Below are 50,714 nucleotides of genomic sequence, written 5' to 3'. Positions count from 1 at the left end.
TCCTCCTCGTAGAGGGCCGCCAGGCGCAGGTTGATGGCCACCAGCTCGCTCTCGTCGTTGATGCAGCCCACCCAGGCGAGCAGCACGTCGGCGAGCTCCTCGAAGCGCTGGCGCGTCTCGTAGATGTTGGCGAGCGCGGCGAGGATGAGGGACTCGTTGGGGCTCACGCGGCGCGCGTCGAGCAGCGCGGCCAGCGCCTCCTCCTTGCGCCCGAGCCGCTCGTACATCTTGCACAGCTGCAGCCATGCGGGGGCGCCCTGGGGCCCGAGCACCTCGGCCTCGGCGGTGAGCACCTCGAGCAGCTCCTCGGCACGGCCCTCGCGCAGGGCCACGCGCTTGAGGGCGTTGAGCAGGAGCAGGTCCGTGCGGTCCAGGGTGAAGGCCTCGCGGAAGCAGGCGGCGGCCTCGCTGGGACGCTTCAGGCGCTCCTCGAGCACCAGGCCCGCGGCGGTGAGGTAGTGGGCGCGCAGCGAGGGCGTCTCCAGCGCGGCGGCCAGCAGCCGGTACACCTCCACGAGCGAGGCATGATCATTGCGCGCGGCATAGATGGCCTCGAGCTGGGTGAGCAGCGAGGGATCCTGGGGCCGCAGCTCCAGACACTGGTGGAAGGCGTCGGTGGCGTCGGCCTCGCGCGACAGGCGCTCCTCGAGCAGGGTGCCCTTCTCGAAGAGGAGCGTGGCGCGATCACCGGGAGTCTCGGTGGCGTTCAGCTCGGCCTCGAGCAGCTGGACGGCCATCTGCCAGTTGCCCACGTCGGCGAAGAGCCGGCGCGCGGCGCGGAGGTTGGCGAGGAACCGGGGCGCGAGCCGGTAGGCCTGGTTGTAGGCCATGGCGGCGTTGCGCGGGTTCTTGAGGGGATCCTCGTAGAGGCGGCCGATCTCATGGAAGAGCAGGGCGGCCTGGGGCTCGTTGCCGAGCGCCCGCGCCTCGCGCTCCAGGGTGGCGATGCGCTCGCGGGCGTCCTGCTCGGGGCTGGTGGAGGCCGCGGGGAGCGTGGCCAGGTTGGAGGCGAGGGCCTCGGTGGCGACCGGACGGGTCGGGGAGCCTCCCAGGCTGACGGTGCCCACGGGGACACCGGGGGAGGACACACCGGGAGACGTCGAGGAGGGCATCCTCGGCAGATCGTTGCGCTCGCTCATGGGGAAACCGGCTCCGTGAGGGGAATCAAGGCGAAAAGTCGCACGCCTTCCGAGGTCGTACCACGTGCTCGGAAGCCCCTCAAGTTCCCGACTTTCTTGGAATTTTGCCCGGCTCGAAGGCTCGGAGGGCGAGCCAGCGTTCGCTGCATGGCTGGCAACCCGTACCGTGAGGAGGGGTGCCGGAGCGGGGGGGCTTCCTAGCTTCCAGGCGAGGCCCGGGCTGGCCGGTTCCGAAGGGGAGCCGGGCCAGGCACGCGGGTGGTGGCGGGACGCCGGGGGCGCTCGTGGGTACCTATCGCATCATCCGGAGACTGGCGGTGAACCCCGTGGCCGAGGCCTTCCTCGCCCGGAGCCCGGGGCCCGGGACTCTGGAGTCACCGGCCGTCTCGCCCGTCATCCTGGAGCGGCTGTTGCCCGGCTTCGCCCGGGATGCCTCCTTCGTGGAGCTCTTCCTGGGCCCGGCGCGGGCCACCGGGCCCGGGCATGCGAATGTCGTGCGGGTGCTCGACGCGGGCCTGAGCGGGGAGCTGCCCTGCCGGGTGCTGGAGCTCGTGGACGGGGAGCAGCTGGGCGCGGTGCTCGCGGCGCGGGCGCGGGGGATGGTGATAGGCCTGCGCGAGATGTGCTTCATCGTGCTGCAGGTGGCCGAGGGGCTCGACAGCCTCCACCAGGCGCGCGCCCGCCACCGGGGCCTGCATCCCAGCCACGTGTGGATCTCCCGGGGGGGCGAGGTGAAGCTGGTGGACACCGGGGGGGCCTCCCGGAGCAATCCGCCCTACCTCACGCCCGAGCAGGCCCGGGGCCGCCCCGCGGATGCGCGCGGGGATGTCTTCCGGCTCGGGTTGATCCTCTACGAGCTGCTCGCGGGACGGCCGCTCTTCGCGGGCCCGCCGCCCCAGGCCCTCCGTCACATCGGTGCCTTCGACGAGCGCGCCCTGGAGCCGCTGCCCGGGTGCCCGCCCTCGCTCTGGACCGTGCTGCTCCAGGCCCTCGCCGCGGATCCCGAGGCCCGCTTCGGCTCGGCGCGTGCCTTCGCGGACACCCTGCGGGCCTTCCTCGAGGAGCGCCAGCTCGGCGTGGATCATCTGGACATCGCCAGCCTCTTCGGGCGCCTGTTCCCCGCGCACCGCTCGTTTCTCGAGGTGGGGGGAGACGGGCAGGGCGAGGAGCTCTCCCTGGCCGATCGCATGCCGCCGCGATTGGAGGCCCTGCCCCTGTACCCCGTGGGCCCGCCTCCGCCTCCGGATGCGGCGCTCGAGGAGACTTCGGAAGAGCCGCCGGACGAGGCACCGGACGAGATGCGGGAGACGCCCCGGACACAGCGCCCGGTGACGCCGCAGGAGCTGCAGGCACGGCTGCTCGACGAGGCGTTGAAGCTGGTGGGAGGGGGCGCGGAGATGGCGCCCCTGCTGGTCCGGCTCACCCGCCGCTGTGTGACGTGGCTGGGCGGAGGCTGCGGCGAGGAGGCGCTGGCCGTCATGGCGGCCCGGACGCTCGTGCTCGCGGCGCGGTTGGAGGAGCCCCGGCGCTTCGTCCTGCCCTCGCGGGAGCGGGTGCTCCGCCTGGTGGAGGGGTTCCCGGAGCTGGGGGACGTGCTGTCCGCCGTGCTGCTCGCGGGGCACGACTCCTCGCCTCCCGCGGGGCGCGTCGCGAGGGCTCTGTTGTGTGCCGCGGCCTTCGTCGCCCAGGTGCGGAGCGCCAGCCCCGGGGTGGTGGAGTCGGCCCGGGTGCTCGGTCAGCTGCGGCAGGATCCACGGCTGTCCCCGGGGGCCCTGGAGGCGCTCTCCGCCGAGCTGGGGGTGAGCGCCATGCTGCCCTCGGTGTTCGTGGGAGGCGCGGCCGCGCGATGACGTCTACGCGCGGCGGACGAGCTCCAGCACGGCCTCGCGGACGTAGCGATCGAACCAGCCCCAGGGTGACTGGGGGAGCCCGGCGAGCCGTTCCAGCTCCGCGCGAGGCATGCGCAGCAGTTCCAGGCTGGCGCGGGTCAGCTCGAGCCAGGCGCGCAGCATCCGCTTCTCCTCGCGCCGCAGGAGGATGCAGCTGCGGGCGTTGTGGGCGAGCGTCTCCTCGCGGAGCAGCCGCTCGTCCTCCTCGAAGGAGGTGTCGAAGGCGGCGAGCCGGGCCTCGCAGGCGGCGGCCAGGGCGCGCAGGACGCGCTCCTCGTTGGCCACGCCCAGCGGCTTGAGGGAGCCCAGGCCCGTCAACAGCCGGGGGGCGAGTCTGGGCAGCTCGAGGGGCGCCGCGCAGGCCACGCGCAGGAAGGAGAACATCCGCTGGGTGGACGCGTGCTCGTACTGGAGCGGCACCTTGAAGGGCTGGCGCGCGGTGGGGGACGAGAGCCCGAGCAGCTTCTGCTTGCCGGAGGCCAGCGCGGCGCCCTCGGGGAGACCCAGGGAGAGGAAGACCTCGTCCTGCTCGTTGTTCTCGGCCACGAAGCCGAAGTGGAGCAGGAGCAGATCATTGCTCTTGGCGCCGTAGCTGTCGTGGATCTCGAGGCCGGTGGCCACGGCGTTCTGGGCGGTCATCACGAAGAACTGGCCATCGGCCGAGGTGTCCCACAGAACGTCGGGAGGCCGGCGGTGGTTGAGCATGTCCGCCAGCGGGACGAGGGCTCGCCCCTGGAGGCCGCCCACCTTGAGGCCGAAGTTACGGGAGGAGACGGAGAGCCGGGCCCAGACGAACTCCTCGAAGGAGAAGCGCTCGTAGCCGGGGACCTTCTGGCACAGCAGGGCATGGTCCTGCCGGAGCGTGTAGTGCTGGAACTCCAGCAGCGTGAGCAGGAAGGAGCCCTCGAGCAGGGCGCGCTCGGACTCACTGTAGAAGAGGGGGACGTGGGGGAAGGCCTCGGGCAGGGTGTCCACGTAGGGCTTCCAGAAGGAGCCGGGCCGGTGCTTCTCCTGGAGGAGCGCGGAGGCCAGGTAGAGCTCCTCGTTGTCCGGATTGACGTGGGATTGGATGAGGCGCCCGATGTCGGAGCTCTTGGCGGCCTCGAGGGTGAGGAGGTGGCTGCGAGGCACCTGGAGGACGGCCTCTCCCTTGGAGATGTCGGCCCGGGCGAGCACGGAGCGCTCGCCGTTCTCCTGCCGGACGATGTGCAGCTTGGGAAAGCGGGCGCCGCCGTCCTCGAGCCAGCGCAGCAGGGCGGCGAGCTTCTGGTCCGAGTCCTCGGGGGAGGTTCTCAGTTCAGACAGTGCGGGGGCGGCAGATGGAGGGGCGAGGCTCATCGGCACCGAATGTAACACCCGCCCTCTAGCGGGGCAGGCTCAGGCGGATGTTGAAGGTGTAGTCCACCGCGATGGGGTGGCCCTGGGACGTCACCGGCTGGTAGCGCTGGGCGTAGAGGGCATCCAGCACGGCCTGCTCCATGTACGGCAGGGACCTGAGGACGCGGCACTGCTCGACCCTGCCCTCGAGCGTGATGACACACCTGACGATCATCACCCCCTCGACGCGGGCCGCGAGCGCCTCGCGGGTGTACTCGGGCTTCGGACCCGAGAGCTTCCTCGGGCGGGTCATTCCCGTGCTGAATGGCAGCACGCCCGTTCCCGTACCGCCCACCTGACCACCGGGTACACCGCCCACCTGGCCACCGGGCACACCGCCCACCGCGCCCCCCACCATGCCTCCGACCACGCCTCCGACCACGCCGCCCATCGCCTCGTTGCCCGCCTCACCCGCTCCTCCGTGCGCCATCTCCCCGGGGCTCTCTTCCTTCCCGGCGTCCGGCTTGGGCTCTCCCTCGGGGAGCCGTGGCTCCTGGGGGCGGCTCCTGGGCCGGACGATGGCGTCTGGTTTCTTCCCTCCCGGCTGATGGGGGGGCGTCGTCCCGTGCGCCACGGTGGCAGGCGGAGGAGGAGGGGCGGCCATGGGCGGCCCCGAGGTTGGGAGGAGCGACACCCGCAGCACCTCCTGCTGGGGTGGGGGCGGCCGCGTGAGGGACCTGAACACGAGGAGCAACACGCCGGCATGCAGGACGAGCGAGAGCAGGACGCTCAGGACGATGCGAGACCTGGGGCTCTGCCCACGGCCCTGGACAGAATCGAACATGCCTTTCACTCGAGAGGGACCCGTCACAAGATGGAGGCCCGCGCGTCATGTCGTGAGCCTCGTGGCCAGCGCCTGCTCCTCGAGGAGGTGAGCGCCCGGGTCACCGGGTGGAGCCACTGGCTCGCGCTTCCGCGGGGGGGCAGTCGCGCTTCTCGTGCAGGTAGAGCACGTGCTCCTCGCACGTCAGGTCCCGCCCGGCGCTCCAGCTCGAGAGCTGCGTCTCGAGGGGCTCCCACAGCCGGTGCGTCCAGATGCGGATGGTGCCGTTGCCATTGCGGGTGAAGAGCCGCGAGCCATCGGGGCTGAGGATGGCTCCCCGGAGCAGGCTGGCCTCCCCGAAGGGCCTGGCGAGGAGCTGACCGGACGCCGCGTCCCAGAGACAGGGGGTGTCCTCCTGGTGGGTGGTGATGACGCGCATGCCGTCGGCGCTGAACCGGGCCTCCTCCACCGGGCCGGTGGTGTGGCCCGAGAGGGTGACGAGGAGCCTGCCCGAGGCCGCGTCCCACAGGCGTGCCGTTCCGTCCATGCTGGCCGTGGCGACGCGGGCGCCGTCGGGGCTGAAGCTCGCATCCGACACCAGGCTGGTGTGGCCCGAGAGGGTGACGAGGGGCCTGCCCGAGGCCGCGTCCCACAGGCGTGCCGTCCCGTCCGTGCTGGCCGTGGCGACGCGGGCGCCGTCGGGGCTGAAGTTGGCGGACCACACCTCTCCGGTGTGGCCCGAGAAGGTGGCGAGGAGCCTGCCGGTGGCCACGTCCCAGAGGCGAGCCGTCCCATCATCGCTGGTGGTGGCGATACGCGAGCCATTGGGGCTGAAGGTCGCGCCCAGCACGGCGCCGGTATGCCCCGAGAGGGACAGGAGGAGCCTGCCCGAGTCCGTATCCCAGAGGCGGGCCGTTCCATCATCTCCGGTGGTGACGGCGAGCGTCCCCTCGGCATTGAAGTCCGCCGCGGTGCCGGGCAGGGTGGTGGAGACCTTCCCCGAGGCATTCCAGAGGCGCGCCGTGCCATCGAGACTGGAGGTCGCGACGCGCGTGCCATCCGGACTGAAGGTGGCGCCCTGCAACGCGTCGGTGTGCCCCGAGAGGGTGGTGAGCAGCAATCCGGAAGCCACATCCCAGATGCGCGCGGTGCCATCCTCGCTGGCGGTGACGATGCGCGCCCCATCCGGGCGGAAACCCGCCTCCACCACGGGGCCGGTGTGCCCCACGAGGGTGGTGAGGAGCCTGCCGGAGTCCGCGCTCCACACGCGCGCGGTGCCATCCTCGCTGGCGGTGACGATGCGCGTGCCATCCGGGCTGAAGGTGGCGCCCTGCACCGCGCCGGTGTGCCCCACGAGGGTGGCGAGGAGCCTGCCGGAGTCCGCGTTCCACAGGCGCGCGGTGCCATCCGCGCTGGCGGTGACGATGCGCGTGCCCGCCGGGTTGTACCGGGCCTCCCACACCTCCGCGCGGTGTCCCGACAGGGTGGTGAGGAGCCTGCCGGAGGCCACGTCGAGCACGCGCACGGTGCCATCGTTGCTGGCGGTGACGGCGCGTGTGCTGTCGGGGCTGAACAGGGCGAACCCCACCTCCTCGGGACGCCTCGCGAGGATGTGGAGCGGCCTGCCCGAGGCCGCATCCCAGGTGCGCACCGTGCCGTCACGGCTCACGGTGATGAGGCGCTGGCCGTCCGGGCTGAACCGGGCATCCCAGACCGCATCCGTATGCCCCTCGAGGGTGACGAGGGGTCTGCCCGAGGCCACGTCCCAGATGCGTGCCGTGCCATCCTGGCTGGCGGTGACGGCGCGGGAGCCGTCGGGGTCGAACCGGGCGCTTCCCACCGGGCGGGTGTGTCTCCTCAAGGTGACCAGGGGCCTTCCGGAGGCCACGTCCCAGATGCGCACCGTCCCCTCGCTGTTGGACAGGATGATGCGTGTGCCATCGGGGTGGAACCCGGCGCGGCTGACGAGGTTGGTGGTGTCCCGGAGCACCAGCAGGGCCGGCTCGAGCTCCCACGCGGACAGGGCCCTCGCCACCTGCTCCGTCGGAGCGATGCGGTACGCCTGCTGGATGAGGAGCAGGCTGCGCTGCGGCTCCTCCTTGAGCTCCAGCAATGCATTGGCCGTCAGCTCGCGCGAGAGGGACTCATCCCGCTCCTGCCGCGCCTCCCTCCAGAAGGAGAAGATGCCCACCGAGCCCAGGGTGAGCACCAGGGCCAGCACGCGCAATCTCCGCGTCGCCCTGCGGGCCACCTGGGCCCGTGCCGCCTCGGCCCGCCTGCCCGCCTCCGCCACCCGGGCGAGTTGCTGCGAGTGTTCGAGCTCCGCCTGACGCCGGCGCTCCTCCGCGCGCCGCTCCTCGTCGCGGTGCTCCACGCTCGCATCCAGGAACTCCCGCTCGCGCTCGTTCAACGGCTCGGGCCGTCCCGAGAAGCACTCCTCGGCTTCCAGCAGGCGGGAGCCGGTGTACAGGTAGCTGGCGTCCCGCTGGTGCTCCGTCCACTCGTTGGCCGCCTCCGTCAGCCGGCGGTGGATGCTCAGCTCCCGGCGGTTCTCGTCCAGCCACCCGCGCAGGGTGGTCCACGTCTGGATGAGGATCTCGTGCGCCACCTCCACGGTGTTCTCGTGGACGACGATGAGCCGGGCCTCGGGGCCCGAGAGCGCCTGGAGCACATGCTCCACCTCGGTGGCGGGCATCCCGGGGAAGCTCAGCTCGCTGTACAGGATGCGCCGCCGCGTGTCCGGAGTGCCCTCGCCCAGCGTCGTCAGCCGCAGGAAGAGCCTCCGGGCGATCTCCCGTTGCAGGGGGCTCAGCCCCTCGTAGCAGGCCTGCGCGCGCCGCTGGAGCGCTCCCGCCACACCGCCACTCGCCTCGTAGGCGGACAGGGTCAACCAGGCGCCGCTGCGCGCCCGCCACAGCTCATACAGCGCATGCTCGAGCAGGGGCAGCGAGCCGGGCTCCTGGGACACGTCCTTCAGGATGGCGCTCACCAGCCCCTTCTCCAGGAAGGCCCCCACGGCCTGCGCGGGCCGGATGATGGCATCCCGCAGGGCCTCCGGCCCCATGCTCCCCAGCAACACCTCGCGATCCTGCAGCAGGAGCCGCAGCGTGGGGATGCGCAGGCAGCGCTCGAAGAAGTCCGCGCGCAGGGTGATGATGACGCGGAGGGCGCCGCCTCCGTGCTCGACGGCATCCCGCAGGTTCTCGAGGAAGGCCGTCGCGGACTTCGAGAGGCTTCCGTCCGCGGAATAGGTGAAGAGCTCCTCGAGCTGATCCACCACGAGCAGGAAGGTGCCGGGTTGGTCGGCCGTCAGGGTGCACACCGCGGTCCTGAAGGCATCGCGCTCCGAGCCCAGGCGCTCGTGGATCGCATCGGCGGTGGCCAGGCGGGCCTCGGGCGGCCCCAGTGTCGCGATCTGGTCCGCGAGGGCCCGGAGGGGACGGCCTCCCGGAGTCATCGTCCGGAGGCGCAGCGGGGTGTCGTCCCCCAGGCCAGAGGCCTCGAGGCGGGGGAGGACACCGCCGAGCACCAGGGAGGACTTGCCCACCCCCGAGGCCCCCACCACCGCGAGGAAGGGCGAGTGTCTCAGTTTGGCGAGCACCGTCTCTATCTCCTGCTCGCGTCCGAAGAAGAACCGGGCGTGCCGCTTGCCGAAGGGCAGCAGGCCCCGGTAGGGAGCGGGCTCGTCGGGGAGCTGGAAGGTGTCCTGCTTGGGGGCCTGGCCCTTGATGCCCGCCACCAGCCGGGTGAATGCGGCGGCATCCTCCAGCCCCGCCCGGAAGTCCACCCAGGTGCGCTGGGCCAGGAAGCCCGTCACCTCCTCGGCTCTCGCACCGGGAAGGAGCACGGGGATGACGCGGTACTCATCCCGGGTCCTCACCGCGTTGGCCAGCGCGACCCGCACCTCCTCGTTGTGCCAGGGCGCGACGCCCGAGGGCCCGAAGAAGACGGCCACCGACTGGCTCTTCTCCAGCGCGTCTTCCAGAGAGGGTTGCCACCTCGTGCCCGGCACCAGGTTCCAGGTGTCCAGGAAGGGACGCAGCCCGGCCTCGGACCTCAGCCGCTCCGCCAGGAGCTCGACCGCCGCCTTGTCCTGGCTGTTATGGGAAAGGAATACATCGAACATCCTCCATCCTCATCGCGCTCGCTCTTCCCGGGAGGCGCTCGGCCGGTGCCCCTCATGCTTCAAGGTAGGCACACCTTCCCTCAGGAAGGGACTGCGCCCGGCCCATTTGTGACATTCCCGGCGTGTGGCTCTGTCAGGGAATGCACTCCCAGGTTGTTGTACCTCCTCATGTATTCCCGGAAAATCATGGAAGGTGGAACGCGGGTTCCTCATCCCTGCCCCCGGGCGCGAGACCGCTGTCCCCGCCTGGGTGATGGCGTCATGGCACACCGGCTGCTCTCCGTGGTGGCTCGTTGGACCACGGAGAGGAGAAGCGCATGCGGAAGTCCCTCATTCGTTGTGGACTGGTCGTGGCCTGTGTCCTGGCGGGCTGCGGGGGCGAGGAGTGGGTGGAGGACGTGGAGGACGTCGCGGAAGGGGGGATGCCGGACGATCCGGATGATCCGGTGACCGCGATGCACGTCCCCGTGGAGCAGCGCGATGCCTTCGCCATCCCCTTCGACGGGCATGGCCTCTCGCCCACTCCACTGAGTGAGGTGCGCAGAGGGCCGAACGCGGGCAGAAGGCCCATCCGCATCCTCAACATCCCGAGGCCGCGCCGCACGCCTGGCACCCTCGCGACGTTGCCCAAGAGTGAGCTCAACAGACTGGACCTGGACGATTTGCGAGGCCCCGGCTTCCCGGGTCTGGGAAGGGACTTTTCATCTTTCAGTTCCCTCCATGAGCAACCGGCTCCTTCCGGTGATGTCGATTCCGACTACTACGTTCAGGCCGTCAACGACACCATCGCCGTGTTCGACAAACGGCGCGGGGGCATCATCGCGGGGCCTCTGCCCGCCCAGCGGTTGTGGGCTGGAACTCCTTGCGAAGGACCTTCGCTGACCGACGGGACGGTTCGCTATGACTCCCTGAACAAGCGGTGGATCATCACCTACCGTGGCACGGTGCGCGCCGCGGCACGCACGCGCATCGAAACCGTCTCGACGGCGGACCTGGCGCCCGACGTCCAGGCCTCGTGGGCGAACCGGGACAGGCACTACCAATGCGTGGCGGTGTCGCAGACGTCCAACCCCACCGGCTCGTACTTCCGGTATGTCGCCACGTTCGAGGGGTTCAACGCCTTCCCGAAGCTCAGTGTGTGGAGGGATGCCTATTACCTGACGACCACCATGTCCTCGGTTGGCGCCGACGGCGAGATCCACCCGCGCCGCGCGAGGATTTGCGCCATGGAGCAGGCGAAGATGCTGGAGGGCAGGTCCGCCAGGATGTTGTGTTTCAATCTGGACGCCCATGTCAAACACTACCAGGATCTGCTGGCGGCCGATCTGGACATGGGCGCGACGCCCGGGGACTCCGAGGCGCCACCCGTGGGCGCACCGCTCCATGTCTTCTCCCTGCGCCAGACGCGGCCCCGGGTCCCCATGACGTCCAGGACCTATGACTTCTTCAACCGGCTGGGGGTCTGGAAGGTGTTCGTGGACTGGAACGCGCCGGAGCCGCGCCACGCCAGCACGCTCATCGGCCCCCACGAGCTCCGGGTGGAGCGCTTCCAGATGGAATTCGAGGTGAAGCCGTGGGACGCCACGAGGAATCGGGAGTCTTCCAGCGTGAGGCTCAATCCGCTGGAGTACAAGCTGTCGGGCCGCGCGCCCTACCGCAACTTCGGTGACCATCAGGCCGTGCTCCTCACCCATGCCATCAACAGGCCCGGTGACTCCACCCGGGGCAGTGCCCTGCGCTGGTACGAGATCCGGTTGCCCGCGGCTCCCCAGGACTGGCCCGCGAGTCAACCCTATCAATACGGCACCTATGCGCCGGATGATGGCTACCGGTGGTTGGGCAGCATTGCCTTCGACAAGGCAGGCAACATCGCCCTGGCCTACACCGTGACCGGCAGGGATCGTCCTCCCTCCCTCTTCTATACCGGCCGCACGACGAGCTGTGATGCGACGGGACCCAGGGCGACGCGGGGGACGATGGCCCGGGTGGAGAAGGAGCTCAAACTGGGAGGGGATCGCCAGGAATTCCCGAACTGGTCGACCTCCAGCACCCTGAACGTCGACCCGGACGGCTGCACCTTCTGGTACACGGCGCAATACACGAGGGGACGGAGCATCCAGTCGTTCTGGCGTACCCATATCAGATCCTTCCAGCTGCCGGGCTGTGCCAGCAACAGCTCGCAGGCGGTCAGGTGCCCTCCCTATCCCTGAAAGGGAAGACGGAGAGCCGGCGCGGGACTCTTCCAGCGCCGGCTCCCCGGGAGCTGCGTTCCTCACGGCCGGGCGGAGGCCCCGCTGCTCTCTCCGAGCTTCACGAGCGTCGAGCGGACCCGCACGTTCACCCCGGCATCGTCGATGAGGAAGCCGGTGGCACTCGAGGCATCCTCGTCGCTCTCGAACACGATGCGGAGGGTGCGCCCGCGGAAGGCGCTCAGGTCGAAGCTCCGCTGCGTGTAGTCCGGGCCCGCATCGAGGTTGCTATAGCGGGCCAGGGTGGCCACCGTGCGGCCGCGGGGGTCGAGCAGCCGCACCGTCAGGGTGTCCCGCGCGCTGGAGGCCGTCTCGGTGGTGTGGACGCGCAGCCAGAAGGTCAGCTCGGCGCCGCAGGCTCCCTCGGGAATGGAGAGCTCCTGGGAGAGGGTGTCGCGGTGGCGCTTGCCGTAGCCGCCCAGCCAGGCCCGCCAGGCGCCCGTATGGGCCGGCAGGGTGGGGCTGGTGATGTGGCTGATGACGCCGGCCGTGGCCCGCCAGCCCGTGGGGCCATCCTCGAAGCCCGGGTTGGCCAGGAGCTGCGCGGTGGTGCCACACACCTCATTGGCGACGATGACCGTCACCGAGGCCTGGCCCACGTTGCCGGCCGCGTCGTAGGCCTGGAGGAGCAGCTCATGGCGGCCGTCGGGCACTTTCGTGCTGTCCCACTCGAAGCGGTACGGCGCGTACTTGTCGGTGTCCACCGGCCGCCCGTCCACGGAGAGCACCACCCGGATGACGCCCACGTCGTCCTTCACCAGGGCGAGCACCTCCACCTCGCCCCTCACCGTGGCGCCGTTGCCCGGCGAGAGGAGGGTCACCGTGGGCGCCAGCAGATCACACCCCGGCATCCGGAACGAACCGATGCGCGTGCTCCAGTCGAGGTTGAACATGTCCTCCTCTTCCTCTCTTCTGGCTGACTCCGGTACGGCCTCCGGTGCGTTCAGGTACATGTTCGTGTACCAGAAGGTGCAGCCATCCACCGGATCGACGTTCATGGAGCTGTAGTCTCCCCAGTTGTTCAGCACGAAGGAGGCGTGGCCCCGTGCCAGGGTCTTCTCGCCGCCCATCTTCCCCAGGGGATCCGAGGCCCGCCGGACGGTGTAGCGGATGGAGGGGTAGAGCTTGCTGCTGGAGATGGAGTACCCCAGGGCGATGTTGCCCATCCCGTCCGAGGCGATGCTGCCCATCCAGCGGTAGTGCGAATCCGGTGCGTAGGTTCCCTGCTGGTACACGATGGGAGACTCCGGGTGGCGGAGCTCGTACCAGCGCATGCCGCCGCGATCCTCGTCCGCCCAGACGGAGTGGGTGAGGAGCACGGACTGGTGGCCGCCGAAGTTGCGGTAGGGCGCGCGGTTCATCAACACGTCCCCCAGGGAGTCCAACGCGGGCGCCCCGTCGCCTCGCTGGGGCACGCAGCGGGTCGTCTGCTCGCCGCCTTCCTCGCAGAGCAGGGGCGTGAAGGGCACCACCGAGATGGGGTGGGGACCGGTGAAGCTGCTGCGGGCCGGCTCGTCCCAGTCCACGTGGAACTTCCACATCTCCAGGGTGGAGTCCTCGCCCAGCCCGAAGGTGAAGTGGGGGGAGCCCGCGGGCGGCGGCCTCGGTCCATCCAGGTCGGCTGGAAGCAGCCCGAAGGAATCCGTGTCGAAGCATTGCAGCGTGGCGGCCGCATCACCCACCAGCATGCGGGCCCGGTCCAGGGCGCAGACCCGCGCGATGGTGAGGTCTGCCCGTACCTCCATGTTGAACGTCATGTAATAGGCGTCCGGCCAGAGCCCCAGCTTCGGGTAGTCATTGGGGGCCTCGAACCTGAAGGCATACCGGTGGTAGCGGCCGGTGGGATCTCCCGTCTCCGACACCGCCACGCATTCGTGGTAGCGGTTGATATTGGGCTCGAGGATGAACTGGGTGACGACCCAGCGGTCGGCCAGGTGATCGTACCGGATCACGCCATCTCCATCCCGGCTGTCGTCATCACGGAGGGGGTCGGCGCAGGGACCCCCGAAGCCGTACCACAGCATCCGGGTGGGCACGGGCCCGAACACGACGCGCCCGCCTTTGTCGAACACGGAGATGCTGGAGTTGACGATCTGCATGTAGTGCTCGGGTCCCACATCCCCGGCGGGATCCGCTGGAAAGCGCTCCACCGTGAAGGGGCCATCGGGCCCGGCGAAGCCCTGGCCCATGCCCTCCACCTCCAGCAGGAGCTCGGGGATCTTCCAGGCGCCGGGGTGGCGCTGGATGATGGGATCCTCGAAGGGGGGAGGGGGATGCCACGACTGGCGGAAAGGGCGGCGCAGGCGCGGTCTGTTCACGTGCGGCTTCGCGGGCGGCACGGGGAGGTCTCGCAACGGCTCCGAGAGATCCTGGTGGGTGGGCGCGATGACCTGGGGCCCGTATCGAACGGGCGCCGGGTCCTCCCTTTCGGCCGGTGCGAGTGTCTCCTCGCTTCCCGCCAGATCTTCCACCGCACCGCCACAGCCCGCCAGCACGCATGCCGCGAGCATCCACTGAATGACTTGCTGCCTCATCGCTTCCTCCCAAGGTTGGAATGGATGAGGCTTCGTCAGCAGCGCACGTGCCATGGCACGGAGAGGAGTGGCGACGACACACTCCATGCTCCCCGGGGTGGATTCTGGGGAAGCGGGTTTCCCAGTCAGTGCAGGGGGATGCTACGGGTGGGTAGAAGGCGGACGCCGTGCCGGGACGCAGCGAAGCAGGACGGGGTCGCAGGTGACGGCGAAACGGGGGGGAATCCTCTCGGATTGTTGGCAAAGGCTTTCGTCTGGTGTGTCGGGGGCGTCCGCGTCCGCGCAGTCGAGGTCCCCGGGCCACATGGCCCAGGCCTCGTACCGGGCGGTGCAGCCATCCGCCGTGTACTCCAGGTCCGCGATCAATTGCGTCCCCGGCACCTCGGGCCGCGTCACGATCCGGACGTTGCTCCAACGATAGAGGGCATCCGCGGGAAGCCCCTGCTCCGGATCCTCCGGGACATGCTTCTCCGCGACCGAGAGGGAGGGGATGGTGCAGAAGCCCTCCGCATCCGCCTCCGCCGGCAGCACGCCGAGCGAGTAGGGCGGGTGCTCGGGATCCAGCTCATCCGTTGCATCCATGTCATTGAGCGTCTGCGGTTTGAGGGCCAGGAGCCGTTCTCCCGTGGACCGGGTATAGGCCTGGAGTCCGAGGCTCTCGCCCGGGAGCTCGGGGCAGGTACTGGTGCCCACGGGTTTGTAGGTGGCCACCCAGTCGACTCCCTGGACCTGGCAGCCGAGGGAGGGCTGCCGCGTGTCACAGGATGCGGCGAGGGCGGAGGCCGCCGTCAGAAGCAGGAGGCGCTTGCTCGGGAAATGCCGGGTCATGGGAATCTCCTGACAACCGCTGGCCACATCAGAAGGACAGCCGGGCGCTGAACCGGAAGGAACGAGGCAACTGGTAGCTGACGGGCTTGCCGAAGTTCGGGTTGAGCTCTCCTGGCTCGAGCGGATCGCCATTCGTGCGCCTCAGCTCCGGCAGATCCTCCCGCGTCCCGTTCGGGAGGGGGCGGACGTCCTGGAGCGTGTACTGCTCGTCATAGGCGGTGACCGCCTGGAAGTTGAAGAGGTTGAACACATCCACGCCCGCCGAGGCCGTCAGGGTTCTCGTCAACCTGTAGGAAATGGCCAGACGGCTGTCGATCCGGTGGAGCCAGGGCAGGCGTCCGGCGGAGCCGCGGGGGAGGATGAAGACCTGGCCTCCGCCGAACACCTCGTGCGAGCCGAGATGGCTGTAGGGCGTTCCCGAGCCGCCGAAATAGGAGAGGCCGAGCTGGATGCCCAGGTCCGGTCCGAACACGAACTCCCGGGCGGCGAACACCTGGAACTGGTGCGTGCGGTCCGCCGGCAGCGGGCCCTGGCGGTTGATGGACAGCGAGGGAGAATCGAAGTCGGTGTTGTTGTTGGGGTTCAGCTCACCGGTTTCGCTGAGGAACAGGCCCTCGTAGTTGCCGCGCAGGAAGGAGAGCGTGTAGCTCGCCTGGAACAGCCACTGCTCGGCGAAGGTGCGCTGGAGGAGGAGGGTTGCCGCGTCGTACGTCCGCGTGGCCTTCTCGAAGTCCTGCCCCAGGCCATATCCCGGATTGCCGATGAGGAACGTCCCCGCCTCGTCCCGGCTCATGCTCTCCACGACCTTGTCGAGGGAGCGGTGCGTATAGGAGAGGCCGATGCGGAAGGAGGGGAAGAGCTCGTAATCCGCACCGGCGACCCACTCCGTGGTGGATTGAGGCTGGATGTCCGGGTCCACGAGGGGGCTGTTCGCCCCCTCCACCCGCCACAGCCGGCTGGGGTCCAGGGGCGACATGTCCACCTGGTAGGGCAGCCGCGCGAGGTCCGAGGAACACGCCTCCCTGGCCGCTGGCTCCAGGGGACGGCAGACCTCCGCGCTCTTGCGTGAGAGCACCTGGGGCGCGCCCGGGAAGGCGTTGTCGATGAGGTTCAGCGGGAGCGTCTCGAAATAGCGCGCGTAGCTGGCGTACAGCCGGGAGCGGCCGGAGCGGGTGGGGTCGACGATGAGGCCCAGCCGGGGTGACCACTGGTGGGCGAGCACCAGCGCCAGCTCGTTGCTTCCCCGCAGCCACTGGGTGTCATAGCGCACGCCCAGGTTGAAGGTGGCCAGGTCGAGCACGCTCCAACTGTCCTGCACGAAGGCACCCAGGGTGTTGGACCTGGAGAGGGCTCGATAGGAGCGGAGGAGGCGCGCCTGATCGGGGCCGAGCAGGTAGCCGTACTGGGTGTCGTCCTCGAAGTAGGCGCCTTCCTCCGACTCGAACATCAGACTTCCGCCGCTCACCGCCCGGAGGTGGTCGTAGCGCGTCCATTCGGCATCCAGGCCCGCCTTGAGCACATGCTGACCCGCGGCCCGCCCCAGCAAAGTTCCGACGAGCCGTCCCTGGTAGCGGTCCAGCGTCCGCTCCTCCAGGGCGCCCGGGCCGCCGGTGACGTAGCCGAAGACCGGGCAGAGCTGCGCTGCCTCCTCCGGGGTGGTGCCACAGACGGATGGGTCTGGCAGCGGCTCGAAATCCTGGAGGGCGTGCTCGTAGGGGCTGCGCCGTTCCCAGCTGACCTGGGGGAGCTCCGACAGCCCCTGCCTGCTGCCCGCCCGCGAGCCATCCGAGGCACGGATGGCGCTCTCCTGGTGGTGCCAGCCCAGCGTGACGTCCAGGAGCAGGTGCTTGTTGAAGAACGAGGAGGACGTCTTGAGTCCCACGTCCAGACCGTTCCTGAAGCGCTGGGTGCTCAGGGCCTCGGGCGCCCCCTGGATGACGGTGACTTCCGGGGCACCGTTGTCCGCGAGGAAGGAGAAGCGCCCCGGGCCGCCCGAGGAGCCGGGGGTGCCCAACACCGAGAGCGTCACGGTGTGGTTCTGGCTCGCCAGGAACGTCAGCTTCCCGATGTATTGGAGGGCTCGCTGGTCCGCGAAGAAGTTCCGCTGCGTCCCCTCGATGCGCCGCGTCCGCGTGAAGCCCTCCTCGTCTTGCAGCGTCTCCCCGTTCTCGTCGAGCACCCGCACGTTGAGGTTGCGCTCGAGCTGGTACCGGGTGAACGAGGGCGCCACGCCCACGTAGAACCAGAGCTTGTCCCGGAGGAGGGGACCGCCCAGCTCGATGCCAAGGTCTCCCAGGTTCCACAGGGACTCCCGGCCGGAGATCGCGCCCACCTCCTGGCGGATCTCCCTGCCCCCCGTGGCGAACGTCCCCGGCGTGTAGTTGCCGAACACGGAGCCGTGGAACGCGTTGGAGCCGGACTTCGTCACCACGTCGACCACGCCTCCCGTGGCGCGGCCGAACTCGGGCAGGTAGCCACCGGAGAGGACGTTCACCTCCTGGACGAACTCGATGCTCAGCGGTGTGCCGTTGACGCCGGTGCTGGGATCGTTCACCGAGATGCCATCGATGAGGTACTGGTTCTCCGGGGAGGTGGCGCCACTGAGGGAGGTCCCGTAGGGGTCCGCGTTCGCACCGGGCGCCAGCTCCGCCACGGACTCGAAGGAGCGCGCCGCCGCGTTCTTTCCGCCTGGCGCCACGACGACGATGTTGCGCAGCAGCTCCGTGTTGACGTTCAGCCCGGTGGAGGTGGAGCCCACGTCGATGGTGGGCGCGCGCCCCACCACGAGGATCTCCTCGCTCAAGGCCGAGTCGGGGAGCAGCTCCACGTTCACGCGCACCGAGTAGCCCAGCCGGAGGGTGACATCGCCGCGCGAGAAGGGCCGGTACGTGTCCTTGTCGAAGCTCAGCGTGTACCGGCCGGAGGGCAGCTGCGGGAGGCGGTACTGGCCGGAGGCATCGGTGACGGCCACCTGCTCCCCCTGGAGACTGGGAGAGCGGGCCGTCACCACCACGTCCGGGACGGGCTGCCGCGTCGAGGCGTCGAGGATGGTGCCGAACAGCACCGACGTCCCCTGGGCCAGGGCCATGCCTCCCACCAGACAGGTGAGCAGCGCCAGGCTCCTGGAGGCGACGGTCCGGACGGCCTGATGGGAGACGTGCATGGGCTCTTCCCCCCCGGAGAGGTGGATGGAGGAAGAGCCTCAGTAGCGCCATTCGGGGGCGGGCATCCATCACCCCCACGGCAGACCGTGGGGTTGACTCGCCGACCTTCGTGATGACGCGCGCCGCCTGGCGGGCTACGGCAGGGCGGGGTTGTTCTCCGCGATGTACTCGTGGTTGTCCGCGTTGTCCAAGGCCTTGGTGGGGCTGGAGGAGGCCAGGCTCTTGGCGGCGCTCTGGCCGTAGGCCCAGTCATCCGTGGCGGCCACCACGTTGAAGTGGCTCATCTCGTGCACCAGGGTGCCCGCCTTGGAGTCCGTGCCCGTGTTGGGGGCGTTCCAGAAGGCGCCGCACACGTAGATCTTGTACGGAGAGGCCGGGTACACGTACGCGTAGGTGCCCGTGTCCGTGCAGCTGCAGTCCACCACGACGGCCGCGGAGGCGAACGCGTTCTTGATGTTGGTGAAGTGGCTGCGCGCCGTGGACAGGTTGGTGCTGGAGTAGGCACCGAACCAGGTGGTGTAGCGCGAGGTCCCCGAGGAGATGCTGTTGAGGTAGCTCGAGGTGTTGTTCGCGTAGGTGGTGGCGGAGCTGAACGCGGTGGAGATGGCCGAGGCGCGGGTGCTCGAGCAGTTGCTCGCCGCCGTCACGCCCAGGGCGGACACGGTGCCGAGCGCCTGGAGCCCGGGCTCGGCGTTGGGGCGGCCCTCGATGAACAGGCTCACGGCGTTGGAGTCGAGCTGGGCGGCGCGGGTGAGCACCACGTTGTGGTGGCTGAGCGACTGCGCGGCGAAGCGGATGGTGTAGTTGCCGGTCTCGCGCAGATCATACAGACCGGAGAGGGCGGCGGTGCCGGACACGCTCTCGCCCGGCTGCAGGACGATGAAGTCCTCCGCGCGCGGCGCCATGCGCTTGATGTGGGGGCCGCGGTACCCTTGCCAACCCGGTCAATCGTTTTCTCTAGCACAAAAATGGATTCCGCGCACCGCGGCTTCTCGCGGAAATCAGCATCCATGGATGCCAGTGATTGATTGGGAGTCCATTGATTGCCAGGCCATTGATTGCCAGGCCAAGGAGCTGGGGTCCCAGGGGAGGTGGGGGTGCCCAGGGATGTTTGCTCCCCCAACGACTGTGGCCTACGGTCGCGCGCCATGAGCGCATCCAACGACCCAAGGACCACAACCCCAGGAGCTTCCCTCATGCAGTGGCGTCCCTCTCTTCTCGCACTGGCGATGGCCGGTGTCCTCTCCTCCTGCCGTGGCGGCAATGGCGGAGGAGGGGAGCCCGAGCCCCAACCGCCCGCCCCCGAGCCCGCGGCCTACAGGGTGACGGTCAATACCGCGGCGGCCCGGGCCGACAGCCGTCTGGCCTGCTTCAAGGGCAACGGCGAGGCCGAGTGTGGCCTGCGCCTGTATCAGATCATGGTCGAGGCCTTCGTCGATGGCGACAGCACCGCGAATTACAACACCGGCTATGGCACCAGCCCCCACAAGGGAGACCTGCAGGGAATCATCAACAGCCTCGATTACATCCAATCGACCGGCGTGAACGCCGTCTGGCTCACCCCGATCTTCAAGAGCGTACGCGTGGCCGGCCAGAACGACTGGGCCGATCGTCTCGATGCCACCGGCTACTTCGCCTCGGACTACTTCAACGTCGACCCCCACTTCGGCACCCATGACAAGCTGAAGGAGCTGGTGGCCGCCGCCCATGCCCGGGGGATGTATGTGTTTCTCGATGGCGTGTTCGGCCATTACAAGATCAACGCCCAGGACTACGCCTCGCCCATGGGCCGCAAGGTCTCCACCACCGGTGGCTCCCAGGGAGACACCGGGCGGTCCGCCGTCTATCCGGACGACCTCGAGTTCTTCAAGGAGGTCGCCGCGCACTGGGTGACCGAGTACCAGATCGACGGCTGGCGTCTGGATCAGGCCTATCAGGTCCCGGTGCAGTATTGGGATGACCTTCGCGCCGCCGTCGCCGACGCCGCGGCCAGCACGAGCTACACCAACCAGGCCGGCCAGACGGTCCATCCGCTCGGCTACATGGTGGGGGAGATCTGGCGGAGCGCGGGGGAGATCTCCAGCCAGGGTTATGGCACCACCGCGAGCCCCGGACTGCTGTCCGTGTTCGATTTCCCCGTGCGCTACAGCCTGGTGCAGACGCTCGCCGTCGAGGAGAGTGGCACGGGCAACCGCGCGGCGAGCAATCTCCATACGGGTTACCTGAGCCAGCTGGCCTACCCCGCGCATGCCATGCCGAACCTGATGCTGACCAACCATGACGTGGTCCGCTTCGGCGATCTGCTCCAGCGCGGAACCCTGGCGGACCCCACGAGCGAGGCGTACTGGGCGCGCCACAAGGCCGCCTTCAGCTTCATGGCCTCGTACAGCGGTCCCATCACCCTCTACTACGGCGATGAGATCGGCCAGGAGCTGCCGGGGTTCTCGGCCCGTGAAAGCAACGCGACGTGTGCCGTCAACGGGCGCTGCGATGACCATGTCTCCCGCACCGCCGCCATCGTGGAAGGTGTTCCGTCCACCGTCGGCGGCGCGCCCGCGGTGCTCTCGGCCGAGCAGGCCAGCCTGAAGAGCCACGTGGCCGCGCTGATGGCCTTGCGCGATGCCCACCCGGCGTTGGCCAATGGCAGCCGCACGCACATCTTCTCGGACACGAACGTCTACATCGATCGCAAGGACAAGGGCACCGACCACATCCTGTATGTGTTGAACACGAAGGCGGACCCGGCGGTGATCACCGTGGCGGGAGCGGCCATTGGCAGTGCCGGGGCGCTCGCCGGGTTGCTGGATGGGGCCGAGGTGGTGGGCTCCGGTGGCAACTACGAGCTCCGGCTGAAGCCGTTCGAAGCCAGGTTCTTCGAGATCGTCTCGCCGACGGCCGAGGGCCCGCAGGTGGGCGAGGGCAGTGATCTCTCGGGCGAGGGACCGCTGGCCGGCTGCAACACTCCGGCCGTCGAGGGCCTGGGGCCCCTCAACAAGGAGATGTTCATCCGTGGCAGCTATGCCGGTGGAGAGAACTTCGGCGCGACGCCGGCCAGCCGCCGTTTCGTCTACAAGGGAAACAATCTCTACCAGGTGGTGGTCCGTGAGCCGGTGCCCACCGCCTACACCTTCAAGTTCGCCAGCGCGGATTGGTCGAAGGAGTTCGCGGTGAAGAGTTCCGCCGCGGTGGTGATCGCCACGGAGCAGACCCTGGCGGTCGCCGCGGGCAATGGCACCGAGTCCTCCATCGCCATTCCGGAAGCCGGTGACTACGTGTTCAGCTTCCGCATCAACGCCACCCTCAACGGCGGCGAGATGATGGTGAGCAGGTGCGAGTGACGCACTGACGTGGAAGGCCGGGGCGGGGGAGGGCCCGGCGCGAGCCCTCCTCCGCCTTCCCCTCACAGCCGGCGCCAGCCGAGCTGGGACACCGCGCCGCCACCGTTCTCGTAGTACTCCATGATCACCCGGTGGCGGCCCTTCCACAGGAAGATGAGCCCGCTGTACGTCGTGGGACCCTGATCCCGCCAGGCATCGATGACGCGGGAGCCGTCCACATCCACGCGGACCCCATCATCCGCCCGCGCGGTGAAGCGGTACGTTCCATAGTTGAGCGAGAACCAGCCCGTCCAACGCACCGAGAAGTGATCCGCCGCGACCTCTGGCGCGGGGCTGTCCAGGCCCCAGTCGTAGGAGAGGGGAGCCGGCTCGCAGCGCACCATCACGGGCTCGCCGCCGAGCCAGGGGTTGTTGAAGTACTCCGCCCGGAATTGTCCCTCCGGACACTCGGCCGGCACGGGCCGGGCGAACGTGGCCGTGTACGTGGCGCTCGTCTCACCCGCCTCGACCTGATGCTCCAGCGCCCCTCCGTCCGACCAGCCCTGAAACTCATAGGGCTCCTGTGGCGAGGGCGCGCTCACGGTATTGCGCGAGCCGGCGACGGCCGTGCGTGTCAGCGGGGCCGTTCCGCTCTGCCCGTTGAGGAGCACCCTCAGGCCGGAGGGGACCGTCTCCAGTGTCAGCTGCACCGTCCGGGGGTAGATGCTCACCGTGTGCCTGGCCGTCAGGCCCCCCGAGTCGGAGGCCGACAGCGTGAGATCGAAGTAGAACTCGTCTCCGTGGTCCGGAATGAGGAGGCTCCCACTGGCGCCCGTGGAGGCGCTGTACGGGTGGGCATGGCACGTCCCCTGGATGCAGTGGTGCAACGTGACGATCCACGAGAGCCTGTCCGCGGGAAGCCTTCCATCCTCGGCATCGCTCGCCTCGCCCGACCAGGTGATGACGTCCCCCACCTTGAACGAGGAGCCGTGCGCGGGCGAGGTGATGGTCACGACAGGCGCCAGGTTGCCCACGACGATGGCCACGCTCGCCGAGCGGGTGCCGCCGCGTCTGTCGCTCACGGTCAGCCGGGCGGTGTAGTCCCCGTTGGCGGTGTACGTGTGTTCCGGATGGGCCAGGTTCGAGCCCGTGCCATCCCCGAAGTCCCAGCTGTACTCGAGCAGATCTCCATCCGGGTCTCCGGTCCCCTCGCTCGAGAACCGCACGAGCAGCGGCGCATACCCGTTGCTCGGAGCCGCCGAGGCCACCACCGTGGGAGGCGTGTTCCCCGCCGTGTAGCGGATGCGGCGCACCTGCCCCTCGGCGATGGCCACGTAGTAGACGTCTCCGCCCGGTCCCGGGCTGATGGCGGCCGGAGTGTGGGCATCGGCGAAGAAGGTCACGCTGCCAGGAACCAGGTCGTCGTTCTCGTCCACGCGCAGGGTGCGCAACCAGCTCTGGACGTAGTCTCCGAAGAAGAAGGCGCCCCAGTAGGCGGAGGGGTAGTCCGTGCCCGTATAGAAGAACCCGGCGGTGGCACACGCGCTTCCACCGTTGTGGCTCCAGAAGTACAGCGGTGGCTTCACCGCGGAGGCGCCCCGGGCGTAGAGCGCCTGGCAGGCCGGTTTGGGCGCGTAGCCTCCCTGGGGCTCGGGGCCCTCGTAACACGGCCAGCCGAAGTTGGCCCCTGGCGTGGCGACGTTGAGCTCCTCGTACTGGCCCCAGCCCACGTCTCCCAGGTAGGGCCGGCCCGTGTCCGGACGCAGGTGGAAGCGGTAGGCATTGCGCAGCCCGTAGCTGAAGACCTTCGAGCGATTGGCCCGGGCTTCTCCCGTCCAGAACGGATTGGTGGGCAATCCCTCTCCGAAGCGGGTGATGTGCAGGAGCTTGCCCGCGAGCGAATCGAGGTCCTGCGCTCGCAGGGCGTTGTCGTCGACGAATGAGAATTCGGCCCCATCCCCCAGGGTGACGAAGAGCGTGCCGTCCGGGGCGAACTCGAGGTGGCCGATGCTGTGCGAGGGGCTGTCGGAGGGAATGCAGTCCGACCCCGCGGGGAGGTCATTGCAGGAGGCGGCCACCTGGGTGCCCAACAGGATGACCTCGCTGGTGGGCGAGGCGGTGTTGCCCACCACCGTGTACCGCGCCAGCCGTCCCACCTTGGGCTCGAAGTCGTCCCAGGCGTCGTCATCGTAGGTGTAGAGGAGATAGATGAACCCGTTCGCCGCGAACTCCGGGTCCACCGCCAGGCTCATCAGCCCACGATCATGGGTGGAATTCACCCGCTCCCGGATGTCGAGCAGGGGCGTGGGCAGGAGCACGCCATTCTCATGAATCCGTACCACTCCCTCCTTCTCCGTGATGAGGAACCGGCCATCGGGCAGGGGCACGAAGGCCGTGGGCACCTCCAGCCCCGAGATGAAGACCTCGTCGGAGAATCCACCCGGCAGGACCGGGCTCGCGCCGCGTGCAGGTGTCGACACCAGCAGAATCCATCCCAACCACGGCACGAGGAACGCCGCGCACGGGATGAACCCGCGTGATGAACAAGGTCTTGCCATGTCAGCTCCTTCGCAGGGGGCTCGGAAAGCTGGCCTCTGCCTTGCTCGCCACCATTCGTCCCGAGGTGCCGTCCACTGTCCGATTCCGGCACGCTCTCGACTCTCCGCGTCATCCGAGCGAAGCGCTGATTCTCCACCCGTGAGGAGTGCGGCACGTTCGTCCCGCACTCCTCCCCCCCATGGCTGACTCAGCGGACATCCCGGGCCGCGGCTCCGGCGCCGCGCTGTCTTCCCAGTCCCTCCCGCTTCAGCAGCGCTCCGAGCACCGTGGCTCCGAGCGCGATGAGTGCTCCCGCGGTGAAGGGCGCGCTGGCGCCCAGGGTCTTGTAGAGCGCGCCGCTGGCCACCGGGCCCACGGTGCGGGCGAGACCTCCCGAGGACTGCGCCAGCCCGAGGGTCAGGCCGAGCAGCGAGGGATCGGCGGCCTGGGAGGCCAGGCTCCCCAGGAGGGGCTGGATGAGGCCGAGCCCCGTGCCGAGCAGGAAGACGGAGGCGACCAGGGGGAGGGGTTGAGCCGCCACACTCACGCCCAGCATCCCGGCGCACAGCAGCAGGGTGCCGAGGATGAGCAGGCGCACCTCGCCCACGAGCTTGGACAGCGGGCCGATGAGGCCTCCCTGGATGACGAGCCCCAGCCCACCGACCAGCGCGAAGATGTAGCCCACCTGCTTCGCGCCCCAGCCGAGCCGCTCCTGGGCGAGCAGCGCGAAGGCCACCTGGAGCGTCGTCATGGAGAGGAAGACGAAGAAGTAGAGCAGCAGCATGAGCCTCAGCGCGCGCTGCCGGGGCGAGCGGTGGAAGACGCTCAGCCGCGAGGGGGGCTTCGCCGGAGTGGAGCGGGTGGGATGGGTCTCGGGCATGGCCACGAGCACGCCGAGCGCGCCGAGCAGGGCGAGCGCCGCCGCCGCCAGCGGGGGAAACCACGCGCCCCACTGGGAGAGCTGTCCGCCGATCATGGGGCCCAGGACGAGTCCCAGGCCGATGCCCGCCCCGAGCCGGCCCATGGCCCGCGCGCGGTGCTCGGACGGGGTGACGTCCGCGAGCACGGCCTGACACGCCGAGATGTTGCCCGAGGTGGCGCCCGCCAGGATGCGCGAGACGAAGAGGAGCGGCAGCAGGTGGTGGTAGCTGGCCAGGGAGAAGAGGCCCATGGCGACGGCGTTGGCCGCGAGGCTCATCAGGATGATGGGCCGGCGGCCGTACCGGTCCGAGAAGCGCCCGAGGATCGGGGTGGCGAGCAGCTGCGTGAAGGAGAAGCTGCCGAGCAGCACACCGACGGTGAGCTCCGAGCCGCCCATCGACTGGACGTAGAAGGGCAGGAGCGGGATGACGATGCCGAAGCCCACCAGGTCGAGGAACACCGTCACGAAGACGAGCGCCTCGATCCGGCGGAGCGGCCATGGGGCTGGAGCCATGCCCGCACTCTAGGGGGCCCGGACGTCCTTCCCCAGTGGGGAGTTCATGGCACCATTTCATGGCACCGTTTCATGGCACCATCGGCGGCATGACTCGCACGATGTTGTTGCTGTGGGTGTCCCTCGCGCTCGCCGCCTGCGCCCGCTCCACCGCGTCCCAGCGCGAGGGCGAGGCCCCGGCCATGGCCTTCAAGTCCTCACTGGCGGTGCTGCTCGAGCACCGCGCCGAGCTGGCCCTCACCCCCGAGCAGGTGGAGCGCTTCGAGCAGCTGGAGTTCGGCCTCCACGAGAAGAACATCGGACTCCAGCAGCAGCTGGACGTCCTGCGGACCCAGAGCAAGAAGGACAACCGGCCCTGGCACGGGGGCTACATGGGGGGCGGGACGCATGACGCCCATGGGGGAAAGGGCGGCAGCATGGGGCCTCCGGATGCGGAGCAGGCGCGGGCCGTGCGGCGCGAGCGGCTGGAGCGCATCGACTCCACGCTGCGCCAGATGCAGGACAACGACACGCTGTCCTACATGGAGGCGGAGAAGGTGCTGAGCGACGCGCAGAAGCCCCGCGCGCGCGAGCTCTTCTCCCAGGAGCGCGGCAAGCTGCTCAAGCAGCTCGAGGCGCTCCACTACCGGTTGCGCAAGGGCGACTACTGACGCCGCCGCCCGCGCTCAGGGCGTGACGTGGTGGATCCAGATGTTCCGCGTCGCCAGGTGGGGCTGCGTGAGCATGTCCGCGATGCGCTGCCCCGGAGGCACGGGCCGGTTGAAGGGGTAGCCCGGCTCCTGCTCCCGCTCTTCCCACGGGGTGATCATCACCATGAAGCGGAAGAGCATGCCCTCCCGCCGGCCGCGCGGCAGCAGCAGGTTCGCGGGCCAGCCGCGCTCGTGCACCACCGAGGCGAGGCTCGCCGGCCGGAAGATGACCGCCTGCTCCGAGGGCCGCAGCGTGTGGTGGAACCGGTCCATCTCCATCCACATGCGGCGATCCTCGGCGAACGCATCCGCCGCCAGGTAGACGCGCACCGTCACCTTCTGCTCGTGCGGCAGCAGGTTCTCCACCCGGAAGAAGTAGTGGAAGGGCTCGTAGGACAGGTGCCCCCCCTGCTGCGCCATGAAGGTGTTCAGCGCGTGCGTGCTCGCTCGGAAGGAGGGGGGAGGGCTGGTCCAGTAGTCTCCCCCGAAGGTGGCCTCGCCCCACCGCTGCCCGTCGAAGTCCGGGGACGTCCCGCCGGGGATGTCCTTGATGAAGCACAGGAGGATGTCCGGGCTCTGGTGGGCCGGGTAGATGCCCTCGCCGAGCCACTTGCGCACCAGCACCTGGGGACCGCCGGACACGTCGTACGGCGGCAGGTGCGTGCTCTGCCAGGCGTCGAGGATGTCGTCCACGTGGCGGTGCCAGCGGTAGAAGAGCGGATCCCTCGCCGCGGTGGCCGGGGAGGTGAGCACCCCGGGCAGGCCCGTCTTGTCCTGGGGCGCCGTCAGGCAGCCGAGCAGCACGTGCCCCATCTGTTGGTGCGCGCCATGGGGGCCGAGCGGATCCGCCCAGGCCTCGCCATCCACCGAGCCCGGGTTGGACTCGGCCGTGTCGGCGAGCTGCGCCAGGTGTTCGATGACGGTGGGCGTCTCCCCCCGCCACAGCAGTCCCGAGGAGGCCGCGGTGAAGAGGCGGTCGCGGCGCATGGCGTGGTCGGTGACGCCGTAGCCGGGCAGGTCCCTCGGGCTCAGTCCGGGCGGCCGGGGCGCGAAGCCGGGCAGCCCCGCGTCATAGGCCTCGTTGATGGGGGAGGCGTAGTCCTGCAGGGGCACGGTGCGCGGCATGCCGAACCCCAGCCGCTCCGTGTCGTAGCGGGCCAGCAGCTGTTGGCGCAGGGACGCCAACAGCTCCGCCCGTCCCTCCGGGCGCAGGCGGCGCTCGGGGCTCGCGGGGTCCGGGTGGCCCTCCGCCGGGTACAGTACCGGCCACGCGTCCACGTGCTCGTTGAGGCCGCTGTCCTCGCGGAAGGAGTCCAGCCAGACCTCCGCGCCGGGCGTGCCGGGGTTGCCCTTCCGGGGAACCTCGGGGCGCCCCGAGGGCAGCACCTGGTGGGGGGCCCGCTCCCGCAGCGGGGGCACGGACAGCCGACGGCCCTCGGGGTGGTGGGCGATGAAGACGCGCAGCGCGTACTTCGCCCACTCGGGGTCTCCGGCCGCGGCCTGCCGCTCGGCCTCGTCCAGCACCGCCGCCAGTCCTTCCTCCCCCGGCCGCGCGTTGGCCAGCGCCATGAAGCGGGCCGCCAGGGACAGCGCGAGCTGGAGGTGGGACGGCAGGAAGGGGAGGAACCGCTGCTGGAGCGAGGGAGGCCCGAACAGCGAGGGCTCCCGCCGGGCCGTCATCGGCAGCGGGGTGGGGGAGGACTCCCGGCTCAGCAGCGCCCGGACCCGCTCCTGTGGCTCCAGCGGCGCGGGGCTCACTTGAGGCCGACGTAGATGTTCTGGACGTCGTCGTCCTCGTCCATGGCCTCCAGGAAGGACTCGACCTCGGTGCGCGCCTCGCCCTCGAGCGACACCGGATTCTTGGCCACCCACGCCAGGTTCTGCGCGCTCACCGTCCAGCCCATGCCCGTCAGGGCGCGGCTCACGGTGTCCAGGTCCGTGGGCGCGGTGAGGAAGCGCGTGCCGCCCTCCTCGCCGGGCTCCAGTTCCTGCGCGCCCGCCTCGATGGCGGCCGTCTCGGCATCCGCGCCCGCTTCGGGCGGCGTGGCCTCGATGACCCCCAGGCGGTTGAAGTCCCAGGACACCGCGCCGCTGGTGGCGATCTGCCCCTTGCGGAACAGCAACCGGATGTTGGCGGCGGTGCGCGTCTTGTTGTCGGTGAGGCACTCGACGATCACCGGCACCTGGTGCGGGGCGAAGCCCTCGTACGTCACCACCTCGTAGTTCACCGGCTCGTCCAGCAGGCCCGCGCCCTTCTTGATGGCGCGCTCCAGCGTGTCGCGCGGCATCGAGGCCTTCTTCGCCGCGTCCATCGCCATGCGCAGGCGGGGGTTGCTGTTGGGATCGGCCCCCCCGGCCTTGGCGGAGACGATGAGTTCCTTGACCAGCTTGGTGAAGAGCCTGCCCTTCGCGGCCGCGTGCTCCGTGCGGCCCTTGTGCTTCCATTGAGCGCCCATGGACTGCGCTCCTACCTCATTCCGGGGCCGCGTTCATCATCTCCGCGGCCCGGAGTGCCGGGGGACGCTCAGAAGTGGTCGCCGTACTCGGTCTCGGACATCCGCTGCCACATGCCGCCCTGGAGCCGGAACTTGATCTCCTTGTAGCTGACCAGCCCGTTGTTGTTCAGGTCCCCCTTGGCGGTGATGACCAGGTCCCCGTCGCCATTGAGCACGACCTCATAGCGGTAATAGAGGTGGCCGTCGGGCGCCCAGCCCAGGTCCTTCCAGTGGCCCAGGTCCATGTTGAAGCGCTGCTTCTTGCCGTTGGGCTCCTCCACCGGATTGAACGGCATGTCCGGCTCATCCCCTCCCGGGAACTTGCCACCGTGCGAGGAGGTGTACTCGTTGAGCACGCGCATGATGGAGTTCATCATCAGCTCCCGCTCGGCCTGCTTCGAGCGCAGCATGATGTTCTGGAACTCCGGCAGCGCCACGGTGGACAGCAGGCCGACGATGCAGACGACGATCATCAGCTCGATCAGGGTGAAGCCCCGCCGGGTGCGGACGGGGTGAAGCTTGCGGTTCGCCATGACAGGCCTCCTTCGAGGCGACGGGAAAGAGAGGACCGTGGGATTCACGGAGTGGTGTTGCCCGCGGTGGCCGGAGCCTTCGCGGCGGGAACGAGGAGCCAGGTGCCCTGGCCCTGGGGCTTGAGCTGCATGCCGCTGGCCTCCTGCTGCTTGAGCCACGCCTCCTGCTGCGGCGTGGTGGGCCCCGTGCGCAGCGAGCGCACCAGCAGCGAGCCGTTGGACGTGTTGGGGATGACCACGGTGTCCGGCGGCGCGCCCGGGTGGCTGTAGGCGGCCGGCGGCGCCACGGTGTCCTGGTTCATCCGGGTGCCGTGGTAGGCGGCCACCATGGCCACCGCCAGGCCCAGCCCCACGAACAGGATCTTGTTCGTCTTCTTGGGGCCGTTCTGCGCTTCCGGCTCCTGCGCCTGGAACGTCACCTTGCCGGTGGCCGCGGGCTTCTTCGGCGCCGCATGCGGGTGGGCGGGCGTGGCCGGCTGGGCCGAGGCCGCCTTCACGTTGGTGGAGAAGTCCACCGCCTCCTGGGTCAGCGTCTCCCAGGTGCGATCAATGGCGAGCCCCATGTCCGGAGAGGCGGGCGTCGCGGCGCGCAGCGCTTCCAGGGCCCGGTCCACCTCGGCGAGCAGCGCCTCGAGCGCCGTTTGATCCACCCGGCCTCCGGCCGTCAGCAGCAGATCCTGCGCCGCCGCCAGGCGCCAGCGCACCGCGACGGCCTCCCGCAGGGAATCGGCCAGGCCCTCGTCCATGAGCGCCTCGCGCTCGGGCAGGGTCAGCTTCTCCTGCAGCCTGCGGGCGTTGGGCAGGGAGATCGCCAGCATGCGCTTGCCGCACAGCACCTCCAACGCCTGGGCCTGGGTGGGCACGTTGCCGGGCCAGATCGCCGGTTGCTCCAGCTTCTTGTGAGCATGCGCCACCGCTTCGGCCAGGCTCTCGTCCGTGGTCGGGTGGGTAGTCGGGGTGACGGGGGTCTGCGGATCGTTTGACATGGGCCCACGCGGGAAGACGGGGCCTCCATCATCCGATCTCCGGGGGCACCAACACAATCGTCCGCCCGCCACCTGCCCCTCGTCCCACGCCCGTGCTCTTCCCCGGGATTCACCCCGCTGGATGCTTGCAGTTGCAACGGAAGGTCAGGCCAGGGGCCGTCCGGTGGAGGCCTGCGCCATGCGCACCGCGCGCTCCATCAGCTCGCCCTGGGACCAGCGCTTCTCGCCCTCCAGTGCGCGGCGTTTCCACGTCCCGTCCGCGTCGAGCACCCAGGCGTGCGTGTTGTCCGCGAGGCTCCGGTCCAGCAAGTCCCTCACCTGGGCGAGCAGCTGCGGCTCCTCCACCGGGGTGAGCGCCTCCACCCGGTGGTCCAGGTTGCGGGGCATCAGGTCCGCCGAGCCGATGTAGCAGCGAATCCCACTCCCGCGCTCGAAGAGGTAGATGCGGGAGTGCTCGAGGAAGCGGCCGAGCGTGGAGACGACGCGGATGTTGTCCGAGACGCCGGGGACGTTGGGGCGCAGGCAGCAGATGCCGCGCACGTTGAGGTCCACCTTCACGCCGGCGCGCGAGGCGTCATAGAGGGCGCGGATCATCGCCGGGTCCACCAGCGCGTTCATCTTCATCTGGATGCGGGCGGGGCGCTCGGCGGAGTGCTCGGAGATGGTGCGGCGGATGTGCTCCAGCAGGCCCTCGCGCATGTTGATGGGGGCCACCAGCAGCTTGCGGAAGGACTTGGGGCGGGCGAAGCCGGTGAGGAAGTTGAAGAGGTCCGCCACGTCCGCGCCGATCTCCGGATCCGTGGTGAAGAGCCCCAGGTCCGTGTAGAGGCGGGCCGTCTTGGAGTTGTAGTTGCCGGTGCCCACGTGGACGTAGTGGCGCACGCGCTCGCCCTCGCGGCGGACGATGAGGATGGCCTTGGCGTGCGTCTTGAGGCCGGGGATGCCGTAGACGACGTGCACCCCCGCCTCCTCCAACGCCAGCGCCCACTGGATGTTGGTGCGCTCGTCGAAGCGCGCCTTGAGCTCCACCATGCACACCGCCTGCTTGCCCCGCTCGGTGGCGCGGATGAGCGCGGGCACCAGCGGCGACTTGTCCGAGGTGCGGTACACCGTCTGCTTGATGGCCAGCACGTCCGGATCCTCCACCGCCTCCGTGACGAAGCGCTCCACCGAGGTGGCGAAGGACTCGTACGGGTGGTGGACGAGCAGATCCCCCCGCCGCATGGCCGACAGCACCGTGCTCACCTCGCCGCTGTCGCTCTCGGCCCTCAGGCGCGGCTGGGTGACGGGCGTCCAGGGCGGATCCCTCAGCTCGGCGAAGCCCGGCGTGGACACCACCGACATCAGGTCCGTGTAGTCCAGCAGCCCCTGCTCCTCGTACACCTGGCGGGGCTCCAGCGCGAGCGCCTCCCTGAGCGGCTCGAGCATCTTGGGGCTCATCCCCGCCTGCACCTCCAGGCGGATGACGTCGCCGAAGCGGCGCTGGCGCAGCTCCGTCTGCACGGCCACCAGCAGATCCTCCGCGTCCTCGGACACGGTGAAGTCCGCGTCCCGGGTGACGCGGAACAGTCCCCGGTCCAACACCTCCATGCCGGGGAAGAGCGCGTCCAGGTGGTGGGCGATGATCTCCTCGAGCGGCACGAAGGTGGTGCCCCCCTTGAGCGGGACGAAGCGCGGCAGCAGCTCCTTGGGCACCTTCACCCGCGCCACGTTCTCCGTCTCCGTCACCGGATCCCTCAGCAGCACCGCGAGGCTCAGGGAGAGGTTGGAGATGTAGGGGAAGTGCCGGCCCAGGCCGATGGCCAGCGGGGTGAGCACGGGGAAGATCTGCTCGCGGAAGCGCTGCTCCAGCAGGGTGCGCGCCTCGGCGTCCAGCTCCTTCATGGAGAGGATGCGCAGGCCCTTCTCGGCGAGCGCGGGGCGCAGCTGGCGCTCGAAGCAGTCGCTGTGGCGCCGGCCCTGATCGAGGATGCGATCGTGCAGCTTGTCGAGCGTGTCGCCCGGGGTGGCCCCATCGGGCACCAGCCGGGCCACGCGGTTGCGCACCTGCTCGTGCAGGCGCGCCACGCGAATCATGAAGAACTCATCCAGGTTGCGCGCGTAGATGGCGCAGAACTTCACGCGCTCCATCAGCGGCACCGAGGCGTCCTCGGCCAGCTGGAGCACCCGGTTGTTGAAGGCGAGCCAGGACAGCTCCCGGTTGAAGAAGAGGCCGCTGTCGGGCACGTCCGTTCCGGGCGGGATGATGTCCCGCTCGACGGGCTTGGTGGGGTTGTTCCGGCTGGAGGAGGCGCGCTTGGGCATATCCGCTCTCGGGGTCGCGGGGGAGCGGTGTATCAGGCATGCGTGCGAGCCGCACCCGCTACAGGGCGGCGGTGTGCTCGTCGTGGCTCGACGGGGCCCAGCGGTGCGAGGGCGTCCGCCGGGGCGCCGGCTTCAGTCCCCGGAGCTCCATGGCGTAGGACTGCTCGGGGGAGCGCGCCTCCAGCAGCAGGGCCAGGCACTCCGCGTGGTCCGGCACGGACAGCACGCAGATGTCGGACCGGCTGCCGGCGCCGTCCCGCCGCACGACGGCCCAGCCCTCCAGCGGCAGCGGCTCCAGCATGTCCGCCCGCCACAGCACGTACTCGGTGGACAGGCCGAGGTGCTCCAGCGCGTGCTCGACCTCCAGGTGCTTCATCCACAGCACCGCCTCCCGCGCGCCGTGGGAGGCCTCGCGGGGGATGTCGATGAGCACCTCGAGACCACACTCGCCCTGGAACTCCCACCGGTAGCGGGGGCCCAGGCCATCCCCCTCGTCGTCGATGGCGAGCGGAGGCCCCAGGCGCTGCTCGAGCTCTGCCCTCGAGATGCTCAGGGTGCAGGCCCGGTGCTGCTTCCTGGAGAGGACCAGACGGTTCGTGGCGAGCGGCTTCATGGGGGTTCTCCTGTCGTGGAAGAGAAATCTGGTGCCGCTGCCGGGGAGCGCCAAGCGGGCAGGCTCGGGAACGTTCAGTTCAGCAAACGCGGCGGCGCCGTTCTGTTCACCCGTCGAGGGCCCACCGGAAATGGGATGACGTGTCCCACTTCTGGCAAGCGCGCGCGGCGGGAGGGGTCCCCACCCGGGCGGACTTTCTCGGTGCTGGCGCTGCTCGGCGGGGCCGCGGGCCTGCTGGTGGCGAACTGGGGCCTGGACGTGCTCGTGGCGCTGGGGCCCCGGGACATTCCGCGCCTGGAGCAACGTGCATGAGGGGTGATCTCAGAAGAATCCCTGGGTGTTACGACTGCGGGGGCGGACTGTCGAAGCCCCTGAGCACTTCCTCGGCCATCCGCCGGTATTGCGGCACGATCTCCACGGCTAGCACGTCGCGCATCTGCTGGCGCGCACCTTCAAGGTCGCCCGAGTCCCGGAGGCTCGTCATCCGGAACAGGGCACGTGTGAGCCGCTTCTGGCCGTCACGCAAGCGAGAAAGGATCATCCCCATGAGGGCTTCGGCACCATCCGGACTCTTGAGGGATTCTTCCGTCTCGGCCTCGCTGACGGCTGCCGTGGGGGCCATCCGGCGCAGAAGGGCGCGCACGTCGTCGGTGAGTTCCAGGGCGTGTCCCTGCTGAACGCGCTGGTAGAGGGCGGTGAGTTGCGGCCGGTCGTTCAGGTCCGGATTGATTTGCCCGGTTGCGCGTACCTCCGCCACCCCGGTCAGCTTCTCCAGGGCAATTTCGGCCTGCTCCCGGTAGAAGGGCACGACCTCTACGGCCAGCACGTCGCGCATGAGTTGCTGTGCCCCATTGAGATCCCCCGCGTCCCGTAGTTCGTAGGCCCGGATTCGAGCACGATTCAGCCGCGATGACCCGTCATGGATACGCCGCCGGACCTCCTGTAGCAGCGTCATAGCGGTGGACTGGCTGCGGAGAGCGCTCTCTGCATCCTCATCGCTAATGGCCACCTCGCGGGTGCTTCGCAGCAAAAGGGCGCGCGTTTCATCGGTGAGTTCCAGGGGCTTGCCTTGCTCCAAGACCCGTCTTGCCAGCGCCCAAATGGGGTCCCAATCCATCTGCCAGTCGGACATCTCCGCTCCTACCTCTTGCTCTTACGAGGCTCAGGGCTCTTACGAGGCTCAGGGCACATCGCTTCTGGCCATTTGTGCTGGCCCTCGCAATAGCGCATGCAGTCGTAACAGGGCCCTCCCCAGCCTTCGTCTTGGCAAAGGACGAAGTTCTTTATGCAGGTCTGCTTCCAATCTGGAAGGTCCTCGTTGTTCTCGAACTCCTCATCGTCGATTCTCAGAGAAATGTCCCGTAGGACCCGGAGCACGTCCGAGCGGCTGGCGGTGCAACTCTCCATCGCGGTCAACGGGTACTTCTTGATGCAGCAGTCAACCGTGGACTCTCCCGGTCGGCACGCGATGGCCGCTGCACAGCCCGAAACGAGCCCACCCACCAGCACGGCTACCCAGAGGCGTGGGGTGCAATTCAGGTTTTTCATGCCTCCAAGGCTAGGCCAGTCAACCAGGGACCGCCAGCCAGGGACAGGGCGTGACGGGCTGGCCGCCAGGCATCCGTTCTTGTTGGCACCCTTTCTGGTAGGTTGGTTCGCGCTATGCGGAACGTCTTACCTCCCCGGTCTGTCCTACTTGTCGTCGGCGCCTTCCGGCTCGCGGACGACGGCGAGGACGAGCCGGTGGAGGAGCTGAAGCGAGCGCTGGTGGAGCGGGGAGGGCAGGCCCCCGAGTGGTGGGTGCTGGGCTTCGGCGAGGGGCGGGACGTTCCTCCGGTGCGGGCCGACGCCGCTCTGGTGGTGCCCGCGCCCACGCCTTGATCACGAGGCGGCGGAGCCCGGCCGCCATTCCGGCCGCAGCAGCCCGTACAGCACCGCGTCCTGGCGCTCTCCGTTGAGGAAGTAGCGCTGCCGCTGGTAGCCCTCGCGCTGGAAGCCCAGGCCCTCGAGCACCTTCATGGAGCTCGTGTTGCGCGGATCCACGTCCGCCTCCAGCCGGTGCAGCTCGAGCGAGGTGAAGCCGAACTCCACCAACCGGGCCACCGCCTCGCGCCCGTAGCCGTGGCCCCAGTGCGCGTGGTTCAGCGCGTAGCCGAGATTCGCGCGCCGGTGCTGCTCGCTCAGGTCCGACAGGGTGCAGGTGCCGATGATCCGGTCGTCCTCGCGCCGGGCGAAGCCCCAATTGAAGAGCGAGCGCTCGGCGAAGAACGTGTGGATGTTGCCCAACAGCTTCTCCGCCTGCGCCCGCTCGGTGTACGCGGACCAGCTCCAGTAACGGGTCACCTCGGGATGGGAGAAGAGCTCGAAGAGCGCGGGGATGTCCGCCTCCGTCATCCAGCGCAGGCGCAGGCGGGGCGTCTCCAGGGTGGGCAGCGTCGAGGCACCGGTGAGCATGGTTCTCCCAGCTTGGAGCGCGTGCGGCTTCACGTGCACCCACACTCCGTTCTTCGCGCGGATGCTGGTGCCGATGTGCACCTGCGCTTCCCGCCCCGGGACGGCGGACACGTCGTAGCGCTGGGCGATGCGGGCGAGGATGTACTGCCCCTCCATCAACGAGAACTCCCTGCCGATGCACATCCGCTGGCCGGTGCCGAAGGGCAGCCACGCCTGCTTGTGCCGCCCCTCGGAGCGCTCCGGCGTGAAGCGATCCGGATCGAAGCGCCGCGGCTCCTCCCAGACGCCCGGGTGGCGGTGGATGAGGTGCGTGAAGACGACCACCATCTTCCCCGCCGGAATCTGCAAGCCGTCGATCTCGTCCGCCTCCGACGACGTGCGGGGAATCCAATACGAGGGCGAGTACAGCCGCAGCGCCTCCTGCAACACGTTGCGCGCGTAGCCGAGCTGGCGCAGAGCCGCGAAGCCGGGCACCCGCTGGCCCAGCACCTCCCGCACCTCCGTGCGCAACCGCTGGAAGGACTCCGGGTGGCGGGCCATGAGATGGAAGGCCCACGCCAGGCCCACGGCGGTGGTCTCGTACCCGGCGACGAAGAGCGACACCGCCTCGTCGCGCAGCTGCGCGTTGGTCATCCGCTCGCCCGATTCGCCATCCACCGCGTGCAGCAGCAGGGAGAGCAGGTTGTCCTCCTCGGCGCTCCGCCGGCCCCGCTCGATGACCCGGAGGACGACCTCGTCGATGTACCGGATCGCCTCCCGGTAGCGGGCGCGGCCCGGGACCGGCAGCCACTCGGGCAGGGAGTTCGTCACCATCCCCTGCATCATGTAGTCGATGATGTAGGCCAGCGCCTGGCCCACCCGCTGCGCCTCGTCCGTCTCCAACCCGCTGCCGAACATCGCCCGGACCATCACGTTCATGGTCATCTGGGAGAAGGCCTCGGCGATGTCGAAGGGCTCGCCCGTCCGGGCCGCCCGCTCCCAGCCCGCGAGGCTCTCGTCGATGGCCGCCACCATCTTCTCCGTCAGGGAGATCAGCCGCTGCTGGTGGAACGCGGGTTGGATCATCCGCCGCTGCCGCTTCCAGAAGTCCCCCTCGCTCACCGGCAGCCCGTTGCCCAGGAAGGTGCGCATCGACTCCCAGATGGCGCCGCCCTTGAAGTACTTGCGCGCGTGGTCCACCAGCACGTGCTGCGCATGCCGCGGGTGGCCCAGGATGATGGCGTCGGCGAAGCCGAGCTCCAGGGTGTAGATGTCACCATGGCGCTGGCGGGCCGCCTCCAGGAAGTCGAGCCGATCCTTCAGCAGCGCGGGCAGTGCGCCCAGGAGTGGAATGCCTGACACCCTCGGTGGAAGGGGAAGGGTGGGCTGCTTCAAGACAGCGGATCCGTCATGGCTCATGGAATGTCCCCCCGGGACTGCGTGCGTGCACCAACGTGGTGTGCCTGTATCTACCAGGGAATGGGTTTGCGGTTGCAGGGGCAGCGGCCAGTGGGCCCCCGGGAGGGAGCGTGGCGGCCCAGATTCCCTGCTTCATGCGCCCCACCGCGCGGGGCGCAACCTCCGCTGCATCTGGCGGAGCGTGGAGAAGGACATGGAGGGACTGGCGCGCCGCGTGCGGATGATCCGCGAGCAATATCTGCGGGGCCGCATCGAGTGGGCGGCGGTGACGGCCTTCCGGGCGCTCAAGCTGCGCGACTACGCGCGCATCGACTTCCGCGTGTCCAGCGCCACCTCAGTGGGGATTCAGCCCGAAGTGGGTCTTGATGCGCTCGGCGGGAGGGTTGCTGCCGGCCTCCTCGAGCACCTTGAGGCACCAACGCGCCGCGTCACCCACGTTGGGCGTGATGAAGTAGGGGGCATTGCGCGGCCGCACCTTGAGGAAGGTGGACATCATCACGCGCAGGAACGGTGAGGTGATGACCAGGGCGTGACCAAGCATCTGGGCATCGAGCAGGGATCCGTGCTGCTTGAGCCACTCCGCCTGACGGTGGCGGACGTCGGAGGAGAGCATGGGCGCGTTCCGCATGTCGAAGAGGGTGACGTGCTTCTCGGGGCGCTGCAGGTAGGTGAGCCGCTGCGCGAGGTATTCCTCGAAGTGCGCGAACGGGACGGGGCCTCGTATCTGGACGATGAGCAGGGGCCAGAAGGAGTCGTCCAAGCTGATGGGGGGGAACGCGGAGGTGTTCAAGTGGGGCGTCACAGCTTCCCATACCCTACTCGAACGTCGCCATTCGGAGCGAGCGCCCGCTCGTCGATGGACTTCTCCGGAGGGGCCACCCGGAAGGGCTTCTCCACCCAGTAATACGAGGCGAGCGCCGCGGCGAAGGCCATCATGACGCACAGCGGTGCCTCCCTCAGGGGGCCCCAGTCCAGCGTGCGGGTGGTGAGGAAGGGCTGCTGCCAGAGATAGAGGGAGTAGGAGATGCGTCCCAGGAAGCGGAGGGAGCGCGGCCGCAACCACGCGTGCGTCCCACCCAGCGCGCATCCCGCGACCAGCGCGGCGGCCAGGAGCCCCTGCACCAGCAGGAACACGGGCTTCATCGCGGTCATCTCCGCGTGGAGCGACCACAGCGTCAGCGCCACCAGACACACCACCGGCGAGCACCAGGCCACCAGCTTCTGGACGAGCCTCCTGCTCCGCTCCCCTCCATTCCACGCCAGCGCGAGCAGGCAGCCCAGGAGGAGCGAATCGAAGCGGAACCAGGGGCGGAGGTAGTAGATGCCCCGGTTGTAGTCGAGCACGTTCAGGGCGATCATCCCGCCCCGCACGAGGCTCACCCCGAGTACGCCCACGAGGCTGACCCATAGCGCCTTCCTCGGCCCGGCGAGCAGGAAGAGCAGGGGCCACACGGCGTAGAACTGCTCCTCCATGGACAACGACCACAGGTGGGCGTTGGTGTCTCCCCGGCCGAACACGTTGCGCAGGTGGACCAACGACGCCGCCATGCTCGACCAGGGAACGTCCGTGACCCAGCCCAGCTGGATGAGGATGGCGAGGACCAGCACGAACACCAGGAAGGCGGGCATGAGCCGGCGGATCCGGCGGACGTAGAAGGCGCCGAGCCGCACCGTCCCCGTCTCCGCGTGCTCGTGGCACAGCAGGTCCGTGATGAGGAAGCCGCTGAGGATGAAGAAGATCATGACCCCCATCGCGGCCAGGCTCCCGCCCCAGGCGCCACTTCGCAGGACGAACTGGGCCAGGTGTCCGATGACGACCAGCATCACGGACATCCCTCGAAGCCCGTCGAGCTCGGGGTAGTAGGGGCGCCTCCGGGGCCCGGTCGACGGACGCGGCTCCTGAGCGGTGCTCACGTTCATCTCCGTGGGGATGACGTGACCGGAGGAAGGCGAGGAGGCCATCCTCGCCTTTTCCCATGCCGGTTCACGCGCCATCAAGGCTCGTGCGGCCCGTGGCCCTCCGCCCGGGCAGCGGCCGAGCGGACTCCATACCCGAGCGCTTCGACCAGTGCGGAGCAGGCTCGAAGTCGCTCGACGGACTCGAAGAATGACCGCTCGGCAAGCCACACCTCTTCTGCCGGGAATGCCTTGGCGAGGGCTTCGTTGTGGAGATCACCCACGCAAGTCAGGGCCTCATGCTTGGGTCGCGAAATCTCGTCGAGGAGCTTCCGGTCCGCGGACCATGACTGAATGCGCAGCACATGTGCTTCGGAATCGTGGCGTTCCTGGCAGTACGCGAGAACTTCCTTCGTTGCCTGGTAGAGCCAGGACTCGATGCTGTAGCAGGGGGACAGAACGAGAAGACGCCCCAGCGCCATCTCGATCTGCTCGGCCGTCAGCGTGGGTCGCGGGCGCTGAGGGCCGAACCGTGGAGCCGGAACGTCACCGCGCAGGATGCGACGCACGCGCTCTCGGATGATCGTCTCGAACTTCTGGCGGTTCTCGCTGTTGTGGCGCTCGGCCCACACACGGTCGGTATCGAAGTGGAAGACAACGAATCCCGCCGGTTCCACCAGCCGGGTCGCGATCAATTCGAGAAGACGAATCGCCTCGATGGTCGGCGGCTGCTCCTTCCATTGATTGGCACGGACAGCGAGGAGCGCGCGTTCGTTCTCGGGGAGTGGTTCGAGCCGGATACGATTCGGATTCAGGTCGACGCTCGGATCGACGAGCTTGAGCGCCTCCTTCAAGAGCTTCTGGAGGGTTGGCTGGGCCTGCTCACCAGAGTCCTCGGTCAGCACGAGGATACGGGCACGGACTTCCATGACGTGTCACCAGAGGCCCTTGGTGAGCAAGATGTCCGAGACGCGCTGGATCCCTGTCTGGTACGCCGAGAAGAACGATTCGGCTTCCTCCTCGGTGGGATTGCGCCAGATGAGTTGTGGACCGGATTCACCGGTGGCTCGCTCGCAGAGGATGAAGGTTCGACGAACTTCGTCGGCGCTGTCGAATCGCAAGAAGTCGAGCAACAGTGGGTTCTGGCTCGTCAGGAAGGCCTGCCGGTCACCAATTTCGGTCAGACATGCCGAAATCCACTCGTGATGAAGGCCGTTCACGAGTTCGTCTGCGATGATGATGTCTCGTGAGGCGTCTGCGTGTGCGAAGAAGGTGAGCAAGCGCTTTTGACCGTAACTGAGCAGATCGTGGGAGACCTCCTCGCCAGGCCGTCTGAAGAAGAACCGGAGATTGCTCAGGCGTGCAATTTGCCGGCCTGGATCTGGGCTAAGGCGTTCGACATCGAATCGCGCGCTCGCGGATTCATAACCAAGCACATGCGCAGCACGCTCAAGAAACTCAAGCGAGAACGTTGCTGACATGTCTTCTGGTATGAGATTTGGGTCTATCGCATACATGGATCGGGGAGCGTCCCCGGTGTTGAAGATGACTCTTGAGCTGTCTTTAAGCCGCTCCTTCCTTAGTTCGAATTTGAGTAGCCTGTTGAATCGATCAAGGCTTTCGTCCATGCGGCCCGCGCTTTGAATTCGCGCCGACAGGAGCTTTCCCGCCAAATCTTTTGATGCAGGGTCGTTTCTGTCTCTGCTCAATGCCAGAGATAACGCTGAAATAGGTGATACAAAATTACGCTGCTGTATTCGGCTCTGTTTGCCGGCGAATTCGAGCACAACTTCATTTGCGAGTACTTGGGCTTTCGCGACGACCGCACCGTCCTTTTCAATGACGATTGAGTTGGTTTGTTGGATGCTGGAGAGTTCTTCTCTCTCCGGACGACCCGGCTCAAGGCCAAGGGTCGGCTCATCGATTCGTGTCCTCACAAGCGTGTGCTCAAATTCGAGCGCTGCGCTAGAGACGCGGTAGCTCAAATCCAGTACGTCATCCCTGAGCGCTTCTTCTGGGGCGCCGACTGCCGTTGACAACAAACGAAGCAGCGTCGTCTTCCCGGCCGCGTTCTTGCCGAGTAGCACGTTGAGACCAGGACGGAACTCGAGTGTGGTCGGAGCAACGTTCCGAAACTTCTTGATCGAGAGCTTCGTCAGCTTGTTCATCGTCCAGTCCTGCACCAGAGCGCCACGAGGAACGGCGCGGCTTCAGGACCGGAACACACACATCCAGGCAGGTCAAGGACGCTGACGTCTGAAGGTCACGAGCCGCATAAGGGTGAGCCCGCGGCCATGTCGTGGCGGAAACAGCATCTGAGCGCGCGGAGCGCTCTCGCCCGGAAGCCTGGGGCGGCGGATTTCAGTGCCGCCGCCCCCATGCCTTCTGACCGTGCCTACGCCGTGGCGGCGCGCACGACCCGGAGCAGCTCGCCCGAGTCGATGAGCTCGCAGACGGCCTCGATGTCGCGGTGGAGCTCCCGGTCCTTCTCCATGGTGGGCACGCGGCTGCGCACCAGCTCGTGCGCGGCGCGGGGGCCCCGGCCCGCCTTCACCGGCAGCCGGAAGTCCAGCGCCTGGCTCGCCACCAGGATCTCAATCGCCAGGCACGTGCGCGTGAAGTCCGCCACCTGCCGGCCCTTCAGCGCCGCCGTCATGCCCATGGACACGTGATCCTCCCGGCCCGCCGAGGACGGAATCGAGTCCACCGAGGCCGGGTGGCACAGCACGCGCGACTCGGCCACCAGCGCCGCGCTCGTCACCTGGGCGATCATGAAGCCCGAGTTCAGCCCCGAGTTCTTCGCCAGGAACGGCGGCAGGTTGGACAGCGCCGGGTTCACCAGCTGCTCCACGCGCCGCTCGCTGATCGAGGACAGCTGCGTCAGCGCCATCGCCGCCACGTCCATGGCCAGCGAGATGGGCTGCCCGTGGAAGTTGCCGCCCGACACGATTCGGTTGCCCTCCACGAAGACCAGCGGGTTGTCCGTGGCGCTGTTCACCTCGACCTCGAGAATCCGCCGCGCGAAGGCGAGCCCCTCGCGGGCCGCGCCGTGCACCTGCGGCATGCAGCGCAGCGAGTACGGGTCCTGCACCTTGCTGCAGTGGACGTGCGTCTCCACCAGATCGCTTCCCGCCAGCAGCGTCAGCAGGTGGGCCGCGCAGGCCTTCTGGCCCTCGTGCGGACGCACCTCCTGGATCTCCGGGATGAAGGGCTTGTGGCTGCCCAGCAGGCCCTCGAGCGTCATGGAGCCGGCGATGTCCGCCACCGTGGCGAGCGACTCGGCGCGCAGCTGGAGCAGGGTGCCCACGGCGCACATGGCCTGCGTGCCATTCACGAGCGCCAGGCCCTCCTTGGCCTCCAGCACCACCGGCTTCAGCCCGGCGCGCTCCAGCGCCTGGCGGGCCGGCATCCGCTGGCCCTGGTAGAAGGCCTCGCCCTCGCCGATGAACACCAGCGCCAGGTGCGCCAGCGGCGCCAGGTCTCCCGAGGCACCCACGCTGCCGCGCTCGGGCACCACCGGCACCACGTCCTTGTTCAGCATGTCCAGCGCCAGCTGCAGCGTCTCCAGGCGGATGCCCGAGAAGCCCTTGGCCAGCACGTTGCACCGCAGCAGCAGCAGGGCGCGCGCCTCGGGCAGGGGCATGGGGGTGCCCACGCCCGCGGCGTGCGAGAGGATCAGGTTGCGCTGCAGCTCGCGCAGATCCTTCTTGTCGATGCGCACCTCGGCCAGGGTGCCGAAGCCGGTGTTGATGCCGTAGGCGGGCGTGTCCCCGGCGGCCACCCGGTCCACCAGGTCTCGCGAGGCCTTGACGCAGGCCTCGGACTCGGGCGTGAGCTGGACGATCGCCTCGTTGCGGGCAACCAGCAGGATCTCCTCCAGCCGGAGGGTGTCACCATCGATGAGAAGGCGGGGGCGGTACATGTCGGGGGCTCCAGGCTACGGGGGCGGCGATACGGGGCCCTATATCCCAACAGGTGGCGGCGTGCAGCCCGTCCGCTCAGGGAGCTTTTGACAGCCGGGGGGCCACCTCACTAGCTTGACGCGCCGTTCCAGGAGGAACCAGCCAACGTGGCCTTGATCGTCCAGAAGTACGGCGGAACCTCGGTCGGCGATACCGATCGGATGAAGAACGTGGCGCGCCGCTGCATCGCGGCCCAGAAAGCGGGCAACGACGTGGTCGTCGTCGTCTCCGCGATGTCCGGAGAGACCAACCGTCTGTTGAAACTCGTCTCGCAGATCACCGACCGGCCGAGCGAGCGCGAGCAGGACGTGGTGGTGGCCACCGGCGAGCAGGTGTCCATCGGCCTGGTGGCCCTGGCCATCCAGGCGCAGGGAGGCCTGGCCACCAGCTTCCTCGGCCACCAGGTGCAGATCGTCACCGACAGCACCTTCTCCAAGGCGCGCATCAAACGCATCGACGCCGACAAGATCGTCGAGGCGCTCAAACAGAAGCACATCGTGGTGGTGGCCGGCTTCCAGGGCCAGGACGAGCAGGGCAACGTCACCACCCTGGGACGCGGTGGCTCGGACACCACGGCGGTGGCGCTCGCCGCGGCGCTCAAGGCCGACGCCTGTGAGATCTACACGGACGTGGACGGCGTCTACACGACCGACCCCAACGTGTGCCCCGCGGCACGCAAGCTGGATCGCATCTCCTACGAGGAGATGCTCGACCTGGCGAGCGTGGGCGCCAAGGTGCTGCAGATCCGCTCGGTCGAGTTCGCGATGAAGTACAAGGTGCCGCTCTGGGTGAAGTCCTCCTTCACGGACGACCCGGGGACCCTGGTGTGTGAGGAGGACAAGTCGATGGAGAACGTGGTTGTCAGCGGCATCGCCTACGACAAGAACGAGGCGAAGCTCGCCATCAGCGGCGTGCCGGACGTGCCGGGCGTGGCCGCGCGGATCTTCGGGGCGCTCGACGCGCAGAACATCGTGGTGGACCTGATCGTCCAGACGGCCTCCAAGGAGGGCAGGACGGACCTGTCCTTCACGGTGGGCAAGACGGACCTGGTCAAGGCCAAGGAGGTCGTCGAGCGGGTGGCCCGCGAGGTCAACGCCGGCAGCGTGGAGACGGACGGCGACGTGGCCAAGGTCTCCATCGTGGGCGTGGGCATGCGCAACCACTCGGGCGTGGCGGCCAGGATGTTCCAGATCCTCGCCGCCGAGGGCATCAACATCCAGCTCATCTCCACCTCGGAGATCAAGGTCTCCTGCCTCATCCAGTCGAAGTACACGGAGCTGGCCGTCCGGGCGCTGCACACGGCGTTCGGGCTGGACAAGGCTCCCGCGGCGAGCTGAGCGGTGAACCGGACAGGGGCACTCGCGGTGGCCGCGCTCGGGCTGTTGGGCCTGGGCGTGCTGGCGCGCGGCCGCTGGCCGGACTCCACGCCCGCGCTGGACTGTGAGCCCGGCGCGGTGCGTGTGGTGCGGGGTGTCGCGGTGTGCGGAGAGGGCGCCGTGCCCTCCGCCCCGCAGCGCCTGCTGCTGGGACAGCGGTTGGATTTGAACGCGGTCTCCGAGGCCGAGCTCGCGAAGGTGCCCGGAGTGGGGGCCTCGCTCGCCCGGCGCCTCGTCCAGGCGCGGGAGGCCGGAGGCCGCTTCGTCTCGTGGGAGCAGGTGGCGGAGGTGCCGGGCGTGGGCGCAGCCCGGTTGGAGGCCCTCCAGGCGACAACGGAGCTACGGTAGGCGCCAGCGCCCCAGGGCGTGTGGTAGATACCGTGTGTGGAGATCGCCTGCCCCCAGTGCTCGATGCAGTACGCGCTCGACCCCCGGTTGCTTCCGCCCGGGGGTGTACCGGTGCAGTGCACCCGTTGCAGCCACGTCTTCATCGCCACTCCGCCGGCCCAGGCCGCCGCCCCGGCTCCCCACACCACCCAGGCATTCGGCGCGGTGCAGCCGCCGCGCCCGGCGGCCCAGCCGAACCTGAACGCCACGCTGGTCTACGGTGATGGCAAGAGCGGCACGCCGCCGTCCGCCTCGACGACGCAGGTGTTCGGCGCGGTGCCCCAGGTGCCTCCCATGGCGCCGGTGGCGAAGCCCGCGGCGGGAACGGCGCCGTCCGCCATGACGACGCAGGTGTTCGGCGCGGTGCCCCAGGTGCCTCCCATGGCGCCCGTGGCGAAGCCCGCGCCGGCCGCGAAGCCGCCCGCCGCGGCGAAGCCCGCGCCCGCCGCCGCGAAGCCCGCTCCGGCCGCGAAGCCGCCCGCCTCAGCGAAGCCCGCGCCCGCCGCGAAGACTCCGGCGGGTTCGGCGCCTCCCCTCGCCACGGGGACCCAGGTGTTCGGCGCGGTGCCGCAGCCCCCGCCGCAGCAGCCGACTCCCTCCACGGCGCAGTTCCTGGTGCTCGGCACCGAGCTGCCCGAGCCCCAGGCCGCCCCGCGTCCCCATCCGGCCCGGCCTCCCTCCGCGTCGACGACGCCGCCCTTCGGCTCCCATCCGCAGATGGCTCCCGTGGCGAAGCCCGCGGCGGGCCCGGCTGCTACCGGGACGACGCAGGTGTTCGGCGCGGTGACGGAGCCGCCGCCCGTGGCCGCGCATCCTCCGGGTCTGCAGCCCCGGGCTCCGTCGCGGGAGACGCCCGCGGTCCCGGCGCCCCGCGCGCCCGCGGCCGAGCCCGCGGTGGCGGTCGCCGCGCACACGCCCATCGAGCTTCCCGAGGAGATCCTCGAGCAGTTGAACCGCCCGATCGATGAGCTGAGGGCGGAGGCGTCTTCCGAGAACAAGGCCTCCGTGGCGGGAGCCCCGCCGGGGCCGTCCAAGCCGCTGGAGCTGCCGCTGGAGGCGCTCGAGCACGCGGTCGAGAGCGTCAACAACCCCGGGGGCCGCAAGAAGCCGCCCCAGCCGGGCCGTAAGGGCAGGGGACTGCTCATCGCGGGGGGCGTGCTCGTGCTCCTGCTGACGGCGTTCCTGACCTCGCCGGCCTGGCGCTCGAAGGCCCACGCCATTCCGCCCGAGGCGCGGGGGGCCCGGGACGAGGCGCTGGTGTTGTTGCGGCGGGACGACGCGGCGTCGAAGGAGGAGGCCCTCTCCCGGTTGAAGGCCCTGTCGGCGGCGAATCCCCAGAGCGTCGAGCTGCTGGCGGAGGTGGGCATCGCGCTCGCCACGCACCTGGACGACACCCAGGTGCGGGTGGCCACGCTCCGGCAGAAGGGGGAGGGGCTGAAGACCGAGCTCGCCCGCCTCCGTTTGAATCAGACGCCCGCCAACTGGCAGAGCCTCGTCAACACGATGGGGGAGGAGCTGTCCAAGCTGGAGCAGGCCCTCACGCCGCTCGAGGAGCGTGCCGCGGTGCTCTCGAGGGAGGCGGTGCAGGTGTTGAAGCAGCTGGCGGCGGCTCCCGAGAAGGAGGAGCCGGAGCCCGCCCTGGCGCGGCTCAAGGCCCAGGCCTTCATGACGGGTGTCATGGGTGGGGGCGATGCGCCCGGCATGGCCGTGAAGCTGGCCCAGGCCGGGCAGCGGGACTGGAGCTCGCTGACGCTGGCCGAGTACGTGCTCAACTCCGCCAACCCCGTGGGGGGCAATGTCGAGCAGTCCTTCAAGGCGGTGGTGGCCATGCGCGAGGCGGACAACAGCAACCTGCGGGCCTCCATGCTGGAAGCGCGCATCGCCCTGCTGCGCAAGGATCCGGCCCTGGCGAAGACGGCGTTGGACACCGTCATCACCCTCAACCCCAAGCACGAGCTGGCCCAGCAACTCCATGCGTACGCCGAGGAGCTGGAGAAGCGGGCGGCCGAGCCCGCGACGACGCCGGCCCCCGAGCCCCAGGACACGCCCGAGTTCGTCCCGGCCCCCGAGGAGGACGCCCCTCCGGCGCCCACCACCGGGGGAGGCTCCGCGCCCGAGGCCAGCCCCGCACCCGAGGCAAGTCCCGTGCCCTGACCCCGGTGGGCGGCCCGGTTCCCAGGGAGGGAAAACAAGTTCCCATCCCTTGGGGGCGAGCCGGGTGCTTGCGATCTCGCCCTGGAGGACAGGGTCCGCTCCGGGCGGCGGTACGAGCCTTGCTCCGGCCTGTTCCGGGTCAACGTGTGAGACGGCCGGGGAGGCAGGGTGATGGCGGAGCTGGTGTTCTGGTGTGCCGCGGTGTTGTTGGTGCACACGTACTTTCTCTACCCTTTGGTGCTGTTCGCCCTGGATGGGGTGGCGCAGGTGCTGCACAACGTGCGCTCCATGCGCTCGGGGGCGAACCGGCGCCGCGAGGAGCAGCAGGCGAGCGGGCTGCCCCGGGTGAGCCTGGTGGTGGCGGCCTACAACGAGGCGAGCTGCATCGACGAGAAGCTGCGCAACAGTCTGGCGTTGGACTATCCGGCGGCGCGCTTCGAGATGCTGATCGGCTCGGACGGCTCGATGGACGGGACGGATGAGCGGGTGCTGCGGTGCACGGACGAGCGGGTGCGGCTGTCGGCGGCGCCGCGCGGGGGCAAGACGTCGGTGCTCAACCGGTGCATCCCCATGGCCAAGGGCGACATCGTGCTGCTCTCGGACGCGAACACGATGATCGAGCCGGAGGCGGTGAAGCGGCTGGTGCGGCACTTCGAGGACCCCGAGGTGGGGGCGGTGTGCGGGCAGCTGCGGCTCTACAACCCGACGAAGGCCGAGTACGAGGAGAGCACGTACTGGACGTACGAATCGCTCATCAAGCTCTACGAGGGCAAGCGGGGCGCGGTGGTGGGGGCGAACGGAGGCCTGTACGCCATCCGGCGCTCGCTGTTCAGCGCCCTGCCGCCGGCGACGATCGTGGACGACTTCGTGATTCCGCTGCGCATTCTCGAGAAGGGCTACAAGGTGGTCTACGAGCCCGAGGCGGTGGCGCACGAGGAGACGACGGAGGATTACGGCAAGGAGTTCGGGCGGAGGGCGCGCATCGCGGCGGGCAACTTCCAGAGCCTGAGGATGGTGCCGGGGCTGCTCTCGCCGCTGTCGGGCTTCCCGGCGTTCGCGTTCTGGTCGCACAAGCTGCTGCGCTGGTGCGCCCCGGCGCTGATGGTGCTGGCGCTGGTGGCCAACCTCTTCCTGCTGAGCAGCCCGCTCTACAAGCTGACGCTGGTGGGGCAGACGCTGTTCTACGCGCTGGCGTACCTGGGGAAGAAGGGGTTGCTGAAGGGCTCGGCGCGCCGGGTGGCGTCGGTGGCCTACTACTTCGTGACCATGAACCTGGCGATCGTCGTGGGGTTCTGGCGGTTCCTGAGGAACACACAGCGGGCGGCGTGGGATCGCACGGCGCGGGTGTCCTCGTCGACGTAGTGGCTTGACGCTCTCCCCCCCAGGTGGGACGGTGCCTGGGGTGGAGCCGACCGGTGTCGTCCTCGAGCACAACCAACGCCTGTCGCGCTCCCTGCTGTGGAGCCGCCAGCGGGCCTTCTACGAGCGGCAGGGCATCGAGGCCTGGCGCCGGGGACTCCTGCCGAGCTTCATCACCAGCAACCCCGTCGCTGGCCAGGCCTATGCGCAGGTGGTGCTCGGGTGGATGCGGGACTGGTGCGCGGCCTCCGAGTGGGACTCGGGCCAGCCCTTCCATCTCATCGAGCTCGGGGCCGGGTCGGGGCGCTTCGCCTTCCACTTCCTGGAGGCCTTCCGCCGGCTGCACGCGCGCTCGCGGCTGAGGGACGTGGGCTTCCGGTACGTGATGACGGACCTGCCCGAGCGCAACCTCGAGTTCTGGCTGTCCCATCCCCGGCTCCAGCCCTTCCTCGACGAGGGCCTGTTGGACGTGGCCCGCTTCGACGCCGAGCACGATGCGCAGCTGGTGCTCCGCCGCAGTGGCACCGTGCTGGCGCCGGGCACGGTGGCGAACCCGCTGGCGGTGGTGGCCAACTACTTCTTCGACAGCATTCCGCAGGACGCCTTCTCCGTGCGTGACGGCGTGCTCCACGAGTGCCTCGTCTCGGTCTCCTCGCCGCGGCCCGAGCGCGAGGTGGAGGCGGAGGACTTCCTGGAGCAGGCGATGGTGTCCTTCGAGGACCACGAGGTGCGGGGCGCTTGCTACGGAGACGCGGAGCTGGATGGCATCCTGGAGGACTACCGGGAGCGGCTGGACGACGCGACGTTCCTGTTTCCCTCCACCGCGCTGCGGTGCCTGCGAAGGCTGCAACGGCTGTCGGGAGACCGCCTGCTGCTGCTCTCGGGAGACAAGGGGCACGCCAGCCAGGACGAGCTGAGCGATCGCTCGTCCGGGGTGAGCCTGGTGCGGCACGCGGGGGCGTTCTCGTTGATGGTGAACTACGACGCCATCGGCCGGTACTTCCGCCTCCGGGAGGGACACGTGCTGCGGCCCATCCATCGTCACGTGAGCCTGCACGTGGGGGCCTTCCTGCTGGGCCAGCCGCCGGACGGATATGGCGAGACGGAGCTGGCGTACGAGGAGGCCATCGAGCGCTCGGGGCCGGACGACTACGCCACGCTGCTCGGGCGGATAGAGCAGCACCACGAGGAGATGACGCTGGAGGAACTCCTGGCGCTCCTGCGCTGGAGTGGCTGGGACTCCGGGTTGCTGATGGCGGTCTTCCCCTCGTTGCTGGCCCAGGCCGAGGCCGCGAGCGAGCCGCTGCGGCAGGAGGTGTGCTGGGCGATCCAGCAGGTGTGGGAGGCGGACTATCCGATCGGAGGAGAGCAGGACGATCTCGCCTACCACCTGGGGATGCTGCTGTACGCGATGGAGCGTCCGGCGGAGGCCCTGACGTTCTTCGAGCACTCACTGCGGGAGTACGGCGAGGCGCCCGGCACGTACTACAACCAGGGCATGTGCCACGTGCGCCTGGAACAGGATGCCCAGGCGCGGGAGTGCTTCGAGCGGGTGCTGGCGCTGGACGCGGACTTCAGTCAGGCGAGGGAGATGCTCTCCGAGCTCCAGTCCGGGAAGTGAGTTGCGCATGCACTCTCTCCCTCTGGGAGAGGGCACCCATGAGGCCGCTTCAGCGCTTGCCAGGGGCTGGCGCGGAGGGCTTCTTGGTCTCGGGCGCGGCGGGTTTGGCGGAGACGCTGTTGCTCGCCGTCTTCGTGGCCTTGGGCGCGGGCTCCGCGGGCCTGGGCGCTGGCGCGGACACGTGGCCCACCGCCAGGACCGGCTTCAGCGACTCCTGAAGCTCTCCGCGCACCACCGCGCGGACGTCCTCCCGTACCGCCGCCCGCACCTCCCGCCGGATGAGATCCTCGAGCGCCTCCTCCCGCAGGGCCGCCTTCAGCTCGCTCCGCACCAGGTCCTTCAGGTCCCCCTGCAGCTCGCCGCGCAGACCGGCCTTGAAGTCCGTCAGGTCCGTCTTGAGCGCCGCATCCAGCCCCTTCACGTCCTTCTGGAGCGGATCCACCGCCTTGCTGATGCCCTCGAGCGTGGCGCCGGTGACGGCCATGATGAGCTGCTGGGTGCTCTCGCTCTGGCTCTTCAGCTCCGTCTTGAACGAGCCCAGCGCGTCCCGCATCGCGCCCAGCGAGGCGATCTCCTGCTTGAGGTCCTCCAGCTCCTGGGAGCGGGCATCCAGCTCGTCCTTCTTCTGCGCGAGCATCGCCTGGGTGTCGCGCAACAGCAGGGTCTGCTGGGAGCAGCGCGTGTCGATGGAGAGCAGGTTGGCGTAGGTGCTGCCGGTGATCTGGCACATCGTCAGCGTCTCCTGCTCGTCGAGCAGCATGAGCGAGATGCTCAGGGCGAACATGACGATGGCGAGCATGGACAGCGCGGCGCCCCGTGCGACGCGCAGGGTGAGGCCCTGGCGGCCGAGCCAACCCCGCCGCTGCAGGCCGAGGACTCCGGCCAGCGAGATGACCACCAGTGACAGGAGGGACAGCAGCTTGCCCGGGGAGATCTCCAGCACGAGCCTGGAGAGGAGCTGGATGGATTGCCACGTGGAGCTGTTCTCGAGGTCGAGCTCGGGGCGGGCGGTGCCGTTGTCCCCGACGCCCCAGGAGGGCTGTTTCACCTGGCAGCGCGTGCGCATGTCGCTCGCCCAGGAGGGCATGTCGTTCACGAGCGGGGTGCTCGGGCACAGGCCGAGGATGT

The 50,714-nt window shown here is 69.1% G+C and carries 35 protein-coding genes (1 of these 35 only partly in view); 11 read left to right on the top strand and 24 right to left on the bottom strand.

The window, feature by feature from the left end; all coding sequences use genetic code 11:
* Positions 1–1,139, bottom strand: a 1,139-nt coding sequence (locus AC16DP_RS51940) for a tetratricopeptide repeat protein (RefSeq protein ID WP_483957133.1), incomplete at its 3' end; no start/stop codon positions are given.
* 284 nt (positions 1,140–1,423) lie between these two features.
* On the opposite strand from AC16DP_RS51940, the gene AC16DP_RS51935 reads away from it, so the two are divergent.
* Entirely contained in the window at positions 1,424–2,989 is a 1,566-nt protein-coding gene (locus AC16DP_RS51935) for a serine/threonine protein kinase (RefSeq protein ID WP_329732248.1), read from the top strand.
* Between the two features lie 3 nt (positions 2,990–2,992).
* Here the strand turns inward: AC16DP_RS51935 and AC16DP_RS51930 are convergent, their stop codons facing one another.
* The 3 genes from AC16DP_RS51930 to AC16DP_RS51920 all read right to left on the bottom strand — a co-directional run bounded on the left by AC16DP_RS51930 (position 2,993) and on the right by AC16DP_RS51920 (position 9,294).
* A complete protein-coding gene (locus tag AC16DP_RS51930; RefSeq protein WP_329732249.1) occupies positions 2,993–4,366 on the bottom strand; it encodes an SET domain-containing protein in 1,374 nt (457 codons plus the stop codon).
* 25 nt (positions 4,367–4,391) lie between these two features.
* Entirely contained in the window at positions 4,392–5,189 is a 798-nt protein-coding gene (locus AC16DP_RS51925; RefSeq protein ID WP_329732250.1) for an energy transducer TonB, read from the bottom strand.
* Positions 5,190–5,289: 100 nt separating this feature from the next.
* The gene (locus AC16DP_RS51920; RefSeq protein WP_483957132.1) at positions 5,290–9,294 is read right to left on the bottom strand and encodes an nSTAND1 domain-containing NTPase; all 4,005 of its coding nucleotides are present in this window, start codon (positions 9,292–9,294) and stop codon (positions 5,290–5,292) included.
* Between the two features lie 317 nt (positions 9,295–9,611).
* Between AC16DP_RS51920 and AC16DP_RS51915 the strand changes: the two genes are divergently transcribed.
* A complete protein-coding gene (locus AC16DP_RS51915; protein WP_329732252.1) occupies positions 9,612–11,504 on the top strand; it encodes a hypothetical protein in 1,893 nt (630 codons plus the stop codon).
* A 62-nt stretch (positions 11,505–11,566) separates the two neighbouring features.
* Here the strand turns inward: AC16DP_RS51915 and AC16DP_RS51910 are convergent, their stop codons facing one another.
* The 4 genes from AC16DP_RS51910 to AC16DP_RS51895 form a co-directional block, all read right to left on the bottom strand.
* Positions 11,567–14,077 (bottom strand): Ig-like domain-containing protein, encoded by a 2,511-nt coding sequence (locus AC16DP_RS51910; protein ID WP_329732253.1) that lies wholly within the window; start codon positions 14,075–14,077, stop codon positions 11,567–11,569.
* 141 nt (positions 14,078–14,218) lie between these two features.
* Entirely contained in the window at positions 14,219–14,905 is a 687-nt protein-coding gene (locus tag AC16DP_RS51905) for a hypothetical protein (protein WP_329732254.1), read from the bottom strand.
* A 28-nt stretch (positions 14,906–14,933) separates the two neighbouring features.
* Positions 14,934–18,068, bottom strand: coding sequence for a TonB-dependent receptor (locus AC16DP_RS51900; RefSeq protein WP_329732255.1), 3,135 nt, complete (start codon positions 18,066–18,068; stop codon positions 14,934–14,936).
* 135 nt (positions 18,069–18,203) lie between these two features.
* Complete coding sequence (locus AC16DP_RS51895) at positions 18,204–18,974, bottom strand: M35 family metallo-endopeptidase (RefSeq protein ID WP_329732256.1); 771 nt, start codon at positions 18,972–18,974, stop codon at positions 18,204–18,206.
* 291 nt (positions 18,975–19,265) lie between these two features.
* Between AC16DP_RS51895 and AC16DP_RS51890 the strand changes: the two genes are divergently transcribed.
* Positions 19,266–21,407 (top strand): alpha-amylase family glycosyl hydrolase, encoded by a 2,142-nt coding sequence (locus AC16DP_RS51890; RefSeq protein ID WP_329732257.1) that lies wholly within the window; start codon positions 19,266–19,268, stop codon positions 21,405–21,407.
* A 62-nt stretch (positions 21,408–21,469) separates the two neighbouring features.
* Here AC16DP_RS51890 and AC16DP_RS51885 read toward each other — a convergent pair whose 3' ends face one another.
* Positions 21,470–23,866: a PQQ-dependent sugar dehydrogenase gene (locus AC16DP_RS51885; RefSeq protein ID WP_329732258.1), complete on the bottom strand. Its 2,397-nt coding sequence runs from the start codon at positions 23,864–23,866 to the stop codon at positions 21,470–21,472.
* A gap of 266 nt (positions 23,867–24,132) precedes the next feature.
* Positions 24,133–25,359: an MFS transporter gene (locus tag AC16DP_RS51880; protein WP_329732259.1), complete on the bottom strand. Its 1,227-nt coding sequence runs from the start codon at positions 25,357–25,359 to the stop codon at positions 24,133–24,135.
* A gap of 59 nt (positions 25,360–25,418) precedes the next feature.
* Between AC16DP_RS51880 and AC16DP_RS51875 the strand changes: the two genes are divergently transcribed.
* Complete coding sequence (locus AC16DP_RS51875; RefSeq protein WP_329732260.1) at positions 25,419–26,009, top strand: hypothetical protein; 591 nt, start codon at positions 25,419–25,421, stop codon at positions 26,007–26,009.
* A gap of 15 nt (positions 26,010–26,024) precedes the next feature.
* Here the strand turns inward: AC16DP_RS51875 and AC16DP_RS51870 are convergent, their stop codons facing one another.
* The 6 genes from AC16DP_RS51870 to AC16DP_RS51845 all read right to left on the bottom strand — a co-directional run bounded on the left by AC16DP_RS51870 (position 26,025) and on the right by AC16DP_RS51845 (position 32,979).
* On the bottom strand, positions 26,025–27,806 hold the full coding sequence (locus AC16DP_RS51870) for a tyrosinase family protein (protein ID WP_329732261.1): 1,782 nt from the start codon (positions 27,804–27,806) through the stop codon (positions 26,025–26,027).
* Positions 27,803–28,504 carry a YebC/PmpR family DNA-binding transcriptional regulator gene (locus AC16DP_RS51865; RefSeq protein ID WP_329732262.1) on the bottom strand — a complete coding sequence of 234 codons (702 nt, stop codon included), beginning with the start codon at positions 28,502–28,504 and terminating at the stop codon, positions 27,803–27,805. The genes AC16DP_RS51870 and AC16DP_RS51865 overlap by 4 nt, the downstream gene beginning before the upstream one ends.
* A 68-nt stretch (positions 28,505–28,572) precedes the next feature.
* The gene (locus AC16DP_RS51860; protein WP_329732263.1) at positions 28,573–29,076 is read right to left on the bottom strand and encodes a type IV pilin protein; all 504 of its coding nucleotides are present in this window, start codon (positions 29,074–29,076) and stop codon (positions 28,573–28,575) included.
* Between the two features lie 44 nt (positions 29,077–29,120).
* The gene (locus AC16DP_RS51855; RefSeq protein ID WP_329732264.1) at positions 29,121–30,062 is read right to left on the bottom strand and encodes a hypothetical protein; all 942 of its coding nucleotides are present in this window, start codon (positions 30,060–30,062) and stop codon (positions 29,121–29,123) included.
* A gap of 144 nt (positions 30,063–30,206) precedes the next feature.
* Positions 30,207–32,366, bottom strand: coding sequence for a polyphosphate kinase 1 (ppk1, locus tag AC16DP_RS51850; protein WP_329732265.1), 2,160 nt, complete (start codon positions 32,364–32,366; stop codon positions 30,207–30,209).
* Between the two features lie 58 nt (positions 32,367–32,424).
* On the bottom strand, positions 32,425–32,979 hold the full coding sequence (locus AC16DP_RS51845) for a hypothetical protein (RefSeq protein ID WP_329732266.1): 555 nt from the start codon (positions 32,977–32,979) through the stop codon (positions 32,425–32,427).
* A gap of 135 nt (positions 32,980–33,114) precedes the next feature.
* Here AC16DP_RS51845 and AC16DP_RS51840 point away from each other — a divergent pair, with 135 nt between their 5' ends.
* Positions 33,115–33,291 carry a hypothetical protein gene (locus AC16DP_RS51840; RefSeq protein ID WP_329732267.1) on the top strand — a complete coding sequence of 59 codons (177 nt, stop codon included), beginning with the start codon at positions 33,115–33,117 and terminating at the stop codon, positions 33,289–33,291.
* Positions 33,292–33,319: 28 nt separating this feature from the next.
* Here the strand turns inward: AC16DP_RS51840 and AC16DP_RS51835 are convergent, their stop codons facing one another.
* The gene (locus AC16DP_RS51835; protein WP_329732268.1) at positions 33,320–34,111 is read right to left on the bottom strand and encodes a DUSAM domain-containing protein; all 792 of its coding nucleotides are present in this window, start codon (positions 34,109–34,111) and stop codon (positions 33,320–33,322) included.
* Positions 34,112–34,641: 530 nt separating this feature from the next.
* On the opposite strand from AC16DP_RS51835, the gene AC16DP_RS51830 reads away from it, so the two are divergent.
* Entirely contained in the window at positions 34,642–34,860 is a 219-nt protein-coding gene (locus tag AC16DP_RS51830; RefSeq protein ID WP_329732269.1) for a hypothetical protein, read from the top strand.
* Here AC16DP_RS51830 and AC16DP_RS51825 read toward each other — a convergent pair whose 3' ends face one another.
* The 6 genes from AC16DP_RS51825 to hutH form a co-directional block, all read right to left on the bottom strand.
* Positions 34,861–36,831, bottom strand: coding sequence for a cytochrome P450 (locus AC16DP_RS51825; protein ID WP_329732270.1), 1,971 nt, complete (start codon positions 36,829–36,831; stop codon positions 34,861–34,863).
* A 334-nt stretch (positions 36,832–37,165) separates the two neighbouring features.
* On the bottom strand, positions 37,166–37,621 hold the full coding sequence (locus AC16DP_RS51820; protein ID WP_329732271.1) for a hypothetical protein: 456 nt from the start codon (positions 37,619–37,621) through the stop codon (positions 37,166–37,168).
* An 8-nt stretch (positions 37,622–37,629) separates the two neighbouring features.
* Positions 37,630–38,793 carry an acyltransferase family protein gene (locus AC16DP_RS51815; protein ID WP_329732272.1) on the bottom strand — a complete coding sequence of 388 codons (1,164 nt, stop codon included), beginning with the start codon at positions 38,791–38,793 and terminating at the stop codon, positions 37,630–37,632.
* A gap of 32 nt (positions 38,794–38,825) precedes the next feature.
* Positions 38,826–39,656, bottom strand: coding sequence for a hypothetical protein (locus AC16DP_RS51810; protein ID WP_329732273.1), 831 nt, complete (start codon positions 39,654–39,656; stop codon positions 38,826–38,828).
* 6 nt (positions 39,657–39,662) lie between these two features.
* Positions 39,663–40,895 carry an AAA family ATPase gene (locus tag AC16DP_RS51805; protein ID WP_329732274.1) on the bottom strand — a complete coding sequence of 411 codons (1,233 nt, stop codon included), beginning with the start codon at positions 40,893–40,895 and terminating at the stop codon, positions 39,663–39,665.
* Between the two features lie 227 nt (positions 40,896–41,122).
* On the bottom strand, positions 41,123–42,649 hold the full coding sequence (hutH, locus tag AC16DP_RS51800) for a histidine ammonia-lyase (protein WP_329732275.1): 1,527 nt from the start codon (positions 42,647–42,649) through the stop codon (positions 41,123–41,125).
* 147 nt (positions 42,650–42,796) lie between these two features.
* On the opposite strand from hutH, the gene AC16DP_RS51795 reads away from it, so the two are divergent.
* The 5 genes from AC16DP_RS51795 (at position 42,797) to AC16DP_RS51775 (ending at position 49,586) form a co-directional block, all read left to right on the top strand.
* On the top strand, positions 42,797–44,026 hold the full coding sequence (locus AC16DP_RS51795) for an aspartate kinase (RefSeq protein WP_329732276.1): 1,230 nt from the start codon (positions 42,797–42,799) through the stop codon (positions 44,024–44,026).
* A gap of 3 nt (positions 44,027–44,029) precedes the next feature.
* Positions 44,030–44,413: a ComEA family DNA-binding protein gene (locus tag AC16DP_RS51790; RefSeq protein WP_329732277.1), complete on the top strand. Its 384-nt coding sequence runs from the start codon at positions 44,030–44,032 to the stop codon at positions 44,411–44,413.
* Positions 44,414–44,449: 36 nt separating this feature from the next.
* Positions 44,450–46,606: a zinc-ribbon domain-containing protein gene (locus AC16DP_RS51785; protein WP_329732278.1), complete on the top strand. Its 2,157-nt coding sequence runs from the start codon at positions 44,450–44,452 to the stop codon at positions 46,604–46,606.
* A 171-nt stretch (positions 46,607–46,777) separates the two neighbouring features.
* Positions 46,778–47,968: a glycosyltransferase family 2 protein gene (locus tag AC16DP_RS51780; RefSeq protein ID WP_329732279.1), complete on the top strand. Its 1,191-nt coding sequence runs from the start codon at positions 46,778–46,780 to the stop codon at positions 47,966–47,968.
* A 40-nt stretch (positions 47,969–48,008) separates the two neighbouring features.
* Positions 48,009–49,586, top strand: coding sequence for a tetratricopeptide repeat protein (locus AC16DP_RS51775; protein WP_329732280.1), 1,578 nt, complete (start codon positions 48,009–48,011; stop codon positions 49,584–49,586).
* Between the two features lie 49 nt (positions 49,587–49,635).
* Here AC16DP_RS51775 and AC16DP_RS51770 read toward each other — a convergent pair whose 3' ends face one another.
* On the bottom strand, positions 49,636–50,714 hold the 3' portion of the coding sequence (locus AC16DP_RS51770) for a hypothetical protein (RefSeq protein ID WP_329732281.1). The gene runs 151 nt beyond the window's last position; 1,079 of the gene's 1,230 nt are visible here — the last part of the coding sequence; its start codon lies off the right edge, out of view; its stop codon occupies positions 49,636–49,638.

Source organism: Archangium sp., from assembly GCF_057119385.1.
Note: the sequence above shows the minus strand (reverse complement) of the source record. Positions and strands in the feature narration are given on the sequence as shown.

What these genes read in the sequence shown, in the direction of transcription:
- AC16DP_RS51860 (WP_329732263.1), bottom strand. Translation starts at nt 29,076, where the DNA reads ATGGCGAACCGCAAGCTTCACCCCGTCCGCACCCGGCGGGGCTTCACC.
- AC16DP_RS51805 (WP_329732274.1), bottom strand. Translation starts at nt 40,895, where the DNA reads ATGAACAAGCTGACGAAGCTCTCGATCAAGAAGTTTCGGAACGTTGCT.
- AC16DP_RS51810 (WP_329732273.1), bottom strand. Translation starts at nt 39,656, where the DNA reads ATGGAAGTCCGTGCCCGTATCCTCGTGCTGACCGAGGACTCTGGTGAG.
- AC16DP_RS51825 (WP_329732270.1), bottom strand. Translation starts at nt 36,831, where the DNA reads ATGAGCCATGACGGATCCGCTGTCTTGAAGCAGCCCACCCTTCCCCTT.
- AC16DP_RS51930 (WP_329732249.1), bottom strand. Translation starts at nt 4,366, where the DNA reads ATGAGCCTCGCCCCTCCATCTGCCGCCCCCGCACTGTCTGAACTGAGA.
- AC16DP_RS51840 (WP_329732267.1), top strand. Translation starts at nt 33,115, where the DNA reads ATGACGTGTCCCACTTCTGGCAAGCGCGCGCGGCGGGAGGGGTCCCCA.
- ppk1 (WP_329732265.1), bottom strand. Translation starts at nt 32,366, where the DNA reads ATGCCCAAGCGCGCCTCCTCCAGCCGGAACAACCCCACCAAGCCCGTC.
- AC16DP_RS51915 (WP_329732252.1), top strand. Translation starts at nt 9,612, where the DNA reads ATGCGGAAGTCCCTCATTCGTTGTGGACTGGTCGTGGCCTGTGTCCTG.
- AC16DP_RS51925 (WP_329732250.1), bottom strand. Translation starts at nt 5,189, where the DNA reads ATGTTCGATTCTGTCCAGGGCCGTGGGCAGAGCCCCAGGTCTCGCATC.
- AC16DP_RS51890 (WP_329732257.1), top strand. Translation starts at nt 19,266, where the DNA reads ATGCAGTGGCGTCCCTCTCTTCTCGCACTGGCGATGGCCGGTGTCCTC.
- AC16DP_RS51875 (WP_329732260.1), top strand. Translation starts at nt 25,419, where the DNA reads ATGGCACCGTTTCATGGCACCATCGGCGGCATGACTCGCACGATGTTG.
- AC16DP_RS51830 (WP_329732269.1), top strand. Translation starts at nt 34,642, where the DNA reads ATGCGGAACGTCTTACCTCCCCGGTCTGTCCTACTTGTCGTCGGCGCC.
- AC16DP_RS51900 (WP_329732255.1), bottom strand. Translation starts at nt 18,068, where the DNA reads ATGCACGTCTCCCATCAGGCCGTCCGGACCGTCGCCTCCAGGAGCCTG.
- AC16DP_RS51780 (WP_329732279.1), top strand. Translation starts at nt 46,778, where the DNA reads ATGGCGGAGCTGGTGTTCTGGTGTGCCGCGGTGTTGTTGGTGCACACG.
- AC16DP_RS51865 (WP_329732262.1), bottom strand. Translation starts at nt 28,504, where the DNA reads ATGGGCGCTCAATGGAAGCACAAGGGCCGCACGGAGCACGCGGCCGCG.
- AC16DP_RS51835 (WP_329732268.1), bottom strand. Translation starts at nt 34,111, where the DNA reads ATGTCCGACTGGCAGATGGATTGGGACCCCATTTGGGCGCTGGCAAGA.
- AC16DP_RS51905 (WP_329732254.1), bottom strand. Translation starts at nt 14,905, where the DNA reads ATGACCCGGCATTTCCCGAGCAAGCGCCTCCTGCTTCTGACGGCGGCC.
- hutH (WP_329732275.1), bottom strand. Translation starts at nt 42,649, where the DNA reads ATGTACCGCCCCCGCCTTCTCATCGATGGTGACACCCTCCGGCTGGAG.
- AC16DP_RS51855 (WP_329732264.1), bottom strand. Translation starts at nt 30,062, where the DNA reads ATGTCAAACGATCCGCAGACCCCCGTCACCCCGACTACCCACCCGACC.
- AC16DP_RS51815 (WP_329732272.1), bottom strand. Translation starts at nt 38,793, where the DNA reads ATGGCCTCCTCGCCTTCCTCCGGTCACGTCATCCCCACGGAGATGAAC.
- AC16DP_RS51880 (WP_329732259.1), bottom strand. Translation starts at nt 25,359, where the DNA reads ATGGCTCCAGCCCCATGGCCGCTCCGCCGGATCGAGGCGCTCGTCTTC.
- AC16DP_RS51895 (WP_329732256.1), bottom strand. Translation starts at nt 18,974, where the DNA reads ATGGCGCCGCGCGCGGAGGACTTCATCGTCCTGCAGCCGGGCGAGAGC.
- AC16DP_RS51845 (WP_329732266.1), bottom strand. Translation starts at nt 32,979, where the DNA reads ATGAAGCCGCTCGCCACGAACCGTCTGGTCCTCTCCAGGAAGCAGCAC.
- AC16DP_RS51920 (WP_483957132.1), bottom strand. Translation starts at nt 9,294, where the DNA reads ATGTTCGATGTATTCCTTTCCCATAACAGCCAGGACAAGGCGGCGGTC.
- AC16DP_RS51910 (WP_329732253.1), bottom strand. Translation starts at nt 14,077, where the DNA reads ATGAGGCAGCAAGTCATTCAGTGGATGCTCGCGGCATGCGTGCTGGCG.